Genomic DNA, 57,020 nt, shown 5'->3' with positions numbered 1-57,020 from the left:
AGACCAAGCAAGGCATCAAGAACCTGGCCCCGGCCGAGGCTGCACGCCTGGCGGGTACCGACCCTGACTATGCCCAGCGTGATCTGTTTGGTGCTATCGAGCGCGGTGATTTTCCGAAATGGCGCGTCTGCATCCAGATCATGACTGAGGCTCAAGCAAACGCTCATTATGAGAACCCGTTTGACGTGACCAAGACCTGGTCGCAAAAAGAGTTCCCGCTGATCGAAGTGGGCGAGCTTGAGCTCAACCGTAATCCGCAGAACTACTTCGCTGAAGTGGAGCAGGCTGCATTTGGTCCGAGCAACATGGTTCCAGGCGTTGGCCTGTCACCCGATCGTATGTTGCAAGGTCGAGTGTTTGCCTACGCAGATGCCCACCGCTACCGTGTCGGCACTAACCACCAGCAACTGCCCGTAAACGCGCCGCGCAACCCGGTTAACAGTTACCAGCGTGACGGTTCTATGGCCTTCGGCAGTAATGGCGGTGCGGCTCCCAACTACGAGCCAAACAGCTATGCCGATGCGCCCAAGCAAGCCCCGCAGTACGCAGAGCCGGCACTGGCCCTGAGCGGCGCTGCTGATCGTTACGATCACCGCGAAGATACGGACTACTACAGCCATGCGGGCGCGCTGTTCCGCTTGATGAATGATGAGCAGAAAGCCCTGCTGACCAATAACATTGCCGGTGCGATGGCTAGCGTTTCCAGCGATGTGGTCCAGCGTCAATTGCAGCACTTCTACAAGGCCGACCCGGCTTATGGAGAAGCAATCGCAAAGGCACTGGGTGTATCGCTTAACTGACTCTAAACGATAAGCAGAACCGCCCTCATTTGGGCGGTTTTTGCGTTATTTCAGCTACTTTTCTACGGAAATCTTCACTTTTCTGCCGTTGATCCCGTGACCTTCAAGTCATCATGGTTCAAACTACAGTCTTTCAAGCAGGGAGATGTAGGGCGATGCAAGGTCACCCCGACGTAATCGATTACCTCAACACGTTGCTGACGGGCGAACTGGCAGCTCGTGACCAATATTTCATCCATTCGCGCATGTACGAAGACTGGGGCTTTACCGAGCTCTACGAGCGTATCAACCATGAGATGGAAGAAGAGGCACAGCACGCCGACGCACTGATGCGACGTATCCTGATGCTCGAAGGCACGCCGCGTATGCGTCCTGATGATCTCGATGTGGGGACCACGGTACCGGACATGCTCGCTGCCGACCTTCGCCTCGAGTACAAAGTTCGTGCTGCGCTCTGCAAGGGCATCGAACTTTGCGAGCTGCACAACGACTACGTCACCCGGGAAATTCTGCGCGTGCAGTTGGCCGACACCGAAGAAGATCACACCTACTGGTTGGAAAAACAGTTGGGCCTGATCAAGTTGATTGGCCTGGAGAATTACCTGCAATCGCAGTTCTGATTCCCAGCTGTAAAAAAGCCCCCGTCACCGCAAAGTGACAGGGGCTTTTTATTGGGCTAGAAAAAGTCAGGCCCGGTCGCGCGCCAGCAACGGTTTCAAGTAGTAACCGGTGTGCGACTGTGGCATTTCGCAAACTTGCTCCGGCGTACCCACTGCGATGATCTGGCCACCCTTGGAACCACCTTCCGGCCCAAGGTCCACCAGCCAGTCAGCGGTCTTGATCACATCAAGGTTGTGCTCGATTACCACCACGGTATTGCCGTGGTCTCGCAGGCGGTGCAGCACGTCCAGCAATTGCTGGATATCCGCGAAGTGCAGACCGGTGGTCGGTTCATCGAGGATGTACAAGGTTTTGCCGGTATCGCGCTTGGACAGCTCGCGAGACAGCTTGACCCGTTGTGCCTCGCCATCTGACAGCGTAGTCGCCGATTGCCCCAGCTTGATGTACGACAAGCCCACATCCATCAGCGTTTGCAGCTTGCGCGCCAACGCCGGCACTGCGTCGAAGAACTCGCGAGCTTCCTCGATGGTCATTTCCAGGGTTTCGTGGATGCTCTTGCCCTTGTACTTGATCTCAAGGGTTTCGCGGTTGTAGCGCTTGCTTTTGCACACGTCGCACGGCACGTAGATGTCCGGCAGAAAATGCATCTCCACCTTGATCAAGCCATCGCCCTGGCAGGCCTCACAGCGCCCGCCCTTGACGTTGAACGAGAACCGCCCAGGTCCATAGCCGCGCGAGCGGGACTCGGGTACACCCGCGAACAGCTCGCGGATCGGTGTAAACAGCCCGGTGTAGGTGGCCGGGTTGGAGCGTGGGGTACGCCCAATCGGGCTTTGGTCGATATCGACCACCTTGTCCAGGTGCTCCAGGCCCTTGATGCTGTCGTGCGCCGCCGCTTCCAGGGTGGTCGCGCCGTTCAGCGCGGTGGCACTGAGTGGGAACAGCGTGTTGTTGATCAGCGTCGACTTGCCCGAACCGGAAACACCGGTCACACAGGTCAGCAGGCCCAGCGGAATCTCCAGGTCGACATTGCGCAGGTTGTTGCCGCGCGCGCCCTTGAGATGCAGTGCCATCTTTTTGTTACGCGGCGTACGCTTGGCGGGCACTTCGATCTTCACCCGGCCAGACAGGTACTTGCCGGTCAACGAATCAGGATGCGCCATCACTTCGGCAGGCGTGCCCTCGGCAACGATATGTCCGCCATGCACACCTGCGCCCGGGCCGATATCGACCACGTAGTCCGCCAGGCGGATGGCATCTTCATCGTGCTCGACCACAATCACGGTATTGCCGATGTCCCGCAGGTGTTTCAACGTGCCGAGCAGGCGATCGTTATCCCGTTGGTGCAAGCCAATCGACGGTTCGTCGAGGATATACAGCACGCCAACAAGGCCCGCACCGATCTGGCTGGCCAGCCGGATCCGCTGTGCTTCACCGCCCGACAAGGTATCGGCGCTGCGGTCCAGTGACAGGTAGTCCAGGCCAACGTTGACCAGGAACTGCAGGCGCTCGCGAATTTCCTTGAGGATCTTGTCGGCAATTTCCCCACGACGCCCGGTGAGCTTGAGGACACCAAAATATTCACACGCATCGCCGATTGGCAGGTTAGTCACTGCCGGCAACGTTTTTTCGCCCACCCACACATGCCGCGCTTCACGGCGCAGGCGTGTGCCACGGCAATCCGGGCAAGGCTGTGTGCTGAGGAACTTTGCCAGTTCTTCACGCACACTTGCCGATTCGGTCTCGCGGTAGCGACGTTCCAGGTTCGGCACGATGCCTTCGAACGGGTGGGAGCGCTTGACGATGTCGCCACGGTCGTTCAGGTACTTGAAGTCGACATTCTGCGAGCCGCTGCCATGCAGAATGACCTTCTGCTGGTCTGCCGGCAGCTGGTTGAACGGCACTTCCAGGCTGAACTTGTAGTGCGAGGCCAATGACCCGAGCATCTGGAAATAGTAGACGTTACGCCGGTCCCAGCCGCGTATCGCCCCCTCGGCCAGGGTCAGGTCGCCATTGACCAGGCGCTTGATATCGAAGAACTGCTTCACGCCCAGGCCATCGCACGTCGGGCAGGCGCCGGCTGGGTTGTTGAAGGAAAACAGCTTGGGCTCCAGTTCGCTGATGGCGTGCCCACAGATTGGGCAGGCGAAGCGCGCGGAGAAGATGATCTCTTCGCCCGGCTCGTCATCCATCGGCGCCACCAGGGCAATGCCGTCGGCCAGCTTCAGCGCGGTCTCGAACGATTCCGCCAAACGCTGCTGCAGGTCGGCGCGTACCTTGAAGCGGTCGACCACCACATCAATGGAATGCTTTTTCTGCTTGTCGAGTTTGGGCGCTTCATCCAGCTCATAGAGCTTGCCGTTGATGCGCGCACGTACAAAACCCTGGGCGCGCAGCTCTTCGAAGACCGAAAGGTGCTCGCCCTTGCGCTCGCGGATGACGGGCGCCAGCAGCATCAGCTTGGCGCCTTCCGGCTGGGCCAGTACCAGGTCGACCATCTGGCTGACGGTCTGGGCTTCCAGGGGAATATCGTGGTCCGGGCAGCGCGGAATACCCACGCGCGCATACAGCAGGCGCAGGTAGTCGTAGATTTCGGTAATGGTGCCCACGGTGGAACGCGGGTTGTGGGAGGTCGACTTCTGCTCGATGGAAATGGCCGGCGACAAGCCTTCGATGGTGTCGACGTCGGGCTTTTCCATCATCGACAGGAATTGCCGGGCATAGGCCGACAGGGATTCCACATAGCGACGCTGACCTTCGGCATATAGCGTGTCGAACGCCAGGGACGACTTGCCGGAGCCGGACAAGCCGGTGATGACGATCAGTTTGTCCCGGGGCAGGGTCAGGTCGATGTTCTTCAGGTTGTGGGTTCTAGCCCCACGAATCAGGATCTTGTCCAAGATGGCCTCGCACGGCGGGCGTAAATAATGCCGGAGTATACGGCTAAAGACTGGATGAATATACACTGTCAAAAGGCCGCTTGCAGCCTTAGATGAAAGCTGCGCGGCAAAGCGCCGCATATACCCTCTCAATCGATGGGACTGGTAGAATCGCCGCCGGTTCACACGAGGTTTTTCCATGCACGATCCCCACAGCGAACGCATGAGTAGCGGCGAGACCCGAGCGGCAAGCGGTCTGGCCCTGGTGTTCGCCTTCCGTATGCTGGGCATGTTTATGGTGTTGCCGGTGCTGGCGACCTATGGAATGGATCTCGCAGGCGCTACCCCCGCGTTGATCGGCCTGGCGATTGGCGCCTATGGCCTGACCCAGGCGATTTTTCAGATCCCGTTCGGGATTATTTCCGACCGCATTGGCCGTCGCCCGGTGATTTATCTTGGCTTGATCGTGTTCGCCCTTGGCAGTGTGCTTGCGGCCCAGTCCGATTCAATCTGGGGCGTGATTGCCGGACGCATCCTGCAAGGCGCCGGGGCGATTTCCGCCGCGGTCATGGCCTTACTGTCGGACCTGACCCGAGAACAGCACCGCACCAAGGCCATGGCCATGATCGGCATGACCATCGGTCTGTCGTTCGCCGTGGCCATGGTGGTCGGCCCGTTGCTGACGAGCGCTTTTGGTCTGCACGGGTTGTTTCTGGCCACTGGCGGCCTGGCCCTGGTCGGGATTGTGATCGTAGCCTTTATGGTGCCGCGCTCTACCGGCACGCTGCAGCACCGAGAATCGGGCGTCGCACGTCAGGCGCTGCTGCCGACGCTCAAGCACCCGGACCTGCTGCGCCTGGATTTAGGTATCTTCGTATTACACGCAATGCTGATGTGCAGCTTCGTCGCCTTGCCCCTGGCCCTGGTGGAAAAAGCCGGCCTGCCCAAGGAGCAGCATTGGTGGGTCTACCTCACCGCGCTGCTGATTTCGTTCTTCGCCATGATCCCGTTCATCATCTATGGCGAGAAGAAACGCAAAATGAAACGAGTTTTACTCGGCGCCGTCGCGACATTGATGCTCACTGAACTATTCTTCTGGCAGTTCGGCGATAGCCTGCGGGCACTGGTCATCGGTACGGTGGTGTTTTTCACCGCGTTCAACCTGCTGGAAGCTTCGCTGCCGTCGCTGATCAGTAAAGTTTCACCGGCTGGCGGCAAGGGCACGGCGATGGGGGTGTACTCCACCAGCCAGTTCCTTGGCTCGGCGTTGGGCGGCATCATGGGTGGCTGGATGTTCCAGCATGGCGGTTTGTCGGTTGTCTTCCTCGGATGCGCCGGGCTGGCTGCACTTTGGCTGGTCTTTGCTGTTACCATGCGCGAACCTCCCTACGTCACAAGTCTGCGTTTGCCGCTATCGCCCGAGGCGATCCGCGAGGCTGGTCTGGTAGAGCGCCTGAAGGCCGTCGTAGGGGTAACGGATGCAGTCGTGGTCGCTGAAGAGGCGGCCATTTACATCAAATTGGACACCGAATTATTGGATCGCGCGACGCTCGAGCAACTGGTCAACCCAGTGCCGACAGCGCGCCCAGCCTAGGAGAACGTTATGGCCCGTGGGGTTAACAAAGTCATATTGGTCGGTACTTGCGGCCAGGATCCCGAAGTTCGCTACTTGCCTAACGGTAATGCCGTGACCAACCTGAGTCTGGCGACCAGCGAACAGTGGACCGACAAGCAGACCGGCCAGAAGGTCGAGAAAACCGAATGGCACCGCGTGTCGATGTTCGGCAAGGTCGCTGAGATTGCCGGCGAATATCTGCGCAAAGGTTCGCAGGTCTACATCGAAGGCAAACTGCAAACCCGCGAGTGGGAAAAAGACGGCATCAAGCGTTACACCACCGAAATCGTGGTCGACATGCAAGGCACCATGCAATTGCTGGGCGGCCGTCCACAGGGCGACCAACAGGGCCAGGGCGGCATGTCCAACTCGGCACCGCGTCCACAGCAGTCGCGTCCACAGCCAACCCAGCAGCCACAGCGTGAGTCGCGTCCAGCGCCACAACAGGCTGCGCCACAACAGGCTGCGCCGCAACCGGCTCAGGATTTCGACAGCTTTGATGACGATATTCCGTTCTGACCCTCAGCTTTTCAGAACGTAATCCAAAAAAGCGAAGCCATTGATTTGGCTTCGCTTTTTTTATGAGCGCAGATCTTGGTGGTGCAAAAAATACAGCGCCGGAACTCAGCTCGTCTGCTGCAGCAACGGATACAGCGATATCACCAGCAACGCCGCCATGCCGAAGTTGAACACGCGTAACCAGCGCGGGTTGCGCAGCACGTTGCGCAACACACTGCCGAATCCTGCCCAAACCCCCACGCTCGGCGCATTGATCAGGGCGAACACCGTAGCGATGATCACCACGTTCATGGTGTAGCCCTGCAACGGTGTGTAGGTGCTGATTGCACCGATTGCCATCACCCACGCCTTGGGATTGACCCATTGAAACGCCGCCGCGCCCCAGAACCCCAGAGGCTTGCCTTTACCTTCAGTGTCTTCGGATGCCGGGCCCGAACGGGCGATGTTCCACGCCAGGTACAGCAAGTAAGCCGCGCCCGCGTAGCGCAGGATGGTGTAGAGCACCGGATAGGCGGTAAACGCCGCGCCCAGCCCAAGCCCCACCGCCAATACCAGCACCAGGAATCCGGAGCTGATGCCCAGGATATGCGGGATGGTGCGCTGGAAGCCGAAATTGACCCCTGAGGCCAGCAGCATGGCGTTATTGGGGCCCGGGGTGACGGACGTGACAAACGCAAATAAAGCAAACGCCAGCATCAAATCAAACGACAAGGACATGGTTTTTTCCTGGAACGGGCCTTAGCACGTCACCTGCCACTCGGGTTTCGCGGTTACAGGTGTACGGAGGCCACTTAAAGTTGGAGTCAGAGCAACGAACTGAGAAAGCCGATGGCAACCATCGAGTAGAACGCTGCGCAAATCAGCCCGAAGGACTTGCGGGTCCGGGCAAAAAAAGGTTCTGCCGAATGGGCGGAAAACGCCAGGGCGTAGGTGCAGAAAATCAGGAAACCCAACAACGCACAGGCCGCCACCAGCACAAAACTCGCCCATGCCGGTGCGTTGACGCTCAGCCCCACTGTGGTCACGGTGAACCAGGTCAAGGCCGCCTTGGGGTTGGTCAGGTGAATGCCCAACCCTTGTAGATAGAAGCCCAGGTTGCGCGTCTGTTTTGCTCGCGCTTTGGCCACCGTCGTGGCGTTATGCGCCAGCGCACTGCGCACCGACTTCCAGGCCAGGAAGAACAGGTAGCAGGCGCCGAACACCTTCAGCCACAGGATGATCTGGGTGTTGGACATTAACAGCGCCGACACGCCGGCAGCGGTCATCGCGCCCCAGCACAACGACCCGGAAATAACCCCCGCCGCCAGCGCCAGGCCCGGTGTGCGCCCGTAGTTCAAGGAGGTGTTGGCGATGGCCAGGTTGCCTGGGCCCGGGCTGGCGGTGCCGATCACGTAGACCCCCAGTGCCGCTGCAAAACTTGAAAACTCAAACATAGGTGCACTCATACCCGTGGCGCCAGCGCGCAGTGAGCACCCCAAGCCACCGCGGCTTGAAGTGATGGTCAAAAAAGCTACTTGAAGCAACGATGATCCGGCTCTTGGGCGCGAATCTTCTCCATCCAGGGCTTGAGTTCCGATTGCTTGTACAGGCGCTCGCCCCAATTTTCCGGCGAAACCGGCAATGGCCGCCCCTGCAGGATGTAGTCGGTGAGCAGGTGAATGAACTGCTGCAGGCAATAGGCGCCCACGTGCAGGCGCAGCGAGGAAGCCGTCTCGGCGGGCGCGACGTTGAAGCGCGCCACATCGATGATCTGCCCGCTGTCCACCGAAGGGGCCAGGTGATGGCAGGTCGAACCGTAGGTTTCATCGTTGTAGTAGATCGCGTAATGCTGGCTGCCCAGGCCCCGATATTTGGGGGGCGCCGGGTGCAGGTTGATCGCGCCTTTGCGGGCATTCTTGTAGATGCTCTGCGGGAAGATGAAGTCGCCACGGTAGGAGATGATCCAGTCGCCTTCCCAATCATCCAGGTGATAAGGGTAGGGATCGCCCGGGTCCCAGCAAAACACCTCGAGGTTGGAGAACACGGTCTTGGCGAATTCCACGCCGTGATCACACCAGTCCATAGTGCACACCGACAGCAGGACTTTGTCCTTGCATGGTTCGATCGTCTGCATCTTCATTTCTCCCTTTCCAGCTAATGTGGGTGACAACGACCGTCCCCCGGTAAGCCCGCTCGATCGCTAGTACGCGACAGCCCTGACCACTGCATTGAAGCGCTCGACCATTTGCCCCAGTTCCCCTTCGCTGGTGATAAACGGCGGTGCGAACAGCACATGATTGCCTTGTGTGCCTTGCACTGTGCCGCTGCCGGGATAAATCAGCAGGCCGCGTTGCAGCGCCTCTTGCTTGAGGGCCGCGGCATAGGCGCCGCCGCCTCTGAATGGCGCCTTGGTGGAACGGCTCTCGACAAACTCGACGCCCACGAACAATCCGCGCCCGCGCACATCGCCAACGATATCCAGGTCAGCCAGGCTTTCCCTGAGCCAAGTGCGCAGTTGCTCACCTCGTTGGCGCACTTGCGTCAGCAGGTCTTCTTCGACGATGACTTGCTGTACCTCCAGGGCAATGGCGCAGGCCAGCGGGTGGTTGACATGGGTTTGGCCGTTGCCCAGTACACCCGAGCCACGGGCCATCACCGAATGCACCCGGTCACTGATCAACAGCGCCGAGATCGGCATGTAACCCGCCGCCAGGCCTTTGCCGACCGCGACCATGTCGGGCACGATGCCGTCGTCGGTATAGGCGAACAGCTGCCCGGTACGCCCCATGCCGGCCATCACCTCATCAAGGACCAGCAGCACATCGTGGCGCTCGCACACCGCCTTGATCTTGCGAAAATAACCGGGCACCGCAGGCACCGCGCCGTTGGTGGAGCCCACTACGGTCTCGGCAAAGAACGCCGCGACGTTCTCACTGCCCAGGCTACGAATCTTGGCGTCCAGTTCATCGGCCAGGCGCGTGGCGTACTGCTCCTGGCTTTCGTCGGGCCGTTGATCACGGTAGGCGTAGCAGGGGGAGACGAACTCGGCGGGTGCAAATAGTCGACCGAATACCGACTGGCGCTGCGGGTTGCCGGAGATGCTCAAGGTGCCCAGTGTGCTGCCGTGATAGCTCTGTTGGCGGGAAATGAACACTGATTTGTCGGGCAAGCCGCGCTCGCACTGGTACTGGTAAGCGATTTTCATCGCCAGCTCCATCACCTCCGAGCCGCCGGACAAGAACTGCGCACGCGCCAGGCCGCCACTGGCTGCCACCAGGCGCTCAGCGAGCTCCTCGGCGGCAGCGGTGGTGAAGCTGCCCGCATGGGCCCAGGCCAGTTTCTTCGCTTCGCGCTCGAATGCCGCGGCGATCCGCGGGTGCCCATGGCCCAGGCTCGACACTGCGACACCGCCGCAGGTGTCGAGGTAGCGTTTGCCCGTTGCATCCTCAAGCCAAACCCCACTCCCGCCGACCGCCAGGATCGGTGAGCTGTTGAGGTTCTTGTAGATCACTTTTGACATGGGCGCAGTTCCTCAGGCAATGGGCGTTACCGTTTACTCACAGCGTGATCCCAGGCTGTCGGCGCCTGGTGAAAGCGCCGGCCGAAACGGGAAGAGTGAAACACCGAACGCGTCAGCCCGATGGGCAGCAACACGACGATAAACATCAGAAACGCAAGAAATCTCAGCACGGTAAAAGCTCCATTGAGTTAAAGGTAAGGATCAATCCAGCGGGATCTCGCTGCGCCAGTCCACAGCCTCGACGAAGGCCGGTTGGCCGGGGCGTTCCAGCACGTAACGGCCCAAAACCAGTACGTCCATTTCGGTGCGCATGAAGCAGGCGTACGCTTCCTCGGGTTTGCACACGATGGGCTCACCGCGCACGTTGAACGAGGTATTGACCAGCACCGAGCACCCCGTGCGTTCCTTGAAACTGCGCAGCAGGTAGGTGAACGGTGCGTTGTTTTCCTCGGTCACCGTTTGCACCCGTGCCGACAGGTCGACGTGGGTCACCGCCGGCAATTGCGAGCGAATATTGTTGATACTGCCCAGCCCGCGCTCCGGGCCGCCTTCTTGCCGCGACTGCTGGGATTTGATCGAGTCGGTGACCGGCGCGACCATCAGCATGTAAGGGCTTTTTTCGCAGATATCGAAATAGTTGCCGGCGTCCTCGGCCAGCACGGCCGGGGCAAACGGGCGGAACGACTCGCGGTATTTGATCTTCAGGTTCATGGTGCGCTGCATCTCGGGGTTGCGTGCATCGCCGAGAATCGAACGCGCGCCCAAGGCTCGTGGGCCAAACTCCATGCGCCCCTGGAACCAGCCCACCACCGCGCCCTCGGCCAAGCGACTGGCAACCTGGTCATACAGCCCGGCGTCGTCATAGCGGGTGAAGGGGTAGTGGTTTTCCAGCAGGAAGCGGGCGATTTCTTCGTCGCCAAAGCCCGGCCCCAGCAGGCTGCCGCTCATGGCATCAGACTTGCCACCTTCCAGGTGCGGACGACCGCTGTGCTTGACGGCAAAGTCCAACGCCGCCCCCAGGGCGCAACCGGCATCACCGGCCGCCGGCTGGATCCAGATCGAATCAAAGCGCCCCGAGCGGCTGAGCACGCCGTTGGCCACGCAGTTCAAGGCTACGCCACCGGCCAGGCACAGATTGCGCTCGCCGGTCTGCTTGACCGCGGCAGTGGCCAGGCCCAGCACCACTTCCTCGGTGACTTTTTGAATCGACGCGGCCAGGTCGCACTCACGCTGTGAGATCGGGCTTTCGGGTTGACGGATCGGCCCACCGAACAACTCTTCAAACGCTTCGCCGACCATGCGCTCACCGCGCAGGTACTCGAAGTACTTCATGTTCAGGGTGAACGAGCCGTCCTCGCGGATATTGATCAGCTCGTCGCGAATCTTGTCGGCGTAGATCGGCTGGCCATAGGGCGCCAGGCCCATCAGCTTGTATTCCCCTGAGTCGACCTTGAACCCGCAATAGTAGGTCATGGCCGAATACAGCAAACCCACCGAATGGGGGTAGGAAATCGAGTTTTTCAGTTCAAGATTGGTGCCCTGGCCGTGCCAGATCGTGGTCGAATGCCATTCGCCGATGCCGTCGATGCACAACACCGCCGCGTTCTTGAACGGTGACGGGTAAAACGCCGCCGCCGCGTGGGAGCGGTGATGCTGGGAGGCCTGGGTGCGCGGCGCCTTGCCCCGGCCCAGGATTTCGAGTTGCTCGTCGACGAACTTGAGCACGTTCCACTTCCAGCGAATCCATTCCGGCATCGCATTGATGAACGTACGTGCGCCGCCGATGCCGCCGCTGGCAAACGACGAAATCACCCGGGAGAATTTTTCCTGGGGGTCTTCGTAATAAACCACCGCCTCCAGGTCATCCAGGCTGATGCCCTCGGCGTCCAGGCAATAGGCAATCGCCTGGGCCGGGAACGCCGGGTCGTGGCGCACGCGGGTGAAGCGCTCTTCCTGGGCAGCAGCGACGGGCACGCCGTCCTTGACCAGGGCGGCAGCACTGTCGTGGTAGAAGGCAGAAATCCCTAAAACATAATTAGCCATTTAACTGTGCATCCTCATCACATTCCGCCAATCCATGGAGTCGCCTGCGCCAATCGAACTGCTGGCGTGTAGGCAACCTTCTCTGCGTATCAAGACCACCATTGCGCGAATGGCAGGCTTCGTAGAACCGGGATCAAGGACACCACGAGCACCAGGCTCATGGTGATATTGAACGCCTTCAAACGTTGTGGCTGGGTCAGGAAGCGCCGCAGGTACTGCCCGAAAAACACCCAGACCATCGAACACGGTGAACCGAATACAAAAAACAACAGCGCAATCAGAAACACCTGCACCGTGTACGAGCCCAAGGGCGAGGTGTAGGCCAGCACTGCGCCCACCGCCATCACCCAGGCTTTCGGGTTGACCCACTGGAACAGCGCCGCAGCGGTGAACCCCAAAGGCTTGCCTGATTGGTCACCCAGATCGGTGGTGGGGGCACTGGCAATCTGATACGCCAGGAACAACAGGTACAACGCGCCGACCACCTGCAAGCCGTCATGCAACCACGGGTACTGGCGGAACACCGCCCCGGCCCCCAACCCGACCGCCACCAGCATCAGCGGAAAGCCGATGTTGATACCGGCCACATGGCGCAAGGTACGGCCGATGCCGAAATTGGCCCCGGACGACATCAACATCACGTTGTTCGGGCCTGGCGTGACACAGGTGGCAATCACGAACAGCACGATCGAGTAGTAATCCAGTGCCTGCATGGTCATGCCCTGCTCAACGGTAATCTTCCAGCGTGCCCTGTCGACGAACGTCCACGGACACACAATGGAAACCGCCGCTCAGACTGCGCGCGTGGCGCATCTTCAGCGGTGCCACATCGATGCCGTGTTTTTCCAGTGCGCGAATCAGCGGCACTTGCTGGTCATTGATCACCGCCAGCGACGGGTTGACCATGATGAAGTTCATGCCCTGCCAGATAGAGGCACGCGGGTACGACCAGCAGTAACCGGTGTCCACCATGTCGGGGGCCCAGATGATGTCCCAGTGCTTGAACACTTCGGGCACCTGATCCTTGCCGATGCGTTCGGGGTTCAACACCACCAGCCCTGGACGCACCAGGGTGATGGTGGTGTCCAGGTGCGTACCGTCGTAGAACCCGCTGAGGGCGTGCACGCGATATTGGTCGCCGAGCACGCGCTTGAGCCACTCGTAGCCCATGCGGTTACCGCTGCGCGACACCAGGTAAAGAATGTCGCGGCCCATGCGCAGCACGTTGGCGGCATCGAAAATCGGCTCATCGTTGGCGATGATCGAGCCCTCGCGCGGGTTGACCCGGTAGGTACTGTCGGGCAGTTCCGGCTTGGGCGCGGAAATCCAGTTGGCGCCGCTGGCGAAGTACGCCTGCAGGTGTTCGCGGTAGGCAAAAGGTTCGAAGTAACGGCTGCGCAAGGCCATCGGCGCTTCAATGATGGTTTTGCCGATCGGCAGCAGAACGTCCCTTGGGCAGTAGTTGTATTCGCCGTCGGTCTTCCAGTCGCCGGTGCCGAACAGTGCCGCGTGATAAGTCTCTTTGGGCCGGCGCACGGTCACCCCATGGCCGACCAGGAAGGCGGCAAAGGCGTCCAGGTCTTCCTGTGCTTCTTCAACCAGTTGTTCGGGGTAAGGCCCTGACGGAATCTCATTGGGCGAGTCGTGGTGCTCGCTGTAGTCGATGGCGAACAGGCCCTTGTCCGGCCGCGGCACGCGAGCGCCATGGGCAATACCCACGATCATTTCCTCGAGGGGGTCCCATTCGTTATGCACTTCTACCAAAGACATAATTGCTCCTCGTGGCGTTATTGTTCGTGGGTTTGCAGCAATACCTGCCGCGTGATCGGCAAGTGATGCAGATAGCCTTTTGAAGCCGCTGTGCGGGTTGGGCGCGGGAGTACATGGTCGGCCGATGAGAGGCGCAAGCGACGCAACATCGAGGCCCATTTGCCTGGCATCGGCGCCAGGGACTCATAGCCCACGCGCACGCGCTGCCATTGCGCGGCGACCTGCTCGGCACTGGTCAACGCACGCATGTACGCATCGATCGCATCGGCAGCCCAGGCCGAATGTCCGGTGGACACGTTATCAATGGTGTTGTGCAGGTCGACGAACGCCGTGCTGAACCCGTAGTGCCGTAAAAAGCGCCGCGCCGAACGATAGCTGCCGCCCACGCCGGACAGCTCCATCGCCAGGTTCATGCCGAGCACTTCGGGCATGAACGTCATCGGCAGTTTGCCCAGGCACAGCCAATACACGGGCAGGCGGAAGGAGTCTTCCTCCAGGCGCGGGTCTTCGGCGAATTCACGGCTACCGGTGGGGGCCAGTTCGAAATCCATGTCACGCAGGCCATCGCGATAAATTTTCGGATGATTGAGCGCCTCGATGCCGTTGCCCAATTCATCCCAATAGGTCTGGAACAGGGTGTAGCCCACGTGGGAAGACGCCAGCCCCAGGTCGGTAAAGCCTTGCAGCCACGCACCGTCGATCAGCGTCAGCGGCGCCAGTTGCAGGGTCGACTCGATGATTTCTTCACGGCTGGGCATTTGCGCCGGGTCGCTGTCATCGAACTGTTGGCCGTTCTGGTCATGCTTGTCCAGCAACCAGGCGCGCAGCACATTGGGGCCCCACTGGTCGGGCAATTGGCGCTCGGACGTCTTCAGCGACTGGCGCGAACGCTCAAGCCAACGGCTCACATAGGCATGGGCAAACTGGCGGGTGGCCGGCTGCAGCGCACGCCCCTGCAAGACAAAATAGGCTTCGCGCAGGCTCTTGGGCCAGTGTCCGGTGTCGACAGGGCTGGCTGAGTCAGGGCGGGGCACCGTGGCGGCGCTGTCGACTGGCTGGCGTGGCAGTTGCGGCGTGGCGCCAGCCTGGGGCAACCAGTCGATCCACTGGCGAATCACGCTCAAGTCTGCCTCGCTGAAGATGCGGAACATGCGCCCGGTCGGCGCCACCAGGCTGGTGACCAGCAGGCTTTTTTTCGAGTTGCCCGGCACGATCAAACGGCTGCGCGACAGCACATCCAGCAGGGGCAACGGGTCGCGCTGCGCTTCTTCGATCCACAGCGCCAGGCTGCGCCCTTCAATCAGGTAATTCTGGTGATACACCGCGCCCACCCGCGCCAGACGCTGCATCAAATGCGCCATGGCCTGTTGGGGCGAAGTGGCCGTCAGCGAGGCGTTATACAGCCGCGCATTCCAGCGTTGCAGCGCGCCGAACAGCCAGTTGGCGCCGCGTAGCAGACGGGCCTGGCGCTCTTCGCCCTGCTCGATGATGCGGTGCGCGACCCATTGGCTGATATGGCGCAACGAAGCCGGTTCCAGGCCGGGGAATGACGCGCTCAGATCCAGCCGGCCGAGTTCCAGCGCCAGCCCTTCAAGCTGGCCCATGGCTGCCCAGCCCGGGCAAAGCCCGACGGCGCGCAAGGCCCAATCGACACCGCAGAGTTCATCACCGTAGGCATCGCTGCGCCGGCTGAGGGCAAGCAACAGCGCGGGCAGTTCGAACGCGTCGTCATGCAGGTCCGGCAGAGTCGCCAATTGCGCCGGCGCCAAGGCGTAGGTGGTCAGCTGTAGCTGGCCCAACAACGCGTTGAAGTGATGGCCGCGGGAGGCGTTCGGGTAGCCGACGCCGATGTCATGGGCAAACAGTTGCATCAGGCGCAGCTGCGCGGGGTCTTCAAATACCCCGGGTGCGCTCAGGCCCTGCAGCCAGCAGCCGAGCACCGAGGCCATCGGTGCCGAATAAACCGCCAATGCCTGGGCAAAAGCGCGAGCGTTGTGCTGTTCGACGGCAGCGGTGGCGGCGCCGGCATACGCCGACGCCTGTTCCGACTGCCACGCATCGATCCGCTGTGACAGCAGCGGCAACTGCACCGGCTCGACGTCTTTGCCCAGCAGGGTGTCGAGGTACTCCGTATCCAGGAAACATTCAGGCTCCAGCGCCAAACGATAGAGTTCGCGCCACCTGTCGTCTGCGGGGATGCGTGTTGGAATCGAGCCATCCATAGCCATTACCTTCCAGTGCCGCGTCAGAACATCGGATAAATGGAGGAGTCAGGTTTCTTCTTCTTTTTTCCAAACAGGCGCTGGAAAAACTTCTTGATGGATTTCATGTGCAAGTCCTTTTAGCGGGTGACATCGAGAATAAGTTTTGAAACCAGGTCGTTGCCGGCATCGGTGAAATGGATGCGGTCGACGAACTGCCAGTCTTGCGGGCCCAGTGCCTCGGCCAGCAATGGCGTGATGTCGACAAACTCCACCCCCATGGCCCGCGCCCCGTCGCGCAAGCGCTGGGCGTAGGCTTCGCGCACCGAGGTTTGCAGGATGTCGCCATACACCTCGGTGAAATTACCGAGTTGGTCGAGTTCGGCAAACAGTTGCTCTTCCTCATGGCTGCCGGTCTCGCGGACCCAGCCGGCGAGCGGTTGCAGGATGAACGTCAGCTTCGCACCCATGTCGGTGGCCAGGGCGCGCCAGATATCCAGGTGCTGCAAGGTCAGGTTGGCGGCGTAGTCGATCTGTTCCTGCATCGACGGCGGCGTGGGTTGCTCGGGCTCCTGAGGCTTGCCGAACAGATTCGACAGGCTCCAGTTGCTGGCGGTCGGCTGCTGTGGCGTCAAGGCATCGAAAAACTGATGGCAGTTGAAAAACGCGCCGTGCTCGCCCCGATAGGCGTGAGGCTGACGTGCCAGGCCAAGGTTGTTGAAACCGGAGAACAGCACGATTTCATCCACCTTGGGCAGGTGGTGCCGGTTGAGGGTGAACAGCACCAGCTCTTGGGTAGAGTTGAAGCTGCGGCCGCCGAAATTGACCCAGCGCTGGCCACGGGGATCGTTCTTCGTGAGGCGCGAAGCAAGGGTCCAGCTGTCGGCGCTGGCGCCAATGCCGAACACGGTGGAGCTGCCCGCCAACAGGCGTACCGGGCCATTACCCTTGATACCGTCGACCACCGAATAGCGGGTACCCAATGACTCGGAGTAGCGAAAGCCGGATGAATCGGTATTGACCACGGGGGAAGCATGGTCAGTGGGGTGGAAGTACATCAAATAGGGCAGCCATCGAACTTCACCGGCATCGGTGAATTTCTGTTCGTACTCGGCCATCTGCGGTGTGAGCGTCGTCCTTGTCGTCATAGCGCTTGATCCATTTGGTATTCGCTGGGCAGATTCAAACACCTGGTTGGTTTGTCAGGTGCTTGCTTTGTAGGGCATTTCTGAAAATTTGGTGCGTACGGTGCTGCTTTACTATTTTGTAACTACATTTGTACCAACCTTGTCCAAGGTCTCGTGCACTGTTATGGGACCTATCATCCCAAGGCCACGACGTGTATTGCAGATACAGCAGAACTCAATCTTTTGAATACAGATTGGGGTTTCATGCTGAAAATTTTTCAAAAAAAGGCCAATCTGTAACTTCTTAAGCGACAGATCAGAAGCTACAGTCGGGCCTATGACTCTATACCTGAACCTCGCCGAATTCATCAGCAGCCGCATCGAGCAGGGCCTGTACGGGCCCGGTGAGCGGTTGCCATCTGTACGCACCCTCAGCCATGAGCACGGCGTCAGCCTGACGACCGTGCAACAGGCCTACCGTGTATTGGAATGTTCGGGGTTGGCGGTATCGCGTCCCAAGTCGGGCTATTTCGTGCCGTCGGACCGGCGCGTGGCACCTTTGCCACAGATGGGCCGACCCATCCTGCGGCCGGTGGACATTTCCCAATGGGACATGGTCCAGGAACTGATACGCCTCGATCAAGGCGCCGGTATCGTGCAACTGGGGTGCGGTATGCCGGACATCAGCGTGCCGACCCTCAAGCCGCTGCTGACCGCCATGGCCCGTATCAGCCGGCGCAGCGACAACACCAGCCTGCAATACAGCCACATCCAGGGTGTATTGGCCTTGCGCGAACAGATCGCCCGGCTGTCCATCGATGCGGGTGTTCGCCTGACCCCGGCCGACCTGATTGTCACCAGTGGCTGTCAGGAGGCCCTGTCTACCGCAATCCGCGCGATTTGCGCGCCCGGCGATATCGTGGCGATCGCCTCGCCGAGCTATTACGGGATGATGCAGATCCTCAAGGCGGCCGGTCTCAAGGCGCTGGAGATCCCCAGCGACCCCGTGACCGGCATCAACCTGGAAGCCCTTGAGATGGCCCTGGAGCAGTGGCCGATCAAGGTCATCCAATTGACCGCCAACTGTAACAACCCCATGGGCTACATCATGCCCGACGAGCGCAAGCTCAAGCTGATCCGCATGGCCCAACGCTTTGACGTGCCGATCATCGAAGACGATATCTACGGTGATCTGTCGCATCGCTATCCGCGGCCACGCTCGCTCAAGTCCTTCGATGAAGACAACCGCGTGGTGTTGTGCAGTTCGTTTTCCAAGACCGTGGCCCCTGGCCTGCGCGTCGGCTGGATCGCTCCGGGGCGTTACCTGCCCCAGGTGCTGCATATGAAGTTCATCGGCTCTGGCGCCACCGTCACCCAACCGCAATTGGCCGTGGCCGAATTTATCGCCAAGGGTAATTACCAGTTGCACCTGCGGCGTATGCGCAAGCAATACAAGCGCAACGGCGATCTGATGAGTGAGTGGGTCAACCGCTATTTCCCGGTGGGGACCCGCGTCAGCCAGCCTCAGGGCGGCTTTACGCTGTGGGTCGAATTGCCCGGTGAGTTCGATACCTACGCCCTCAACCGACTGTTGGAAGCGCAGGATGTGCAGGTGGCCAACGGCAATATTTTCTCGGCAGCGGGAAAATACCGTAATTGCATCCGGCTGAACTTCGCCAACCCACCCACCCGCAAGGTCGAGATGGCCGTGCAAAAGGTCGGGCAAACCGTTGGCCAGTTGATACAGATGGAGCTGGACAACCCCCTCACCGCGCAACAATGGCAGCCTCAGCCCTCTGCGTTTTGATCGGTTGCGTGCTCACTTGGCGGCATTTGTTCTCAAGGATCACAAGATTTAGGCTGTAGCCCTCTTTGACAAGAAGGAAAGCAGCGATGACCTGGTCTGCCAAGCAGTACACCCTGTTCGAACAACAGCGCACTCGCCCGGTCCGTGACCTGGTGGCGGCGATTCCCGAAACCGACGTGCGCACTGCCGTCGACTTGGGCTGCGGGCCGGGCAACTCTACAGCGGTACTGGCCGAGCGCTTTCCCCAAGCGCGAGTCACCGGCATGGACAGCTCCGACGACATGCTGGCCGACGCCCGCGAGCGCTTGCCGGCGTTGGGCTTTGAACTGGCAGATATCGGCGCCTGGAATCCAGCACAAAAATTCGATGTAATTCTGGCCAATGCCTCACTGCAATGGCTGCCCGACCATGACGTGCTATACCCGCACTTGATCAACCAACTGAACCCTGGCGGTACGCTGGCGGTGCAAACCCCGGACAATCTCGACGAGCCTGCCCACCGGTTGGCCCGCGAAGTGGCGGCCGACGGCCCATGGTCGGCGAAGATCGGCGCGGTCAAACACAATGAGCGGCACACCGCGAGTTACTACTACGAATTGCTGAGTAAGCACTGCAGTACGGTGGATGTGTGGCGCACCACCTATCAGCACCCGTTGGCAGATCATGCGGCGGTGGTGGAGTGGTTCAAAGCGTCGGCATTGCGGCCCTTTCTTGCGCCGTTGACCGACGATGAAAAGGCCGCCTTCCTGCAGCAATACCAGGCGCGAATTGCCCAGGCTTATCCAGCCCTGGCCGATGGCACTGTGTTGCTGCCCTTTCCGCGCCTGTTCATCATCGCGACACGCTAACGTGATCGGCGTAAGTGGCGGTCACGCGGCCGCCGTTTGCGTCTGCAAGTATTCCTGCGCCGACATGACGCCCGCATAGCCAAATGCCAAGGATGCCATGTACGCCCCATGCACCTGCGCCGCTGGAATCACCTGGCCGTTGAATTCCTGATCGCGAGTAGCGCAAGCGTCATGGATCACCGTGACCTTATAGCCCAGGTCCGCCGCCGCCCGCACCACGGCGTCCACACACATATGACTCATGCTGCCGACCACCACCAGATCGGTGATGCTGCGCTGCTCCAGCAACTCGCGCAGATTGGTTTGGCGAAACGCATTCACAAAATGCTTGAGCACTACCGGTTCATCACCCTCGTTCAACACCTTGTCGTGCAAGCGGGCGCCGTCGGAGCCGGGCGTGAAGAACGGCGCGTCGTCGCCTTCAAACTCATGGCGTACGTGAATCACCGCATCGCCTGCCTGTCGAAATGCCTGTAGCACCTGCGCCGCCTTGTCCGCCGCGGCTTCTACGCCGTCAAGCGGCCACTTGCCCTGAGGGAAGTAGTCGTTCTGGATATCGATTAGGATGAGCGCTTGCTTGGCCATGTATGTTGCCTCCTGATGGGTTGATGGGCCCAGTATCTTAGCTGGCGCCGAGGTTGAGAATTGGCCGCACCGACAATAACAGGGGGAAAACTGACAATGGCAGTGGAACGCGCGACGCTCGAACTGGGTGTATTGATCTATCAGGGCGCGCAACTGGCCGCCGTGCATGGCCTGACCGACCTGTTCGGGGTCGCCAATCGCATCGCCGCCGAGTACCAATCTGCGCAACTGCCGCTGCTGCGGGTCAGCCACTGGCAGGTAGACGCCCACGGCACGCCTGCGCGCGTGTTCGACAGCCACCCAGCGCCGGCCCAATCGATGATGGCTCTGCTGGTACCGCCGTCGATTGGCGAGTTCACCGAAGACCAGGCGCCGCCCGTACTGCTGGAGTGGATCCGCCAGCAGCATGCTGCCGGCACGGTGCTTGGCGGTGTGTGCATTGGCTCGATCATGTTGGCGCGTAGCGGTCTGTTGGATGGGCGTAGCGCCACCGCTCACTGGTCGTCCTCGGAGTCCTTCGCGGCCCGTTACCCGGCAGTGCGCCTGGAAGCGGATAAGCCCATCGTCGATGACGGCGACCTGATCACCACCGCCGGGCTGATGGCTTGGTCCGAACTGGGCCTGCGCCTGGTCGACCGGCTGATGGGGCCCAGTGTCGCCGCCGACACTGCGCGTTTTCTGGTGATCGAACACAGCGACAGTGCCCGCCAGTGCGGAAGCAACTTTGCGCCGATCCTCAGGCATGGCGACAGTGCGATCCTGAAGGTCCAGCATTGGCTGCAAGCCAGTGGCGCAGTGGATGTTTCGGTGGCGGCGATGGCGCAGGCGGCAAACCTGGAAGAGCGCACGTTTTTGCGCCGTTTTCGCAGTGCGACGGGGCTTAAACCCACCGAGTACTGCCAGCATCTGCGGGTCGGCAAGGCGCGGCAGATGCTGGAGTTCACCAACGGCACGATCGACCACATCGCCTGGACCGTGGGTTATCAGGACCCCAGCGCTTTTCGTGCACTCTTCAAGAAGATTACTGGCTTGACCCCCAGCGACTACCGCACCCGGTTTGGCGTTTGAATCGTGCAGAACGCAGGGGGGTTGGGGCATCGTCGTGCAGAATAGAGCAGGCTAACTGCCATCGCTTTTAGTGCAACTCATTGATTTGATAAACATCCCTCACAAAGCCGCGTTGGCCTGATCCCTGCAACTTTCCCACCACACACATGGCGGGATAGCCAAGGGGGACGCATGACCCCGACAAATCGCAACAAATTGGTGGTCGCACACTCGACGCGCGAAGGTGCGCCATTGCATGAGGTTGAAACCAACCGCGCATTGGCCCGCTGGCTGGCGCAGATATTGGGGCTCAAGTTTGGTGGCAGTTACGACCCCCAGATGCACGCCGGTCGCGAGCTGTACCTGCTACCCACGCAAACTCTGGTCGGTCCCGCCCTGGCGTTGAAGCTTGACGTCAGAGGGCCGGAAGATTTGTGGGGGGGCTATGTCGATCACGATTTCATTTGTACCAAAGCGATCAGCCACGGCCTGTTGAGCCCTGAAGCAAAGGCACCTGAAGGTTGGTCGCCGATCTTCTGCGAGCGCGTACGCGACGTTGTGTTGGATGGCTTGAGTGTGTTCGCCCTGGAAGGCGCCAAGCCCGCCGCCGCGCGCTTGCTCTATAGTGGCCCGATCCGTATGAAACCGGTGCACGCCTGTGCTGGACGGGGCCAGGAAGTTATCCACAGTCTCGATGAGTTCGACGCGATAGTGGCGCGTCCTGACGCCGCAAAGTTGTTCAGCGCCGGCGTGGTGCTGGAACAAGACCTGCACGACGTGGTTACCCACAGCGTGGGCCAGAGCTTTATCGGTGAGCACGTATTCAGCTATTGCGGCGAGCAATACCTGACCCGGGACGGGCAGGGCGAGGAGGTCTACGGCGGCTCCAATTTGCTTGTCGTGCCCGGCTACTATGAAGACTTGCTGCAATTGGCCCTGCCTGACGATGTGCGGCAAGCCATCGAGCAAGCCCGGGTTTTCGATAATGCTGCCGACGAAGCCTACCCGGGGTTCTACGCCTCGCGGCGCAATTACGACATCGCCCAGGGCCTGGACAGTAACGGCCAGCGCCGTAGCGGCGTGCTCGAACAGTCCTGGCGCATGGGCGGGGCCAGCAGCGCGGAAGTCGCGGCGCTGCAGAGTTTTATCAACAACCCGAGCCTCAAGGCCATCCGCGTGTCCTCGGTGGAAACCTACGTGGATCAAGCGCTGCCGGCGGATGCCATTGAGGTGTACCGAGGCCCGGCCGAAAACAGCGACTTTCTTCTCAAGTATGTGACGGTTCAATCTTATGACGGCTAGAAGCGAGAGCATCAGTATCGATGTAGATGATGAACAGATGAGTGGGACATTCCTCAGCCCCAAGTCCAAAGTGCCCGGCGTATTGTTTGTGCACGGTTGGGGCGGCAGCCAGGAGCGCGACCTGGAACGCGCCAAAGGCATCGCGGGGCTGGGTTGTGTATGCCTGACCTTCGACCTGCGGGGGCACGCCGGCACCGGCATTCCCTTATCGCGCGTCACCCGCGAAGACAATCTGCGCGACCTGCTGGCCGCCTACGACCGGCTGCTGTCCCACCCGGCCATCGACACCTCGGCAGTGGCGGTGGTGGGCACCAGCTATGGCGGATACCTGGCGGCAATTCTCACTTCGTTGCGCCCCGTGCGTTGGCTGGCGCTGCGGGTGCCCGCGCTGTACCGCGACCAGGAATGGCTCAAGCCCAAGCGCGAGCTGGATAAAGCCGACCTGATGGATTACCGCGGCACCTTGGTGCGTGCCGAAACCAATCGTGCCCTGCACGCCTGCGCGCAATTTACCGGTGATGTGCTGATTGTCGAATCGGAAACCGACGACCATGTGCCCCATGCCACCATCATGAGTTATCGCGCGGCGTGCCAGCAGACTCATTCCCTGACCCACCGCATCATCGACGGCGCGGACCATGCCTTGAGCGACCCGGTGTCGCAACAGGCCTATACCTCGATCCTGGTGGACTGGATTACCGAAATGGTAGTGGGTGAGCGGTTGAGCATTATCCAATCCCGATAGACGTTAAGCGGGTGTCTTCTTCACCCGCAACGCCTTGGCTTTGGCCTCCACCCCCAGGTACATCACCAACGCAATCAGCAATGGGCAAATAAAGTAGATTGCCCGATACGCGATCAACCCGGCCAGCAGACTCCCGCGCGACGCCTCATGCTGCAACAACCCGATAAACACTGCCTCCAACACCCCAAGCCCGGCGGGTATATGGGTGACCACACCGGCAATCGCGCTGATCAGCAACACGCCCAATACCAGCGGGTAATCGAGTTTGGCGGGCAGCAAGGTAAAAATAACCGCTGCCATGAGTGACCAGTTCAAGGCGCCCAGGGCCAGTTGCAGGCAGGCCATGCGCAGCGACGGCAAATTGATCTCGATGCCGCGGATCGACCACGCACGTTTTTTCGAAAACCGGCACGCCGCCAGGTAACCCAGGCTCGCGATCACCAGCAACACGCCCACACCTTGCAGAGCGCCGGTGCTGAGCTTCCAACCCGGTGGCAGGGTGACCAGCCCGCTGCTGAACACTACCCCGGCCAAGGCCATATAGCCGAACCAATTGGTGGCCAGGCTCAGGCCGAGGATCTTGGCGATATTGCTGGTGCTTACCCCCAATCGCGAATACAGCCGGTAACGCATGGCGATGCCGCCGACCCAGGCGCTCAGATTGAGGTTGAACGCATAACTGATAATGCCCACCGGCAGGATCTGCTTCCAGCGCAGGGGCTGGCGAATGTAGGTCCGGCCGATCAGATCGAAGCAGGCGTACACGATAAAACTGCACAGCGTCAGGGCGCCGGCGATCAGCAATGTGCTGACTTTGAAGTCGCTCAACGTCTGCAGCACTTCGCTCCAGTCGATGCGCCGGGCAAGCAGGGTGAAGAGCACGATCAGCAGCAGGAAGAACGCAATGGTCAGGGGCTTCTTCCAGCGCTGGAACCGTGAGCCGTTTTTCTCAGACGTCATGGGCCGGACTCTCAATGGGTTTCAAACGCGGCTTGTGTGCCGGCAACCAACTCGCCAGCGCGGGAAAGTGGCGCATGACATGGAACACCAGAAACCCCACGGTCAGGCGCCACAACCACAGGCGCGGCTTGCGCTTGGCCGGCATGGTCTGGCAATGGTCTCGTGCCAGGGCTTCCAGGCTCTGGTACAGCTGCTGGTTGAAGGCGCGGTCACGAATCAGCACGTTGGCTTCCAGGTTCAGCGCCAGGCTCAGCGGGTCGAGGTTACTTGAGCCCACGGTGCTCCATTCGTCGTCCACCAGCGCCACTTTGCCGTGCAACGGGCGTTGGCAGTACTCGTGAATCACCACGCCATCCTTGAGCAGATAGTCGTAGAGCATGCGCGCCGCCAGCTTGGCCAGCAGCACGTCGGGCTGGCCTTGCATGATCAACTGCACCTGCACGCCCCGGCGCGCTGCGTTACGAATCTCGCGCAGCAAGCGATAGCCGGGGAAGAAATAGGCATTGGCAATTACCACCCGCTGCCGGGCCTGGCTCAAGGCGTGGATATAGGCTTCTTCGATGTCGTCGCGATGCTGGATATTGTCGCGATAAATCAGGCGCACCATCCCGTCGCCGTGCTCGTCTGCCCATGGCGAAGGCCGTTGCTGGCGTCGGCGCCAACCTCTACGGGCGCGCACCTGGCGGCCACTTTGGGCGAGGGCGAAATGGTGCAAGTCGGCCACTGCCGGGCCGATGATCTGTACCGCGTAATCCTGCTTGGCTTCGGGGCCGAAGTCCCCCAGGTGATCAGCGGAAAAATTGATCCCGCCGATAAACGCCACGCTAGCGTCCACCACCACGATCTTGCGGTGCAGGCGACGAAACCAGTTGGTGCGAATGCCGAGGGTTTTGGATGCCGGGTCAAACATCTGCACGATCACGCCGGCTTCAGCCAGTGCGCGCAGAAAGGCCGGGCTCAGTTCGCCGCAGCCGAAACCGTCAAGGCTGACCACCACCTTGACCCCGCGTTGCGCGGCTTCGATGAGAATGCCTTGCAGCTCATGACCGACCTTGTCTTCAAAGAGGATGAAGGTCTCCAGCAGGATTTCCCGCTGGGCGTCGCGCATGGCCTCGAACACCGCGGGAAAATAGGCCTCGCCATTTTCCAGCAATTGCACACGATTGCCGCTCTGCCAGCCGTAGTCCAGGTCGCGGGCCTTGCTGTCATCCGGCGGCTGGTCGGTGGCGATATGTTCTACCGCAATGCTCATAACTCAATCTCCACCGACAGGGGCACATGGTCTGACAGGTGCGACCACGGCCGCGTGGTGAGCACGCGCGGGTTGTGGATGGTCAGGTTGCGCACATAGATGCGATCCAGCGGCAGTAACGGCAGGCGTGCCGGGAACGTACGCGCAGGCTTGCCGTGGGCGTGGATGAACACCTCCTGCAGGCCGCTTTGACTCAGGTCGGCCTTTTGCCGCCAGTCATTGAAATCGCCGGCGACCACCAGGGGCGCATCCGCCGGGATCTGGCCAATACGCTGCTCAAGCAAGCGCAGTTGCTGTTGGCGATGTACCTCGCGCAAGCCCAGGTGGATGCAGATGGCATGCACCTCGCGTTCGCCGCCCGGCAGGCGCAGTACGCAATGCAGCAGGCCGCGGTTCTCATGGCCGCTTTGGGAGATGTCGAGGTTGTCGTAACGAATGATCTGGAATTTTGACAGCAGCGCGTTGCCATGGTCGCCATGGGGGTAGACCGCATTGCGACCATAGGCAAACTGCGGCCAGATGCTGTCGGCGAGAAATTCGTACTGCGGCATCTTCGGCCAGTCGCTATAGCGCTGGGGATGGCGCTCGTGGGTGCCGTGGATCTCTTGCAGGAACACCATATCGGCACCGACGCTGCGCACCGCTTCGCGCAGTTCGGGCAGGATGAAGCGTCGATTCAGGGCGGTGAAGCCTTTATGGATATTCACCGTCAGCACGGTAAAACGCGTGATGGCGGTGGTGGGGGGCACGGGGATCAGCTCGGGGTGAGTCATGGCAACACTCCCGGTTCCGGCAACTGCCCGGGTGCCGTGAGCAGGTGCTTGTCCAGCCCGAAGCGCTGTAACAACTGGCGCGCATCGAAAGGCGCGCGCACCTTGATGTCATTGTCGAAAAAGCAGAACACGTCACGCTGTTTGCGCACGCGGGGTTTGCGTTGCGGGGCGACAAGGTGCGCATCCGCCGGTTGTTTGCCGTGCGCCCAGCGCTCGATACGGTCACCCCAGCGTTTGAGCGCTTCATCGGTATAGCCACTGGCGTAGAGCTGCTTGTCGCCGTGTAATCGCAGGTACATGAAGTTGGCGGTGACGTCTTCGATATAGGGCCACTTGCCGGCGGTGTCAGCCACTACGAGGGCAACACCGTACTTGTCCAGCAGCTGCACAAACTCCGGTACCGCAAAGCTCATGTGGCGAATTTCCACGGCATGGCGCAAGGGTTTTTTGCCATAGGCTTTCATGCTTGCCTTGCCGTTCAGGCGCGGCTCGTGCTGGCGGGCGAGGGCGGCGGCCTGTTGGGTGTTGGTGGGTAAATCGGCCAGGAAGGCTTCGAACAGTGCGGCGTCGAATTTGAAGCTGGGCGGGAACTGCCAAAGGATTGGACCGAGTTTTTCTTTGAGCTCCAGCACCCCGGAGGCGAAGAAATTGGCCACGGGCTTGTGCACCTCGCGCAAGCGCAGGATATGCGTGACATAGCGTGGCGCCTTGACGCTGAACATGAATCCCTCAGGCGTATCGGCGTACCACTGCGCATAGCGCTTGGGGGTTTGCAGCGCATAGAAAGAACCGTTGATTTCAATGCTGCTCACGGCGCGTGACGCAAACTGCAACTCGCGTTTCTGGGTCAGCCCGTCGGGGTAGAAGTCCCCGCGCCAGGGCGTGTAGCGCCAGCCGGAAATGCCGATATGAATCGCCGCCATGGTTGCTCCTGTGGAGGTGGGGTGCGTTATGGGATGACTGCGATATTTGGCGGAAAGTTTCCACGTTCCTACAGACGGTACGGGGTGCGAAATGTGGGAGGGGACTTGCCCCCGATAGCGGTGCATCAGTCATGAAGTTGCTGACTGACAGCCTGCTATCGGGAGCAAGCCCCCTCCCGCAATTTGAATCACATGCCCGCAAACACAGGGAACGATCAAGGCTCAAACCCGTCAGTTCCTTACAGACCCTTCTGAAGGAGCCCGCTGTTTTGCTGAATTTAAAGACTGCATTACTGCTAGGGGCGCTGCTGTTCTGCGGCAGCGGCGCATTGCAAGCTGCTGCCACCGCGCCTGAGTCCGACGCGGCGGCCAAGCCCGAGTTGCTGGTGGAGGGCGGCCTGCTCGGGGCCATCAGTTCCAGCATTGATGATGTGCAACAGAAGCTCGATCTGAACCAGAACTTTATCGACGAGTGGCGCCTGCGGGCCGACCGGGCCGCGAATGAAGTCGGGCGGCTGGTCGACCAGACCGCCGCACGCTCGCCGTGGAGTGTGGCAGGGGATTTCCTGCTGTTATCCGCCGTTTGGGTGGGTGCTTTTGCGCTGCTGACGTTACTGGGGCGCTTTATCGTGCGGCGCTTGAGCCTGCGCGCCTTTTTTCGCCGTCGGGCCCGCTTGCTGGGCGTGCTGGGGTATGTGGTGCCTTACACCATCCCTGCGGTTATCTGCCTGCCATTGACGCTGTATGTCAGCCATTTTCTCGCCTCTTCCGTAGGACGGGCACTGGCGCTGTGTTTTGCCTACGCCACCAGTAGCGGCATCTTTTCCACCTCCATGCTGCTGTGCGTGATCGTCATGTTCAATGTCGGCCACAAGCGCCCGGCGGTGCAGATCATTCGCGACTATTGCCCCAAACCGCTGTTCCTGATCGGCTTTCTTGCCGCCCTCAGCGACGCGCTCACCAGCCCGCAGATCGCCCGGCAGCTGGGCGGCAACATCACCAGCAGCGTTGCGGTGTTTACCGGGCTGTTCGCGACAGTGATCTTCGGTGTGCTGGTGGTTCGCCTGCGTCGCCCGGTGGCGCATTTGATTCGTAACCGGCCGTTGGCGCAGCGCCTTAAGCATCCGGCGTTGCAGCAATCGCTGCGGGTATTTTCCGGGCTGTGGTATTGGCCGATCCTGTTGATGGTACTGGTCTCGGCGATCAACTTGATCGGTGCCGGCGACGATAATCAAAAGGCCCTGCGCTGCGCCTTGTTGACCACCATCCTGCTGATCGGCACGGTATTTCTCAGCACGGTGCTGCAACACTTGTTCAAGTCGCGCAGCCAAGTGGCGATACAGCGCAGCAGTGCCTACAAGGAGCGCTTTCTCAGCCTGTTGCACGCGATATTGCGCATTGTGATGGCCATCGCTTTTATCGAGATACTGGGGCGTATCTGGGGCGTGTCGCTGTTCGAGTTTGCCCAGCGCAACTCAGTGGGCCGTGCGATCAGCGATTCGCTCAGCAGTATCGGCCTGATCCTGCTGATGACGTGGCTGTTCTGGGTGGTGCTCGATACGGCGATTCAGGAAGCGCTCAAGCCCCCGGTGAACAAACGTTCCAGCCGCCAGCCCAGTACGCGGGTCAAAACCATCCTGCCGCTGCTGCGTAATGCGGTGAAAATCATTCTGGTGGTTATCTGTGCGATCACCACTATGGCCAATCTGGGTATCAACGTCGCGCCGTTACTCGCGGGTGCGGGGGTGGTCGGCCTGGCGATTGGTTTTGGCTCCCAGCAGTTGGTGCAGGACGTGATCACCGGCCTGTTCATCATCATCGAAGACACGCTCTCCATCGGCGACTGGGTGGTGCTCGATTCCGGCCACGCCGGTACCGTCGAGGGCTTGACCATCCGCACCCTTCGCCTGCGCGACGGCAAGGGCTTTGTGCATTCGGTACCGTTCGGGCAGATCAAGGCGGTCACCAACCAGTCGCGCCAATTCGCCTATGCGTTCTTCTCGGTGCAGTTCACCTACGACACCGACGTGGACAAGGCCGTGGAGCTGATCCGTGAAGCAGGCCAGTCGATTCGTGACGACGTGTTCCTCAAGTACAACCTGCAAGGGCCACTGGAAGTGTTCGGCGTGGACAAGATGGACCTCAATGGCGTGGTGCTCACGGCGCAATTCCGCACAGTATCGGGTGGGCAATATGCGGTGAGTCGAGCGTTCAATCAGCGCTTGAAAAAGCTTGTGGATAACTGTGACGAGGTGCATTTTGCGCAGACTTATCCACAGCAGGTGTTGTTGCCCAAGCGTGTGGCGCAGGAGGATGAGCCAGAGGCCGAGCAAGCCAGGCCGCAATGATGAGAGTGGCTGTTCCGGCCCCATCGGGAGCAAGCCCCCTCCCACATTTTGATGTGTGAACACATTCAAATGTGGGAGGGGGCTTGCTCCCGATGAGGGCCTAAAGGTCAGCGCCTGATCAACTTCTCCTGCACTGCCTGCTGATCCATCTCCAGCAACACCTGCTGCTTGCCGGCGACCATCACCGCCGCCGGCAGCCCATCGCGATATACAATCCGATTACCGCTCACCGCCGGCACTTTGGCCCCCGGTAGCAGCGTGCCCACAAGGTTCAATGGATCCGCCCCGCACACCGCGATCAAGCTCCCGTCATGTGCCCGCCGCCGCACCTCGCGCAGCAAGGGTATCGCCTCCGGCAACGCAAACTGTTCGCCCGCCAACCCACTGACAAACCGCCCGCCACGAATCTCCCCGCGTGCCTCCAGCCGATGGAAGGTGCGCAGCAATTCACGCCAGCTCGGCAACCAATCCGCCTCGCGTTCCAGCAAGCGCCAGAACACCACGCCGTAACGGCGCAGCAGGGTCATCGCCACATGCTCCAGGGTCTCGGCCGAATGTGGGCCGGCAGCGCTGGCTGAACGGCGAACCAAGGCCCAGCGACCGGCATCATCCATGCCGCCGACAAACGCTCCGCGCCCACGCCGACTGCTGCGGGCCTGGCGTTTGCTGGCGGGCGTGGTCAGGGCGCGCAGCCCGGCGAAGCTGTCGGCATTCACCAGGCCGGCGCCTACCAGTTCCTGCAAGGCTGTCTCCAGCTCGCTGCACAGCAGGTGGGCCTCGTGCACCAGTTCATCAAAAAACAAGGCGCCGTGTTCGCGCAGGGCCGAGTGGACTTTCTGCGCCTTGGGCGACAGCGTGGTGCTGTCGGTGGGCTCGGTCAGCCCGCTCCACAACGCTACCTGGCTACGGGGGAGCAAAACCACCGGGGTGCTGCGCAACGCCATGGCGCCGGCCTTGTTGCTTAAGCGCGTCCATACCAGCTTGCCGCTGCGGCACAGGTCATCGAGCCAGGTCGATGAATAATCCTTGATGCGCGCGCTGAGCAGGTCAGTGTCCCAGGCCGACGTGGCGGCGGCATAACCTTCGAGTTGGCTGACTATCTGCGGCAATACGGCGCTGCCCTGGCCACGGGTGCTGTCGGACAGGTGCTGCCAATCGAACAGAAAGCGCATGAAATCCTGCAATGCCACCGGCTCGATCTCTCGGCGCAGGCGCTTGACCGTGTAGCGATGAATGCGTGCCAGCAAGTGACGTTCGCACCATTGTTCCTGCGTGGCACCGGGGCTGAAGTGCCCGCGCAGCACGTAGCCTTCCTGCTCCAGGCGCGACAGGGCCTGAGTGATTGCCGCCACGGGCAGCGCCAGGGGGGCAGCGATTTCGACCAAGTTCAACGGGCCAAAACCACTGAGGCGCGCACGCAGTACTTCTAACAGCGCGTCATCAAACTCCCAGGGCTCGTCGAACCCGGGCAGCAGTGGCAAATCGTTAGGGTAGAGCGCCTGCAAGCAACTCAAGCGCTCAACGGCGACCCACATGCCGTTGTGCAACTGACAGGCTCGCCCGGCCTTGGCCAAGGCGTGCAGCCATGCGGCCCATTGCGGCGCAACTTCAGGGGCTGCGATGCACGCCAGGCTCATCAGCGCTTCATGCATTTCATCTACGCCATCGGGCGCGGGCCAGGCTTCTTCGCGAACGCCGGCGATAGCCTCGGCATCCAGTGCGCCCAGGTCATCGGTGCTCTGCGGGTCGCTCCAGCGTCGGTTGAGCACGGCCTGGGTGCGGCGCTCTTCCAGCGGGGCGTCGTCGAGAAAGGTGTAGGGCTTGGCGCTGAGAATTTCCGCAGCCATGGGCGAAGGGGCGGGCAGGTCGCGGCTGATCAATCGGACTTCCCCGCGTTCCATGCGCCGCAGCAGTGCCAGCCAGGCTTCACTGTCCATGGCTTCATGCAAGCAATCGTCGAGGGTTTGTTCCACCAGTGGGTGATGGGGGATTTCGCGCTCGCCGGCGAGGTTTTCCAGGCAGGCGATCTGGTCCGGAAAGACGCTGGCGATCAGGTCTTCGCTCTTCATGCGCTGGATCTGCGGCGCCACCTTGCGCCCACCGGTGTAGCGCGGCAACGCCAGGGCCACGCCGGCATTCCAGCGCCAGCGCACGCCGAACAGCGGCGCATCCAGCACGGCCTGGATCAGGAGGTGTTCAGCACTGTTGCTGTTGAGGTAACGCCACACCTCATCCAAGGCAAAACTGTGGCTGGTGGACAGTGACAGCACGATGGCGTTTTCGCTGGCCGCCGCTTGCAGCTCGAAGTTGAAGGTGCGGCAGAAGCGCTTGCGCAACGCCAGGCCCCAGGCGCGGTTGATGCGGCTGCCAAACGGCGTGTGGATGATCAACTGGGTGCCGCCGGACGCGTCGAAAAACCGCTCCATGATCAACGTGTCCCGGGAGGGCAGGGCGCTCAGGGCCTGGCGCGATCGGGCCAGGTAATCCAGCAGTTGTTCGGCGCTGGCGCGATGCAGGCCCAGGGTGCCGGTTAGCCAGTCGAGGGCCGGTTGCAGGTCGCCGGGCGTGGCACCCAGCAAGCTGTCGATTTGCCCTTGCAAGCGCGCCACCGCCACCGACAACTCGTTGCTGCGCCCGGGTGCTTCGCCCAGCCAGAACGGGATGGTCGGCGGTTGGCCATGGGCATCCTCGACACGCACCTTGCCCGCTTCGACCCGCAGGATGCGGTAAGAGGTATTGCCGAGTTGGAAGATGTCGCCGGCGATGCTTTCCACCGCGAAGTCTTCGTTGACGCTGCCGATGTTCAGGCTCTGAGGCTCCAGCAACACGCTGTAGTCGGCGTTGTCCGGGATGGTGCCACCGCTGGTGACGGCGGTGAGCCTGGCACCGCGGCGGCCGCGCAGGGTGTGGGTCACGGCGTCACGGTGCAGGTAGGCGCTGCGGATACCCTGGCGGCCGTTGTAGCCCTCGCTGAGCATCTGCAACAGGGCCTGGTAGTGGCGCTCATCCAGCTCGGCGTAAGGCGCAGCGCGGCGAACAAGCGCCAGCAGCGCCTGTTCCGGCCATTCACGGGCGCTGACTTCGGCAATGATCTGCTGGGCCAGCACGTCCAGCGGCGCCACTGGAATATGCAAGGTATCCAGCTCGCCACGGCGTACGCAGTCGAGCAACGCGGCGCATTCGATCAAGTCGTCACGGGTGGTGGCAAACAAGCGCCCTTTGGGCGTACCGCCGACCTGGTGCCCGGAGCGGCCGACGCGTTGCAAAAAGCCATTGATCGAGCCGGGTGAGCCGATCTGGCAGACCAGGTCCACCTCGCCAATATCGATGCCCAGCTCCAGGGACGCGGTGGCGATCAGCACTTGCAGTTCGCCGGCCTTGAGCCGTTGCTCGGCGTCCAGGCGCAGTTCCTTGGCCAGGCTGCCATGGTGGGCGGCCACGGCGGTCTTGCCCAGCCGCTCGCTCAGATGCCGGGCCAGGCGTTCGGCCAGGCGCCGGGTGTTGACGAAAATCAGCGTGGTGCGGTGTTCGCGGGCCAATTGCGCGAGGCGGTCGTAGACCAGGGCCCACACATCGTTGGCCATCACCGCCGAGAGCGGCACTGGCGGCACTTCGATATCCAGGTCCCGTGGGCGCGCATGGCCGATGTCGACGATGGCACACTCACGGTCGGTGCCGACTAAAAACCGCGAGACCGCTTCGATGGGTTTTTGCGTGGCTGACAGGCCGATACGGGTCAATGGCTCGGCGCACAGCGCTTGCAGGCGCTCCAGGCTCAAGGCCAGGTGGCTGCCGCGCTTGCCGGCGGCGATGGCATGGATCTCATCGACGATCACCGTGCGCGTGCTGGCGAGCATGTGTCGGCCGGAATCCGAACCCAGCAGCACATACAGAGATTCGGGCGTGGTCACCAGGATATGCGGCGCGCGCTTGCGAATCTGTGCGCGGTCTTTTTGCGGGGTGTCGCCGGTGCGCACGGCGGTGCGGATCACCAGCGGCGGCAGGCCGAGCTTTTCAAGTTGCTCGGTAATGCCGGCCAGCGGGTTCTGCAGGTTGATCTGGATGTCGTTGGACAGCGCCTTGAGCGGTGACACATACACCACCAGGGTCTCGTCCGGCAGTTGCCCGCCGTTGGCCAGGCCTTGGTGGACCAAATCGTCGAGCACCGCCAAAAAGGCCGTCAAGGTCTTGCCCGAGCCGGTGGGCGCGGCGATCAGCGTTGACCGCCGCTGGCGGATCAGCGGCCACGCCTGGGCCTGGGCGCCGGTCACCGAGGGGAAGGTGCTGCAAAACCAGGCACTGACGGCGGGGTGAAAACCGTCCAGTGCGCTGGCCGTTGATTCGGGAAGGTTCATGAAGTGATTGATGCCACCTGCTCCAACAAGTTGCAAACACGTACTTTATCCGTGACGGTTGCGCTACAAACCCGCAAAATGCAACGATTCTGGCAACTACCTACGGCAAGGCGCACACGCCTGTCGATAATAACCATCGTTCCAAACAGACCGGGCCTGCTCAATCTATGCGAATGCGCCTTATGTTACTGGGCGGCGGGAATGCCCTCGGGCAGGCGCTGATTCGCCTCGGTGCAGAGGAAGACATCGGTTTCCTCGCCCCCAAACCGCCCCAAGACGGCTGGGATGCCGCGAGCCTTACCCAATTGCTCGACGACACCCGTCCCGATGCATTGATCAACCTCGCCTACTATTTCGACTGGTTCCAGGCCGAAACCGTGAGCGAAACCCGCTTGGCCGCTCAGGAGTTCGCCATCGAACGCCTGGCTGAATTGTGCCAGCACCACAGCATCACGCTGCTGCAACCGTCCAGCTACCGGGTGTTCGATGGCTCGCGCGCCACCGCCTACAGCGAAAAAGACGAGCCGGTGCCCCTGGGCCTGCGCGGCCAGGCGTTGTGGCGTATCGAACAGAGCGTGCGCGCCACTTGCCCACAACATGTGCTGCTGCGATTTGGCTGGTTGCTCGATGAAAGTGTCGACGGCACGCTCGGGCGGTTCCTGGCCCGGGCCGAAAAACCTGATGAACTACTGATGGCCGACGACCGTCGTGGCAACCCGACGCCGGTGGACGATGCCGCACGGGTGATTATCTCGGTGCTCAAGCAGCTTGATTGCGCGGCGCCGCTGTGGGGCACCTATCATTACGCCGGGCATGAGGCGACTACGCCGTTGGCCCTGGGCCAGGCGATCCTGACCGAGGCGCGCAACTTCCACGCGCTGGCCATTGAATCCCCCACTGCCCAGGCCCACGCGGCTCGGCCGGATGCGGCGGATGAACCGCAGCACGCGGTGCTGGCGTGCAAGAAGATCCTGCATACCTTTGGCATCAAGCCAAGGGCATGGCGGGCGGGGCTTCCGGCGTTGCTGGACCGGTTCTACCGCCACAGCTGACACGCTACAAAACCAAATGTGGGAGGGGGCTTGCTCCCGATAGCGATGGGTCAGTCCATGAATCTGTTGACTGACACTCTGCTATCGGGAGCAAGCCCCCTCCCACATGGGTTATGCAGTGTTGCTTAGAACTTGTAGCCAATACCCACCATGTAAACCATCGGATCCACGTCCACATTGACCTTGGCCCGAGTGCCCTGGCCCAGCGCATTGTTATCCACAGTCGCCTTGGTGCTGATGTCGATGTAGCGCGCCTGGGCGTTGATCATCCAATTGTCGTTGATCATGTAGTCGGCGCCGATCTGTGCGGCCCAGCCCCAGGAGTTTTCGGCCTTGAAGTTGCTGAAGCCGGCTTGTTGAGCGCGACCGCCGACGTGTTCGTCGTAGATCCAGGTGTAGTTGATACCGGCGCCCACGTACGGCTGGAATGCCGACTTGTTGTCCAGCGGGTAGTACACGACGCTCAGGGTCGGCGGCAGGTGCTTGAGCGAACCGAGCTTGCCGTTGGCGGCGCCCAGTGCGGTGTTCTTGAGTTTCACGTCATGCTCGAAGGGCGTGGCGGCCAGCAATTCGATACCGACGTGGTCGGTGATCATGTAGGCGAAGTTCAAGCCCAGTTGGGTGTCGCTGCTCATGGTCGCCTTGCCGCCCAGGTTGGTGCCGGCCAGCGGGCCCTGGTCAACCTTGACTTTGCCGCTGTCGGCCTCCGGGTTGACGGTGATTGCACCGGCACGCACCAGAATATCGCCCGCCTGGTGAGCGTGTGCGACCGGGGCGACGAGGGCGAGCGCGAAGAGGGACGCGCCGAGCAGAGACTTGTTCATGGGAGCTCCAAAGGACGTTTAAAAGTTGTACGTCCAATGGTAAAGATCGTTCCGTTCGGTCTTTTGACTCAGCTCAATGAAAGGGTGATCAGCGCTACTCCTGCAGCTCGTACATGTAAATCTTCTCGGCATCCATCTGGTAACCGGCGTCGGCCAGTTCACTCGACGACGGCTTGACCTGCATCGCACCTTCGATCCAGTACGGCTGATACAGCTCATCGAGCTTCACGCCGACTTCGCTTTTGACATGCACGATCTGGTTCGACGGCGGTGGCGGCACGTGGATGCACGCGCCGAAATACGGCACCAGCAGAAACTCGGTGGTGCGGCCCTCTTCACTGACTTCCAGCGGCACGATATACCCCGGCAGGCGGATGTGCTGGCCGTCGAGGCTCTGCACCACCGGCGCGTTGGGCAGATCCTGCTTGGCCGCCGGCGCCGCCTCGACGGACAAGGCATCGGCCATGTTCGACAGGTCGTGCAGCGGCTTCATATTAGGCACTTCCGGTGGCGCATCCGGCGGTATCATTTCCTGCCAGGACAGGTCCTTGGGCTGTTCATCCGCCCACACGGGCACGGCCGTCAGCAGTAACAGGGCAAACAGGGCACGACGCATCGAAGCCTTCCTCATACACGGATGGACAGGCCATCGGCCAAAGATTGTCGATAGGCGCGCCACGCGGGCACGCTGCCCATCAACAGCGCTGCCGCGAGGATACCCGCCAGCAGGGTCCATTCATATTCGCTCGGCCAGGACATCGGCAGGTCCAGCCCGTAGTTGGCCTGCAAGTAACCACGGGAGGCGGCGATGCAGACATACAGCAGGCCCACGCCTGCTACCACACCGGACAAGGCCAGGGCGAAGGCTTCGAAGATCAGCAGGCTCGCGATATGCCAGGGGCGTGCACCCACCGAACGCAGAATCGCCATCTCGCGGCGGCGCTCGTTGAGGCTGGTGAGGATCGCCGTGAGCATACCGATCAACCCGGTCAGCACCACGAACAGCGAGATCACGAACAAGGCTTTCTCGGCGGTGCTCATCATGCTCCACAGCTCTTGCAGGGCCACGCCCGGCAGGATCGCCAGCATCGGCTCGCCACGGAACTCATTGATCTGCCTTTGCAACGCGAAGGTGGAAATCTTGTTGTTCAGGCCGAGCATGAACGCGGTGATGGCTTGCGGCGTCAGGTCCATATTGCGCGCCTGGTCGGCGCTGATGCGGCCTTTGCCCTGGGCCGGCACACCGTTGTGCCAGTCGACATGGATCGCCTCCATGCCACCCAGGCTGATGTGCAACGTGCGATCTACCGGCGTACCGGTACGCTTGAGGATGCCGACCACAGTGAAGGGTTTGTCGTCGTGCTTGACCAGGCTGACCACCGCTACACCGTGGGCCAGCACCAGCTTGTCGCCGAGTTTGTAATGCAGGGCGTCGGCGACTTCGGCGCCGAGCACCACTTCAAACGGGTCGGTAGCGAAGGCGCGGCCGCTGGCCAGTTCGAGGTTTTGCTTGCGCCCGTACTGGTAATGCTCGAAGTAGGATTCGTTGGTGCCCATCACGCGGTAACCGCGATGGGAGTCGCCGAGGGAAATCGGAATGGCCCATTTCACCTGGGGGCTGGCGGCGAAATGCTCAAAGCTGTCCCAGCGGATGTTGTTGGTGGCGTTGCCGATGCGAAACACCGAATACAGCAGCAGGTTGACCGAGCCCGAACGTGCCCCGACGATCAGGTCGGTACCGCTGATGGTGCTGGCAAAACTGTTGCGCGCCTCGACACGCACGCGCTCCACCGCCAGCAACAAGCACACGGAAAGCGCGATGGCGAAGGCAGTGAGGATCGCAGTAAAGCGGCGGTTAGCCAGGCTGGCCATGGCTAGACGAAACAGATACATCTCAAACCTCTGCGGGCGTGGCGGCGCGATTGAGTTCGGCCAGTGACAGGTTGCGGTCGAACAGTGACGCCAGGCTCTGGTCATGGCTGACAAACAACAGGCTGGCGCCAGCTTCACGGCATTCAGCGAACAGCAACTGGATGAACGCTTCGCGGGCGTCATAGTCCAGGGCTGAGGTGGGCTCGTCGGCGATCACCAGTTCCGGTTGGCCGATCAACGCACGGGCGGCAGCCACCCGTTGTTGCTGGCCGATGGACAGCGAGTCGGCGCGGCGCTCCAGCAAGTCCTTGTCCTTCAAGCCCAGGTGCGCGAGCAAGGTCGCAGCCGCCTGGTCGACACTGCCGTGGCGCTGTTTGGCCCGTTGTGCGCGCAACCTGGAAAAATGGCAAGGCAACTCGACGTTTTCGCGCACCGATAGAAACGGCAGCAGGTTGAACTGCTGGAAGATGTAGCCGGTGTGGTCCACACGGAAACGATCACGGGCGCCGGCCGAGAGTTCGGTCAACTCCTGCCCAAGCAGGCGGATGCTGCCCTGGCAGGGTTTCTGCACGCCCCCCAACAGCCCCAGCAGCGTGGTCTTGCCACTGCCGCTCGGGCCCTTGAGGAACAGGGTTTCCCCGGGTTCCAGGCGGAACGCGGGGATGTCCAGCAACTGCGGGTGACCGGGCCAGTTGAAGCCCAGGTCGGACAGTTCGATTAACGCTTGAGTCATGGGAAGTCAGTGTCGCCTGGTAGTCGAAAATGGCGCCGATCCACTGTGGGAGCTGGCTTGCCTGCGATGGCATCTCTACGGTGTGCCTGCTGCACCGCGTCGCCAGTATCGCAGGCAAGCCAGCTCCCACATGGACTGTGCTTTCAAGTCAGAACTTCAGGGTGGCGGCGGTGGCCGTCGCGTCAACACCTTGCTGACCGCTCGGGCCGATCAGTTGTACCTGAATTTTCTTGGTGGCGGGGAAGGTCTTGAACACTTGGCTCAGATCGAGGTTGCTCAGCGCCGTCGGCGTGGCACAGGTGAATTGGTAGTGGGCGTGGATTTCGCTGTGGTCGTGATGGTGCTCGTGGGCGGCGGCGCCTTTGCCGTCGGTGGCGTGATCATCGTCGTCATGGTCGGCTTCTGGTTTGTCACCGAACAGCGGGCTATTGAGTTCCTGGCTGCTGACCACACATCCTGCGGCCTTGGGCAGGTTGAACAGGGCCAACGGGTTCTCCAGTTGTTTGCGTACACCGGCGACCTTGGCTTTATCGGCGGCGCTGGTCGCTACATGCTCGAAACCCACCAGGTTCATGGCCGGGCTGTCCAGTTCAAGCTCAAGGGCCTTGCCATCCAGCACGGCATTGAGACGGCCGACCCCGTGTTCATGGGCGCCGAGGCTGCCGTGCTCGTGATCATGCTCTTCATGAGCGTGGGCAACAGCCAGTGGCAGCAGGGCGAACGGCAAAGCAAGCAGCAAACGGCGCATGGGAGGCTCCAGGATGAAAGTTTTGTTATGTGATCTTATAACAATAGAGCCGAGAGTTTGACCGCCTGCTTGGTGTTGCGCAAGCTGCATGGGAGCATGACGGTCAGAAAAATGCAGGAGTACAGCGATGTTGCGAATTCGTGGAACCATCGGCGACCTGCCGGTGGACTTGACCCTGGAACTGGACGACGGCGATTGGGCGCGCTTGGGCGCACAGCTTCAGGCCGCCCCAACGCCCAGTGCGCCAACCGCGGCGCCGGTCAAACAAAACGACGACCTATGGCAGAGCGCCCAGGAGGTGCTGCGCAAGGCAGGGCAGCTCAACGGTCTGGAATTACTCGATCAACTGGAAGGGTTGGCAGGCGATGCGGGCGCGGGCAAGCGCCTGTTGGTGCGCCTGCGCCATAGCGCCAAAGTCAAGGTGAGCAGCGGCGGGGATACGCCGCTGTACCGTTGGATCGGTGATTAGTACAACGCGGCAAACAATTTGCGGCGGTACACCGTGACCAGCGGGTGCTCATTGCCCAGCAATTCGAACACCTGCAGCAACGTCTTGTGCGGCAAGCCTTCGCTGTAGCTACGGTTGCGGGTAAACAACTTGAGCAAACCTTCCAGTGCCGCATCGTACTGCTGGCGCGCCAGCTGCTGGATCGCCAACTGATAGGCCGCCTCGTCGTCCTGCGGGTTCTGTGCCAGACGGCTCTTCAGATCGGCGGTGTCCGGCAAGTCTGCGGCCTGGCGCAGGAAGGTGATCTGCGCCTTGGCCCCGGCCAGGGCGGCCTTGTGGTCGTCGCTTTTGACAGCGTCAAGCACGGCCTGGGCTTCGCCCAATTCGCCGCGTTCGGCCAGGCAGCGTGCGTACAGGATCAACGCGGGGGCGTTAGTGTTGTCTTCGCCCAACAGCGCCACCAGCAGCCCTTCAGCTTCACTGATGCGTCCTTCGCTGAACAGCGCCTGGGCCTGTTCCAGCGGATCCGCCGCAGCCGGTGGTGGCATCTGCACATGTGGCTCCAGCATCGCCCGTACTGCCGACTCCGGCTGCGCACCGGCAAAGCCGTCCACCGGCTGGCCATCCTTGAACAACACCACCGTCGGCAGGCTTTGAATGCCGAAACGCGCGACGATGTCCTGTTCGGCCTCGCAATCGACCTTGGCCAACAGCAACTCGCCGCGATAGCTCTCGGCAATCTGCGCCAGCATCGGCATCAGCGCCTTGCATGGCGCACACCATTCGGCCCAGAAGTCCACCAGCACAGGTTTTTCAAAAGAATTCTGAATCACCGCCTGGTCGAAGTTGGCGGTGGTGACGTCGAAGATGTACGGCGTGGGCTCACTCATGGGGCGTCTCGAATAAAGCGGGAATGGGGGCAACTATAAGGTCTGGCGCCGCGAGTGGTACAGACTCACCTTGCGAAACTCCCAAGGCTCGGCCAGGTCCGGCAGGGTCAACGCGTCCAGAACCTCCAGCCGTTGATAACGCGGGTGTTGGAAGTCCCGCACCCGCGAATCGGCCACCAGCGCTTCGCGGCCACGGGTGAGGAATTGATCCAGCAGCGGCAGGTTGGCGCGGTCGTAAAGCACGTCGGCCACCAGGATCAAGTCAAAACGGTCGGCTTCGGCGAAGAAGTCGGCGCAATAGCCCAGCTCCACCGCATTGAGTTCGGCGTTGGCGCGGCAAGACGCCAGGGCCAGCGGGTCCAGGTCACACGCCACTACTTCCAGGGCCCCCGCCTTTACGGCGGCAATCCCGGCCACGCCGGAACCGGCGCCGAAATCCAGCACGCGTTTGCCGGCGACCCACTCGGGATGCGCCGCCAGGTAGCGCGCCAACGCCAGGCCGCTGGCCCAGCAAAAGCTCCAGTAGGGCGGCTCATGCAGGATGCGCCGGGTTTCTTCCTGGCTGAAGGCGCGGTCCATATTGTCGGCATCGAGCAGCCATAGCGACAATTCGGTACCCGGTAGCGGGCAGGGCACCAATTGCGCGTCGCCGATCAACTCGCTCAAGGCGCGCTGCAGGTGCAGCGGTGGCGTCATGGCGTCATGGCGCCTTGACGAGTTGCAGGGGGCCGGTGCTCTGGGTGATCGCTTGGGTGACGCGCACGGCGGGCAAGTGCAGGATCAACTGGCCGGACTGGCTGGCGCGGCCACGCAATTCAACGCGTGCACCGGCCGGGAAGGCTTCAGGGTTGAAGCGCAGGCGGAAGGCCAGGGGCTTGCCATTGCCGCTCAGCACGCTGCTGGCGAGCAGTTGCTGCGGGCGCGAACGGTCGTCGATCACCAGCAGAGCCATCTCGACTTCGGCGCCGGCGGGCACATTGGTCAGGCTGCCGCTGATTTCCCGTTGATAGGCGGGCAGGGGGCCGAGGTCTTCAATACCCGGGACTTTTTTCTCTTGTGCCGGTGTCGGTTGAGGCGCGGCTGGTTTGGGGGCCTCGCTGCTGCAGGCGACCAGAAAACTGAACAGCGTGAGTAGAACGAGTGGTCGTAACTGCATGTACGGCTCCAGAAAGGACAAAATCCGTGGCTTAAAAAATATCAAACATATAAGCCTGCCTATATACCGTAAAGGCTATGGCTTGTCTTGCGACGGGGATGCGCTACCATGGCCCTCCCATTTTTTGTTGCCTGCCAACCATGCACTGTCCCTTCTGCGGTGCCAACGACACCAAGGTCATTGACTCGCGTCTGGTCGCCGAGGGCGATCAAGTGCGTCGCCGGCGCGAATGCCTGGCCTGTGGTGAACGTTTCACCACCTTCGAAACCGCCGAACTGGTATTGCCCCGTCTGATCAAGTCCGACGGCAGCCGCCAGCCTTTCGACGAAGAAAAATTGCGCGCCGGTATGCAGCGCGCCCTGGAAAAACGCCCGGTGAGTGTCGAGCGCCTGGAAGCGGCGCTGGTGCATATCAAGCACAAGCTGCGAGCGACCGGCGAGCGCGAGGTCAAGAGCCTGGTGGTCGGCGAGTTGGTGATGGGCGAACTGCAAAAGCTCGACGAAGTCGCCTATATCCGTTTTGCCTCGGTGTATCGACGCTTCCAGGACCTCAATGAGTTCCGCGAAGAAATCGACCGCCTGGCCCGTGAGCCTTCCAAACAATGACGTCTGAACAGGCAGTCCTCGACGCCCATTACATGGCGCGTGCCCTCGAATTGGCGCGCAAGGGCCTGTACACCACCCACCCCAATCCACGGGTGGGCTGCGTGATCGTGCGTGACGGGCAGATTGTCGGCGAAGGCTGGCATGAGCGCACCGGCGAGCCCCATGCCGAGCCGAATGCCCTGCGCGCCGCCGGTGAAAAGGCCCGCGGCGCGACGGTGTACGTGACGCTGGAGCCGTGCAGCCACCATGGCCGTACGCCGCCGTGCGCCGATGCACTGGTGAGCGCCGGTGTGGCGCGGGTGGTGGCAGGTATGCAGGACCCGAACCCGGAAGTGGCCGGGCGTGGCATGCAGCGTCTGGCCCAGGCGGGTATCGAGGTGCGCAGTGGTGTCCTGGAAGCTGAGGCGCGGGCGCTTAACCCGGGGTTCCTCAAGCGCATGGAGCACGGTTTGCCGTTCGTGCGGGTCAAGCTGGCCATGAGCCTGGACGGCCGCACGGCGATGGCCAGCGGCGAAAGCCAATGGATCACCGGCCCCGCTGCCCGCGCCGCCGTCCAACGTCTGCGTGCCGAGGCGAGTGTGGTGTTGACCGGTGCCGATACGGTGCTGGCCGACGGCGCCCGCTTGACTGTGCGCGCCGCTGAGTTGGGCCTGGATGAACAAACCACCGCCCTGGCCATGTCGCGCCCGCCGCTGCGCGTGTTGATCGACGGCCGCTTGCGCGTGCCGCTCAATGCACCCTTCTTCAAGGCAGGCCCGGCACTGGTCATCACCTGCGTGGCCCCGGAGAACCAGTTTCCCCGTGGCCCAGAGTGCCTGGTGGTACCGGGTGTGGAGGGCCAGGTCGACCTGCGCTCGGCGCTGGTGGCATTGGCCGCCCGTGGCGTCAACGACGTGCTGGTGGAAGCGGGCCCGAGCCTGGCGGGCGCGTTTGCCCAGCAGGGCCTGGTGGATGAGTACGTCATATTCATCGCCGGCAAGTTCCTCGGCTCCGCTGCCCGGCCGTTGCTGGACTGGCCGCTTGAGAAGCTGGTCGACGCGCCCCAACTCAAGATCACTGACATGCGCGCTGTAGGCGACGACTGGCGAGTCACTGCCATTCCCGTCCCGACAGCGAGCGTATAATTCCCGGCCTGCGCTTAAGCGTCAGCCCCTCGTTTTCAGGAGAGCGAAATGTTCACCGGCATTATCGAATCCATCGGCAGCATCCGTGCAATGACCCCCAAAGGCGGCGACGTGCGCCTGCTGGTTGAAACCGGCAAGCTGGACCTCGGCGACGTCAAGCTGGGTGACAGTATCGCCGTCAGCGGCGTGTGCCTGACCGTTATTGAGCTGCCGGGCAACGGCTTTGCCGCCGACGTCAGCCGGGAAACCCTGGACTGCACCGCGATGAACGACCTCAAGGCCGGCAGCCCGGTCAACCTGGAAAAAGCCCTGACGCCAACCACGCGCCTGGGCGGTCACCTGGTCAGCGGCCATGTCGACGGTGTCGGCGAAGTGGTGACCCGCAGTGAAAACGCACGCGCCGTGGAATTCCGCATCCGTGCGCCCAAAGAGCTGGCCAAGTACATTGCCCACAAGGGTTCGATTACCGTTGATGGCACCAGCCTGACCGTGAACGCCGTCAATGGCGCCGAATTTGAACTGACCATCATTCCCCACACCCTCAGCGAAACCATCATGGCCTCCTACCAGCCGGGGCGCCGGGTGAACCTGGAAGTGGACTTGCTTGCCCGTTACCTGGAGCGCCTGTTGCTGGGCGAAAAGGCCGCAGAGCCTGCATCAGGCAACATCACCGAAAGTTTTCTGGCCGCTAACGGCTACCTGAAATCCTGACCAAGGGGGTGCCGCGTGGCGCTCAATAGCATCGAAGAACTGGTTGAAGACATCCGCCAAGGCAAGATGGTCATCCTTATGGATGACGAAGATCGCGAGAACGAAGGCGACATCATCATGGCCGCCGAGGCGTGCAAGCCTGAGCACATCAACTTCATGGCCAAGCACGCCCGTGGTTTGATTTGCATGCCCATGAGCCGCGAACGCTGCGAGTTGCTCAAGCTGCCGTTGATGGCGCCGCGCAATGGGTCGGGTTTCGGCACCAAGTTCACGGTATCGATTGAAGCCACCACTGGCGTCACCACCGGTATCTCCGCCGCTGACCGCGCCCGTACCGTGCAAGCCGCCGCCGCCAAAGATGCCAAGGCCGAAGACATCGTCAGCCCCGGTCACATTTTCCCGCTGATGGCTCAACCGGGTGGCACCCTGGCTCGCGCCGGTCACACCGAAGCCGCCTGCGACCTGGCGCGCATGGCCGGTTTCGAGCCGAGCGGGGTGATCTGCGAAGTGATGAACGACGACGGCACCATGGCCCGTCGCACTGAACTGGAAGCCTTTGCCGCCGAACACAACCTCAAGATCGGCACCATTGCCGACCTGATCCACTACCGCATGATCCACGAACGTACCGTTCAGCGGATTGCCGAGCAGCCGCTGGACAGCGAACTGGGCCAATTCAATTTGGTGACCTACCGTGATTCAGTGGAAGGCGACGTGCATATGGCCCTGACCCTGGGCAACATTTGCGCCGAAGAGCCGACCCTGGTGCGGGTGCACAACATGGACCCTCTGCGCGACCTGTTGATGGTCAAGCAACCCGGCCGCTGGAGCCTGCGCGCCGCCATGGCCGCGGTTTCCGAGGCTGGCAGCGGTGTGGTGCTGTTGCTCGGTCACCCGTTGGACGGCGACGTATTGCTGGCACATATCCGCGAAACCGCCGACGCCGTGCCGGTGAAAAAACCGACCACCTACAGCATCGTCGGTGCCGGTTCGCAGATCCTGCGCGACCTGGGCGTGCGCAAAATGCGCCTGATGAGCGCACCGATGAAATTTAATGCGATATCCGGATTCGACCTGGAAGTTGTAGAATACGTGCCCTCCGAATAAAGGCCGGCGATTTCTGCCCCTTGTTCGCGGTTAAATCATCACTGAGGGACGCACTTTTCGCGTCCCGGCTCTTTAAGAGATTTGTCGAATGACCCTGAAGACCATCGAAGGTACCTTCATCGCCCCCAAAGGCCGCTATGCCCTGGTGGTTGGCCGCTTCAACAGCTTCGTGGTTGAAAGCCTGGTAAGCGGTGCGGTTGACGCCCTGGTTCGCCACGGTGTGAGCGAGAGCGATATCACCCTTATCCGCGCCCCTGGCGCCTTCGAAATTCCACTGGTTGCGCAAAAAGTTGCTCAGCAGGGTGAATACGCGGCGATCATCGCCCTGGGCGCGGTCATTCGTGGCGGCACCCCGCACTTCGAATACGTAGCCGGCGAATGCACCAAGGGCCTGTCCCAGGTGTCCATGGAGTTCGGCGTGCCAGTCGCTTTCGGCGTACTGACCGTTGATTCCATCGAGCAAGCCATCGAGCGTTCCGGCACCAAAGCCGGTAACAAGGGCGCTGAAGCTGCCTTGTCCGCGCTGGAAATGGTCAGCCTGCTGTCGCAGTTGGAGGCCAAGTGATTTCCGACGAAAGCGATCGTTTCAACCCGCGTGACGAGCGTCCAGCCGATGCCGGCAAGCCTTCGAAAAGCGAAAAGCGCCGTGCGGCCCGTCAGCTCGCCACCCAGGCGCTGTACCAGCGTCATATGGCTGGCACTTCGCTGAACGAGATCGAAGCGCAATTTCGCGTCGATAACGACTTCACCTTTGCTGACCAGAGCTACTTCCACGACATCCTGCACGGTGTTCCGGCCAACATGACCGAGATCGATGCTGCGCTGACGCCATGCCTGGACCTGACCCTCGAAGAGCTGGACCCGGTTGAGCTGGCGGTACTGCGCCTGTCCACCTGGGAGCTGCTCAAGCGCGTTGACGTACCGTACCGCGTGGTGATCAACGAAGGCATCGAACTGGCGAAGGTCTACGGTTCGACCGACGGTCACAAGTTCGTCAACGGCGTGCTCGACAAGCTGGCCCCGCGCCTGCGTGAAGCCGAAGTAAAGGAACACAAGCGCTAATCTGCGCTTGAGTCCCGCATGGGCGAGTTCGAGCTGATCCGCAAGTACTTCGCCGCCGCGCCTTGTGCGCAAGGCGGCGATGGCATTGCCCTGGGGATCGGCGACGACTGTGCCTTGCTGGCGCTGCCCGCCGGAGAGCAACTGGCGGTCTCTACCGATACGCTGGTGGCCGGCGTGCATTTTGCCGACCCCTGTGACCCGTACCTGCTCGGCCAGCGCTCGCTGGCCGTGGCGGTGAGCGACCTGGCCGCCATGGGCGCCGACCCCCTCGCGTTTACCCTTGCCCTGACCACGCCGACCGTGGATGCCGATTGGCTGCAACGCTATGCCCAAGGCCTGAACGCCATGGCGCAACGTTGCGGCGTGGGCTTGGTGGGCGGCGATACCACCCGAGGGCCACTGAGCCTGACCCTGACCGTATTTGGCCGCGTACCGGCCGGGCAGGCGTTGACGCGCAGTGGTGCGCAGCCGGGTGAGCTGCTGTGTGTGGGCGGCGAACTGGGCGATGCCGCTGGTGCTTTGCCATTGGTCTTGGGCCAACGCACGGCGGATGCGGCAGTTGCCGAGCCGCTGCTGGCACATTACTGGTCGCCGCAACCGCAGTTGGCCCTGGGGCTGACGTTGCGGGGCAAGGCGAGCGCGGCCATGGATATCTCCGACGGGCTGCTGGCCGATTGTGGGCATATCGCCAAGGCTTCGGCGGTCAGCCTGGTGATCGAACGTCACAGGTTGCCGTTATCTACCGCCTTGCTGACATTTGTCGGCGAGGATCAGGCCCGCGTCGCGGCGTTGAGCGGGGGCGATGACTACGTGCTGGCATTTACCTTGCCGATATCCGCGTTGGCACCTTTGCGAGCGGGCGGCTGGCCGATTCACGTGATCGGTCGGGTCGAAGCGGGGCAGGGCGTGACCCTGCTCGATGCCCATGGTCAGGACATTACACCGGCCGTGCGCGGCTATCAGCATTTTCGCGAGACGCCGTAGCCAGCGTCCTGCGCTACCCTTTATCTGATGATTACCACGTAGGAAGCCGTCACTATGGTCGTGCGCTGCTGGCTGCTGATCGCTCTGTGTGCCTTTACCTCTGTACTTCAGGCGGATGAGGCGTCGGTGCCCGGCAAGGTCATGCTGGCCGGCGAAGAGTGGAACGACTACACCAATAAAGATGGCAGCGGCCTGGCCTGGGACGTGGTGCGCCAGATCTTCGAGCCGGTAGGCATCACCCTGCAGACCCGCAGCGAGCCCTACACCCGCTCGGTCGGCCTGGCCCAGCGTGGCGAGGTGGATGGATGCGTCGGCACCTATCGCAATGAAGTCAGCGGGGTGTTGTACCCCCGCTGGAACTTCGACGCCGACCACGTATACGCCCTTGGGCTCGCCACTGCGCCTACGCCGACACAGGCGACGCTGGGCGACTACCGCCTGGCCTGGGTGCGTGGCTACAAGTACGAGCAATACCTGCCCAATGTGCGCCGCTTCAACCAGATCGAACGGCGCGACGGTATCCTGCCAATGCTGCAATACGGTCGCGCCGATTTCTATATCGATGCCCTCACTGAAGCCAAGTATGTACTCAGCCAGGCGCAAGACCCGGCGCTGTTCAAACTTACGCATATCGCCGAGTTGCCGCTCTACATAGCCTTTGCCGATACCGAGCGCGGCAGGGCGTTGATGGCGGTGTATGACCAGCGTTTGGCCGCCCTGGTCAAGACCGGCGAGCTCAAAGCGACTTTTGCGCGCTGGAAACAGCCGTATCCGTTCCCGGGCCCATAGAACTGACGCGAAGGCCAATCGAACCTATTGATCTTTATCAGCGATAATTCAGCTTAAGCGTCTGTAGGAACCTGCTGTTACAATGGCCGCCTCTGTGAAATCTGAAATCAGGAGCACACGGTGCCCGTCGTTTTCGTCGCCGCTTCCAAGCTGCCTACCCCTTTTGCCACGTTCACCATGAACGGCTTTCTCGAAGAAGCCACCGGGCGCGAGCACGTTGTGCTCAGCCTCGGCGACATCACGGATGGCGCGCCGGTGCTGGGGCGCGTGCATTCCGAGTGCCTGACCGGCGATGCGCTGTTCAGCCAGCGCTGTGACTGCGGCTCGCAACTGGAAGCCGCTTTGCAAGCCATCGCCCGTGAAGGCCGTGGCGTGCTGCTGTACTTGCGTCAGGAAGGCCGTGGCATTGGCTTGTTGAACAAGATCCGCGCCTACGAGCTGCAAGATGGCGGCGCCGACACCGTGGAAGCCAACGAGCGCCTGGGCTTTGCCGCCGACCAGCGCGACTACGCCATCTGCCTGCCGATGCTTGAGCACCTGGGGGTCAAATCCCTGCGCCTGATGACCAACAACCCGCGCAAGGTCAAAGCCTTGACCGAGATGGGCATCACCGTGGCCGAGCGCGTGCCGCTGCACACCGGGCACAATCCGCACAACAAGCTCTACCTGGCGACCAAAGCCAGCAAGCTCGACCATATGATGGGCAACGAGCACCAGGGCGAGGTCGACCGCGCGTGACTCGCGGCCAGGTGAAACGGCGGTTATCCTTCAACTGGTGGCAGTACCTGGCTTTGGCATTGCTGCCCCTGTTTGTGATCAATCTGCTGTTTGGCCGTGCTGAACCCCTGCTGCCCGTGCTGGCCATGCCGTTCTTCATTGCCGGCGTGGCCTCGATGTTTCTCAGCCTGCGTTATTTTCACGGCTATAAACATGCGCTGATCGCTACTTCCAAAGCCCTCGATACCCCTGAAGAACCTGCTGCCTGGATCACCCTGGCGGCGCGTCGGCGCACGGCTTTGCTGGTAGCCGCGCTACCGGCCTGGATCGGTGCGCTGGCGGTGTTCGTGGGGCTGGAAGCGGTGCCACTGTTCCTGCTGGCAATGTCGACCATGGTGCTGTTTTACCTCTACCGCATTCCGCGTCAACTGGGATGAGCCGCTACTGGCTGGCACTGCTGCTCGTATTGAGTGTTCAGGCGATGGCAGCCGAACGAGTGGTCAGCCTGGCGCCGTCGCTGTCTGAAATCGTCGTTGAGCTGGGCGCAGCCGACCTGTTGGTGGGTGTGCTTGATGGTGGTGAGCGGCCAACAGCACTGGCAACGGTTGCGTCGGTCGGGCATTACGGCCAACTGGATATGGAGCGTCTGCTCAGCCTGAAGCCCGACCTGATCCTGCTGTGGCCCGGCAGCGTCGGCCCGGCCCAGCGTGAGCAGCTTCAGCGGTTGAATATCCCGGTGTATATCGCCGAGCCCCATAGCCTTGCGCAACTGACTACTCAGGTCCAGGCCATTGCCGAGCAATTGGGCCGAGCTGAGGCAGGGCGCCAGCTCGCTGCACAACTACGCCAGCGCTTGGCCGAGTTGCGCCAGCGCTATCAGCGGGCCGAGCCGTTGCGGGTGTTTTACCAAGTGTGGAACCAACCGCTGTACACCGTGGGTGGTGGGCAGATCATCAGCGATGCGCTCAGTGTGTGCGGGGCGCGTAATGTGTTTGATGATCTGAAGTTGCCGGCGCCGCAGGTCAATATCGAGTCGGTGCTGGCGCGTGATCCCGAGGTGATCCTGGTGGGTGATCAAGCTCAGAGACAAGCGTGGAAGGCATGGCCGATGATGTCTTCGCGGGTGCGATTAGTGCCGGACAAGGGCCTGGAGCGGCCCAGCGGGCAGATGTTGGAGGCGGTGGGGCGGTTGTGTCAGGTTTTATCGCCTAACCTGTGAAACCGCTATCGCAGGCAAGCCAGCTCCCACAGGGGAATGCATTTCAATTGTGGGAGCTGGCTTGCCTGTGATGACGTCGGTGCAGGTCCCTCAGAACTCAGGCGTCCATGTCAGCCCAACCATCCACACCCGACCTTCTTCACGATAATTCTGAGCCTCGCCGAGGTAGCTGTACTTCGCCCGGGCATAGGACCTGTCCAGCACGTTATCCACCTTCAGCGACAACGACACCTCTCGGTTCAACGCCCAACTGCTGCGTAGCCCCAACAAGGCATACCCGCCCAAACGGTTGCGGTTGGCTTCATCATCGTAGCTGCTGCTGATCGCCTGCCAGCTCGCGCCAACGCCCAGCTTGTCGAACTGCCGATCCAGATCCAGGTTCAATGTACGCCGAGCGCGACGTGCCAGGGTGTGGCCGCTGTCACGGTCACGCGGGTCGATAAGCGACAGGCCCAGGTTGCCCTGCCAGCCAAACACTTCCTGCTTGAGCGCCGCTTCAAAGCCGTTGATCCGCGCCGATGCCACGTTTTGCGGCTTGCCGGCGTCAAGGATGATCGCGTCGCTCAGGTCGGTACGATACAGCGAGGCTTCCACCCGTGTGCTGTCGGTCAGTTGGCTGCGCCATTGCAGCTCGTAGCTGTTTGATGTCTCGGGCTGCAGATTGGGGTTGCTGTACTGCGTGTCGGGGTAATAGAGGTCGTTGAAGGTCGGCGCGCGGAAGCCTTCGCTGTAGCTCAAGAGTAGGTCGTTGTCAGGGTTGACCGGTACGGTCAGGGTGCCGCTCCAGCTATTTTGACCGCCGAACTGCTGGTTCTGGTCGCGACGCAGCCCAAGCTCGGTGGAAAACCACTCGCTGTGGAAGCGGTGCTGCACAAAGGCGGCGCGGTTCCAGCGGCTGTTTTCGGTAAAGGTGGTGGAGCCGTGGAAGCGGTCTTCATACCAGTCGCCACCGACGATCAGGTTGTTCTGCTCATTCAGCGTCAGGTCGTTCTGCCAGTTGACCGAGTCGCGGTAGGTATTGAACACGCTGAAATCATCACTGAGCGTATCGCGCTTGGTGTCACGGTTTTCGCTGTGGCCCAACTCCAGGCGCGACTGCCAGGTCTCATTGAGCTTGGCATCGACATAACCGCTGGCGCTGCTGACGGTGTAGTCGGTGTAGGGTTTCTGGCCGACGCTCTGCCCGGTGGTGCCGTTGTAGCGGCCATAACTGTTGTCGTACTCCGACTTGCCACGGTTATCCAGCAGATTGAAACCTACCTCCAGCTCATCGCTGAACGAATGGCGGAGGTTCAGGCTGATGGACTGGTTTCGGTAGGCATCATGGTCGCCGTCACTGGGGAACGACGCGTGGCTCGCGTTGATACCTGCGGTTTCATCCAGGCTTGCGCCCAGGTTGAAGCGCGTATGTTCATCGCCGCCCGACAAGCCCAGGCTACGTTCCCACGTCTGGTTACTGCCAAACCCGAGCTTCAAGCGCGGCTGCAAGCCTTGCTCGGCATTGCGCCGGGTAAACACCTGAATCACCCCGCCAATCGCATCACTGCCGTAAATCACCGAACGTGAACCGCGCAGCACTTCCACCCGTTCAATCTGATCGACGTTGAGGTATTGCAAGCCGCTGTCGCCGGAGGTGGTGTTGGCGATGCGTTGGCCGTCCACTAGCACCAGGCTCTGCGCCGACTTGGTGCCGCGAATGAAGATCCCCGGCAGACTGCCACGCCCACCGGTCGGCGCAACTTGCACGCCCGGCACGCGGCTGAGCAGGTCGGTGACGCTGCTGGGTTGCAGGCGGTCGATGTCGGCGCGGGTGAAGACGGTGTTGGCGGCGCTGCTGTCATTACGCGCCTGCACTTGGCGGTTGGCGCTGATGACCACATCGGAGAGCTTCAAGGCCTGGTCGCGGGTGTCGGCGAGCAGGTCAGCGCAGGGCAGAAGCAGCAGGGCAAGGCACAGGCGTTTCATGGGCTGTCCATAGCATTGGAAGGTCATGCAAAACCACTGTGTGGATTGCCTGCGATAGCGGTGTATCTGACACATTGTTAGCGAATGTGCCGCCGTCATCGCAGGCAAGCCAGCTCCCACAGTTGGGGCTGATTACAGGTTCAGTAGCGCCAGGCGCTCGCGAACGGACCCCTCGATCCCCGCCTCATCCAGCCCGCATTCAGCCAGCATCTGCGCCGGCTTGGCGTGTTCGACGTATACATCCGGCAAGCCCAGGTGCAGCACCGACTTGAGGATGTTCTCCCGCGCCAGGAACTCGCTGACTGCCGCACCGGCGCCGCCCATGATGGCGTTCTCTTCCACGGTTACCAGCAGCTCATGGCTACCGGCGATCTCGCGCACCAAGGCTTCATCCAGTGGCTTGACGAACCGCATGTCGACCACGGTGGCGTCGATCCTCTCAGCGACTTTCAAGGCTTCGGCCAGTTGCACGCCAAACACCAGGAATGCAGTTTTGCTGCCTTGGCGACGCACGACGCCTTTGCCGATTTCAATCGGCTCCAGGTCTTTCTCGATCACGGCATTCGGGCCATTGCCCCGGGGATACCGCACAGCGGCCGGGCCGTTGTACAGGTGGCCGGTGCTGAGCATCTTGCGCAGTTCGTTTTCGTCGCTGGGCGTCATCACCAGTATGCCGGGGATGCAGCGCAGGTAGGACAGGTCGAAGCTGCCAGCATGGGTCGGGCCGTCTTCGCCCACCAGTCCGGCGCGGTCGATGGCGAACAGCACGTCGAGGTTCTGCACCGCCACATCGTGAACCAACTGGTCATAACCGCGTTGCAGGAAGGTGGAGTAGATCGCCACCACCGGCTTGGCGCCTTCGCAGGCCATGCCGGCGGCGAAGGTGACAGCGTGCTGCTCGGCAATCGCCACGTCGAAGTAACGCAACGGGAAACGCTCGCTGAACGCCACCAGGTCGGAGCCTTCCTTCATCGCCGGAGTAATGCCCACCAGGCGTGGGTCGGCAGCCGCCATGTCGCACAGCCATTCGCCAAACACACCGGAATACTTCGGCCCGCTAGCCTTTTTCGGCGCGGCGGCGGGCGCGTCCAGGGGTTCGAGCTTGGTGATCGCGTGGTAACCAATCGGGTCGACTTCAGCCGGGGCGAAGCCTTTGCCCTTCTTGGTGACGATATGCAGGAACTGCGGGCCCTTGAGGTCGCGCATGTTGCGCAAGGTGGCGATCAGGGTCGGCAGGTCGTGGCCATCGATAGGGCCGATGTAGTTCCAGCCCAGCTCTTCGAACAGGGTGCCGGGCACCAGCATGCCCTTGGCGTATTCTTCGGTGCGACGGGCGATTTCCCACGCTCCAGGCAGACGTGACAGCACTTTCTTGCTGCCTTCGCGCATGCTGGCGTAGGTGCGGCTGGAGAGGATTTTCGCCAGGTAATTGGACAGGCCACCGACATTGCGCGAGATCGACATGTCGTTGTCGTTGAGGATCACCAACATGTTGGCATCCACTTCTGGCGCATGGTTGAGCGCTTCGAAGGCCATGCCGGCAGTCAGCGCGCCATCCCCGATCACGGCAATCGCCTTGCGATCGCTGTTTTGCAGACGGGCGGCAATCGCCATGCCCAACGCTGCACTGATGGACGTGCTGGAGTGGCCGACGCCAAAGGTGTCGTACTCGCTCTCGGAACGGCGCGGGAAGGCGGCCAGGCCGTCCTTCTGGCGCAGGCTGCCCATGCGCTCGCGACGGCCGGTGAGGATTTTATGCGGATATGCCTGATGGCCCACGTCCCACACCAGCCGGTCGTCCGGGGTGTCGAACACGTAATGCAGGGCGATGGTCAGCTCGATCACGCCCAGCCCGGCGCCGAAATGCCCACCGGTCTGGCCGACCGTGTAGAGCAATTCCAGGCGCAACTCATCGGCCAGGGTTTCCAGCTCGGCTTCACCCAGTCGACGCAGGCCGTCCGGCGTGGCAGCGCGGTCGAGCAGGGGCGTGGACGGGCGTTTGCGGGGAATCTCTTGAAACGTCGTGGGCATCAGGCGAATCGTTATAGGTATAGAAGAGGCGGCAGTTTACCTCAAGCGGTGCAAACTGCCCACGCAGGGCGCCGAACTTGGCCGATATGCGGCGCAAATGGCCGGGGTTGTCAGTGGCGGCGCTCGACGATATACCGCGCCAGGTCACGCAGCGGCTCGGCCGCCGCGTCGAAAGGTCGCAGGGCATCCAGGGCCTGGTCACGCAGCTCAATGGCGTATGCCTTGGCGGCTTCCAGCCCCAGCAGAGCCGGATACGTCGGCTTGTCCCGTGCAATATCGGCGCCTTGGCGTTTGCCGAGGGTGGCGGTATCGCTTTCCACGTCGAGAATATCGTCCTGCACCTGGAAGGCCAGGCCGATCGCGCGGGAATAAGTCTGCAGGGCCGCCAGTTGCTCGGCGTCGGCGCGGCCGCTGGCCAGGGCGCCCAGGTGCACGGCGGCTTCGATCAACGCGCCGGTCTTGTGGCGATGCATGTATTCAAGGGCTTCTTGATCCAGCTTGAGGCTGACCGAACCCATGTCGATGGCTTGGCCGCCGACCATTCCGGCCGGGCCAGCAGCGTGGGCCAGAGCAGTAACCATGCGCAGGCGGATCTCGGCGTTGACGCTGCTTAGCGCCGGGTCCAGCAACGCGCTGAACGCCAGGCTCTGCAAGCCATCCCCGGCCAGGATCGCGTAAGCCTCATCGAAGGCTTTGTGGGTCGTGGGCTGGCCGCGACGCAGATCGTCGTCATCCATCGCCGGCAGGTCGTCGTGTACCAGGGAGTAAGCGTGGATCAACTCCACCGCACACGCTGCGCCATTGGCCTCGGCCGCCGGCGCGCCCAGGGCTTCGCAGGCCGCATAGGCCAGCAACGGGCGCACCCGCTTGCCGCCATTCATCACGCTGTAGCGCATGGCTTCATAGAGGCGCGTCAATTCCGGGCTTGGCGCAGCAAACAAGGGCTCCAGCGCCGCATTCACCCGGGCTTGGCTACTGGCCTGATACGCGCTGATCATTCCGGCTGTTCCGCATCGAAAGGCTCTTGCGCCAACTCCCCGTCGCGCTCCAGCAGCACCTGGACCTTCTGCTCCGCCTGCGCCAACGCGCTCTGACAGTCGCGGGTCAGGCCAATGCCTTGCTCAAATGCCGTCAACGAGTCTTCCAGCGACAACTCGCCGTTCTCCAGACGCTCGACCAGGGTTTGCAGGTCGGCGAGGGATTGTTCGAAATCGAGTGCAACTTTTTTGCGGGCCATGGCGGCAATTCCGGTAGACGGTAAACCGGCGCGACACTAGCAGACATGGGGGATTGGGGCAAATGAGTGGGGCTGTTACTGCTGGGCGGGATTGATCTGATAACGCGTGCTGCGGCCGCCTCCGGGGAGGCGTGTCAGGTAGTTTTTTCCAGTAGGTCGGCCAGGTGGCGTGTTGTTGATTCATAAGGGGACGCCTGGGGGCGTGTGAGCCGAATAGAGAGAGTATTCGGCTCATTTTGTGAGCTGATTGTGCTTTGTATTCGGCTCATCGTCGAGGCGCTACTGGGCCACAGAGTGCGTTCTCAGGGGGGCGTTTGATATTCAACGGAAGCTGACGTCGATTCTGTCGACTTTTAGTTTTATGAAGCGCTCGTTACATTCAGGATGGTCGTAGTGAATGTCCTCATCGTTTAATGAGACGAAGCTGTGAAATTGTGTGTCGCGTAGGGTTCCATAAAGTAGGTAAGCATATCCGGGATTTGTCTTTTCAATCAGTGGTGTTCTCGGTTCAACCCTTTCAATCTCGTAATCGTCAGATAGATTCATTGTCAGCTCGACGTCATACGTCTTTCCGACTTCTATCTCATGTGGGGAATAGCTGACGAAGCAATTAATGATGACTCCCTCGATGAGCAGTATTACGTCCTCTTCTATATGGATACTGGTTTCTATAACTCGTGCTTTCTTTAATTTCACGTCTAGTGCCTAGAAGTAGAAAAAAACACCGGTTTTTCTATCGATAGCTAACTGGGTTAAATGGATTATTTTTTCTAATAGTTCGGGGTTTTCAGGCAAGGATTTTTTTTTAAAAATTCTTAGCATTTCGGTGAGCTCTTCGGAAGTGTTAATGTGTTCGTCCTCATAGTCATCGATGATCTTTTTTAAAGAATCATTGATCTCCTCGTATATTCCCGATTTCAAGAGTTGTTGGTGCTCTATGCTTGTGAGGAGCACACGCTCCATCTGGTCGTTTGGGCACGCATTTAGGTCTAGCAAAAACATGGCTTCGCCAGTCAAGGGCGTACAAATCAATTTCATCGAGAATTTCCTTTTTTAAAATGTGTGACTTCATTGTATTCGCTTTGTGTTCTTCCCATCTGTTTGCCAGAAGAGGAGGTTTTGTTGTTGGGGATTGCTCCGGCTAAACTAAGATAACGCCTGGATCCCGGCAAGGACGGGTCGTGAATTCTAAAGTAATTACCATTAAGGTCCTCCACTATTTCAATCCCGCTCTGAGGGTTTTTGTATATTTTCTTTCCTTTATCTGTAGTTATTACTATCGGGTCAGGTCCAGCAAATTTAACGATATTTTCGTTCAGGTCAGCGGTCTGCCAATTGGCCGAGTACCGGGCTGCTCGCTGTGCTCCTCCTGCTTTTGGTAGCTCTGGTTGACCCTCATTAACTCGAACTGCCTGGGCTGATTCACGCGCTTCAATCTCGGGCTTACAGCCATCTTCACCGGGGCATGCATTTAGACCTAGTGGATCCACCCATCCCGTCGGATTGGGTACATACCGGTACCCATTGACCCCACCCGCCAACTTCACCGGATCCGGCGTCAGGTAACGACCAATATCTGGATTGTAGTAGCGATGGCGGTTGTAGTGCAGGCCGCTTTCTTGGTCGAAATACTGTCCTTGGAAACGCAGCGGATTGTCGATTTTGCCTACGTCGAGGCGGGCGATCTGGCCGTAGGCGCGGTAGTGGGCGGACCAGACGATTTCGCC

At 61.2% G+C, this 57,020-nt stretch carries 54 protein-coding genes (1 of these 54 running past the window's edge); 23 read left to right on the top strand and 31 right to left on the bottom strand.

Translation table 11 applies throughout. The annotated features are described in order from the left end of the window. A protein-coding gene (locus tag E4P01_RS05500) for a catalase (RefSeq protein ID WP_078822462.1) crosses the window boundary here: on the top strand, positions 1-800 show its 3' portion. 649 nt of this gene lie to the left of the window's left edge; only the last 800 of its 1,449 coding nucleotides appear in the window; its start codon lies beyond the left edge, outside the window; its stop codon occupies positions 798-800. A gap of 155 nt (positions 801-955) precedes the next feature. Beyond that, positions 956-1,420: a bacterioferritin gene (gene bfr / locus E4P01_RS05495; RefSeq protein WP_032879213.1), complete on the top strand. Its 465-nt coding sequence runs from the start codon at positions 956-958 to the stop codon at positions 1,418-1,420. 66 nt (positions 1,421-1,486) lie between these two features. Here bfr and uvrA read toward each other — a convergent pair whose 3' ends face one another. Beyond that, the gene (gene uvrA / locus E4P01_RS05490; RefSeq protein WP_248129938.1) at positions 1,487-4,321 is read right to left on the bottom strand and encodes an excinuclease ABC subunit UvrA; all 2,835 of its coding nucleotides are present in this window, start codon (positions 4,319-4,321) and stop codon (positions 1,487-1,489) included. Between the two features lie 178 nt (positions 4,322-4,499). Between uvrA and E4P01_RS05485 the strand changes: the two genes are divergently transcribed. Together E4P01_RS05485 and E4P01_RS05480 are read left to right on the top strand one after the other, a co-directional pair. After that, positions 4,500-5,894 (top strand): MFS transporter, encoded by a 1,395-nt coding sequence (locus tag E4P01_RS05485; RefSeq protein WP_005791905.1) that lies wholly within the window; start codon positions 4,500-4,502, stop codon positions 5,892-5,894. A 9-nt stretch (positions 5,895-5,903) separates the two neighbouring features. Further along, positions 5,904-6,434, top strand: a complete 531-nt coding sequence (locus tag E4P01_RS05480) for a single-stranded DNA-binding protein (RefSeq protein WP_216090380.1) — start codon at positions 5,904-5,906, stop codon at positions 6,432-6,434. Positions 6,435-6,539: 105 nt separating this feature from the next. On the opposite strand, the gene E4P01_RS05475 is transcribed toward E4P01_RS05480, so the two are convergent. From E4P01_RS05475 to E4P01_RS05430, 10 genes are all read right to left on the bottom strand, one after another. Then, on the bottom strand, positions 6,540-7,151 hold the full coding sequence (locus tag E4P01_RS05475) for a LysE family translocator (RefSeq protein WP_032879215.1): 612 nt from the start codon (positions 7,149-7,151) through the stop codon (positions 6,540-6,542). An 86-nt stretch (positions 7,152-7,237) separates the two neighbouring features. After that, complete coding sequence (locus E4P01_RS05470) at positions 7,238-7,867, bottom strand: LysE family translocator (protein ID WP_005791901.1); 630 nt, start codon at positions 7,865-7,867, stop codon at positions 7,238-7,240. A gap of 77 nt (positions 7,868-7,944) precedes the next feature. Beyond that, positions 7,945-8,553, bottom strand: coding sequence for a formyltransferase family protein (locus tag E4P01_RS05465; protein ID WP_177464533.1), 609 nt, complete (start codon positions 8,551-8,553; stop codon positions 7,945-7,947). A gap of 60 nt (positions 8,554-8,613) precedes the next feature. After that, entirely contained in the window at positions 8,614-9,933 is a 1,320-nt protein-coding gene (locus E4P01_RS05460; protein ID WP_078822461.1) for an aspartate aminotransferase family protein, read from the bottom strand. Between the two features lie 26 nt (positions 9,934-9,959). Next, positions 9,960-10,103 (bottom strand): hypothetical protein, encoded by a 144-nt coding sequence (locus tag E4P01_RS05455; RefSeq protein WP_005791897.1) that lies wholly within the window; start codon positions 10,101-10,103, stop codon positions 9,960-9,962. Between the two features lie 31 nt (positions 10,104-10,134). Continuing rightward, positions 10,135-11,976: a carbamoyltransferase gene (locus tag E4P01_RS05450; RefSeq protein ID WP_005791895.1), complete on the bottom strand. Its 1,842-nt coding sequence runs from the start codon at positions 11,974-11,976 to the stop codon at positions 10,135-10,137. Positions 11,977-12,065: 89 nt separating this feature from the next. Continuing rightward, the gene (locus tag E4P01_RS05445; RefSeq protein WP_032881200.1) at positions 12,066-12,689 is read right to left on the bottom strand and encodes a LysE family translocator; all 624 of its coding nucleotides are present in this window, start codon (positions 12,687-12,689) and stop codon (positions 12,066-12,068) included. A gap of 13 nt (positions 12,690-12,702) precedes the next feature. Beyond that, on the bottom strand, positions 12,703-13,746 hold the full coding sequence (locus E4P01_RS05440; RefSeq protein WP_216090379.1) for an inosamine-phosphate amidinotransferase 1: 1,044 nt from the start codon (positions 13,744-13,746) through the stop codon (positions 12,703-12,705). 17 nt (positions 13,747-13,763) lie between these two features. After that, positions 13,764-15,968, bottom strand: a complete 2,205-nt coding sequence (locus tag E4P01_RS05435) for an iron-containing redox enzyme family protein (RefSeq protein ID WP_216090378.1) — start codon at positions 15,966-15,968, stop codon at positions 13,764-13,766. Positions 15,969-16,087: 119 nt separating this feature from the next. After that, positions 16,088-17,095, bottom strand: a complete 1,008-nt coding sequence (locus E4P01_RS05430) for an SGNH/GDSL hydrolase family protein (RefSeq protein WP_005791889.1) — start codon at positions 17,093-17,095, stop codon at positions 16,088-16,090. 316 nt (positions 17,096-17,411) lie between these two features. Between E4P01_RS05430 and E4P01_RS05425 the strand changes: the two genes are divergently transcribed. Beyond that, the gene (locus E4P01_RS05425) at positions 17,412-18,881 is read left to right on the top strand and encodes a PLP-dependent aminotransferase family protein (RefSeq protein ID WP_148853977.1); all 1,470 of its coding nucleotides are present in this window, start codon (positions 17,412-17,414) and stop codon (positions 18,879-18,881) included. Between the two features lie 86 nt (positions 18,882-18,967). Beyond that, on the top strand, positions 18,968-19,729 hold the full coding sequence (tam, locus tag E4P01_RS05420; RefSeq protein ID WP_216090377.1) for a trans-aconitate 2-methyltransferase: 762 nt from the start codon (positions 18,968-18,970) through the stop codon (positions 19,727-19,729). Positions 19,730-19,750: 21 nt separating this feature from the next. Here the strand turns inward: tam and E4P01_RS05415 are convergent, their stop codons facing one another. Beyond that, positions 19,751-20,314: a cysteine hydrolase family protein gene (locus E4P01_RS05415; protein ID WP_078822456.1), complete on the bottom strand. Its 564-nt coding sequence runs from the start codon at positions 20,312-20,314 to the stop codon at positions 19,751-19,753. A gap of 96 nt (positions 20,315-20,410) precedes the next feature. Between E4P01_RS05415 and E4P01_RS05410 the strand changes: the two genes are divergently transcribed. From E4P01_RS05410 to E4P01_RS05400, 3 genes are all read left to right on the top strand, one after another. Further along, complete coding sequence (locus E4P01_RS05410) at positions 20,411-21,382, top strand: GlxA family transcriptional regulator (protein WP_078822455.1); 972 nt, start codon at positions 20,411-20,413, stop codon at positions 21,380-21,382. Positions 21,383-21,553: 171 nt separating this feature from the next. After that, a complete protein-coding gene (locus E4P01_RS05405; RefSeq protein ID WP_216090376.1) occupies positions 21,554-22,663 on the top strand; it encodes a DUF3182 family protein in 1,110 nt (369 codons plus the stop codon). Further along, on the top strand, positions 22,653-23,408 hold the full coding sequence (locus tag E4P01_RS05400; protein WP_032879226.1) for an alpha/beta fold hydrolase: 756 nt from the start codon (positions 22,653-22,655) through the stop codon (positions 23,406-23,408). The genes E4P01_RS05405 and E4P01_RS05400 overlap by 11 nt, the downstream gene beginning before the upstream one ends. A 3-nt stretch (positions 23,409-23,411) precedes the next feature. Here E4P01_RS05400 and E4P01_RS05395 read toward each other — a convergent pair whose 3' ends face one another. Genes E4P01_RS05395 through E4P01_RS05380 form a run of 4 tightly spaced genes read right to left on the bottom strand, consistent with a single transcriptional unit; the run spans position 23,412 to position 27,316 of the window. Then, positions 23,412-24,368, bottom strand: coding sequence for a lysylphosphatidylglycerol synthase domain-containing protein (locus E4P01_RS05395; RefSeq protein WP_005791882.1), 957 nt, complete (start codon positions 24,366-24,368; stop codon positions 23,412-23,414). Further along, complete coding sequence (clsB, locus tag E4P01_RS05390; RefSeq protein WP_032879228.1) at positions 24,358-25,620, bottom strand: cardiolipin synthase ClsB; 1,263 nt, start codon at positions 25,618-25,620, stop codon at positions 24,358-24,360. The genes E4P01_RS05395 and clsB overlap by 11 nt, the downstream gene beginning before the upstream one ends. Next, complete coding sequence (locus E4P01_RS05385) at positions 25,617-26,393, bottom strand: endonuclease/exonuclease/phosphatase family protein (protein WP_032879229.1); 777 nt, start codon at positions 26,391-26,393, stop codon at positions 25,617-25,619. Before E4P01_RS05385 ends, clsB begins: the two co-directional genes overlap by 4 nt. After that, entirely contained in the window at positions 26,390-27,316 is a 927-nt protein-coding gene (locus E4P01_RS05380; protein WP_216090375.1) for a DUF72 domain-containing protein, read from the bottom strand. The genes E4P01_RS05385 and E4P01_RS05380 overlap by 4 nt, the downstream gene beginning before the upstream one ends. Positions 27,317-27,585: 269 nt before the next feature. Between E4P01_RS05380 and E4P01_RS05375 the strand changes: the two genes are divergently transcribed. Next, positions 27,586-29,664 (top strand): mechanosensitive ion channel family protein, encoded by a 2,079-nt coding sequence (locus tag E4P01_RS05375; RefSeq protein ID WP_032879232.1) that lies wholly within the window; start codon positions 27,586-27,588, stop codon positions 29,662-29,664. A gap of 107 nt (positions 29,665-29,771) precedes the next feature. Here E4P01_RS05375 and E4P01_RS05370 read toward each other — a convergent pair whose 3' ends face one another. Then, a complete protein-coding gene (locus tag E4P01_RS05370; RefSeq protein ID WP_216090374.1) occupies positions 29,772-34,019 on the bottom strand; it encodes a DEAD/DEAH box helicase in 4,248 nt (1,415 codons plus the stop codon). Positions 34,020-34,186: 167 nt separating this feature from the next. Here E4P01_RS05370 and E4P01_RS05365 point away from each other — a divergent pair, with 167 nt between their 5' ends. Then, positions 34,187-35,071, top strand: coding sequence for a sugar nucleotide-binding protein (locus tag E4P01_RS05365; RefSeq protein WP_216090373.1), 885 nt, complete (start codon positions 34,187-34,189; stop codon positions 35,069-35,071). 125 nt (positions 35,072-35,196) lie between these two features. Here the strand turns inward: E4P01_RS05365 and E4P01_RS05360 are convergent, their stop codons facing one another. The 5 genes from E4P01_RS05360 to E4P01_RS05340 all read right to left on the bottom strand — a co-directional run bounded on the left by E4P01_RS05360 (position 35,197) and on the right by E4P01_RS05340 (position 39,248). Then, complete coding sequence (locus E4P01_RS05360; RefSeq protein ID WP_005791869.1) at positions 35,197-35,895, bottom strand: OmpW family outer membrane protein; 699 nt, start codon at positions 35,893-35,895, stop codon at positions 35,197-35,199. Positions 35,896-35,989: 94 nt separating this feature from the next. Then, a complete protein-coding gene (locus tag E4P01_RS05355; RefSeq protein ID WP_032803732.1) occupies positions 35,990-36,511 on the bottom strand; it encodes a DUF3299 domain-containing protein in 522 nt (173 codons plus the stop codon). 11 nt (positions 36,512-36,522) lie between these two features. After that, the gene (locus tag E4P01_RS05350) at positions 36,523-37,788 is read right to left on the bottom strand and encodes an ABC transporter permease (protein WP_148853985.1); all 1,266 of its coding nucleotides are present in this window, start codon (positions 37,786-37,788) and stop codon (positions 36,523-36,525) included. A 1-nt stretch (position 37,789) separates the two neighbouring features. Next, complete coding sequence (locus tag E4P01_RS05345) at positions 37,790-38,500, bottom strand: ABC transporter ATP-binding protein (RefSeq protein WP_032879239.1); 711 nt, start codon at positions 38,498-38,500, stop codon at positions 37,790-37,792. Between the two features lie 148 nt (positions 38,501-38,648). Next, a complete protein-coding gene (locus tag E4P01_RS05340) occupies positions 38,649-39,248 on the bottom strand; it encodes a DUF2796 domain-containing protein (RefSeq protein ID WP_216090372.1) in 600 nt (199 codons plus the stop codon). A 127-nt stretch (positions 39,249-39,375) separates the two neighbouring features. Here E4P01_RS05340 and E4P01_RS05335 point away from each other — a divergent pair, with 127 nt between their 5' ends. Next, on the top strand, positions 39,376-39,717 hold the full coding sequence (locus tag E4P01_RS05335) for a hypothetical protein (RefSeq protein WP_032879241.1): 342 nt from the start codon (positions 39,376-39,378) through the stop codon (positions 39,715-39,717). Here E4P01_RS05335 and trxA read toward each other — a convergent pair. Genes trxA through E4P01_RS05320 form a run of 3 tightly spaced genes read right to left on the bottom strand, consistent with a single transcriptional unit; the run spans position 39,714 to position 41,742 of the window. Beyond that, positions 39,714-40,586, bottom strand: a complete 873-nt coding sequence (trxA, locus tag E4P01_RS05330; protein WP_005791858.1) for a thioredoxin — start codon at positions 40,584-40,586, stop codon at positions 39,714-39,716. The genes E4P01_RS05335 and trxA overlap by 4 nt on opposite strands. Before the next feature lie 33 nt (positions 40,587-40,619). After that, positions 40,620-41,282 carry a 50S ribosomal protein L11 methyltransferase gene (locus E4P01_RS05325; RefSeq protein ID WP_216090371.1) on the bottom strand — a complete coding sequence of 221 codons (663 nt, stop codon included), beginning with the start codon at positions 41,280-41,282 and terminating at the stop codon, positions 40,620-40,622. 4 nt (positions 41,283-41,286) lie between these two features. After that, positions 41,287-41,742 carry a YbaY family lipoprotein gene (locus E4P01_RS05320; protein WP_005791855.1) on the bottom strand — a complete coding sequence of 152 codons (456 nt, stop codon included), beginning with the start codon at positions 41,740-41,742 and terminating at the stop codon, positions 41,287-41,289. Positions 41,743-41,882: 140 nt separating this feature from the next. Here E4P01_RS05320 and nrdR point away from each other — a divergent pair, with 140 nt between their 5' ends. The 11 genes from nrdR (at position 41,883) to E4P01_RS05265 (ending at position 50,060) form a co-directional block, all read left to right on the top strand. Then, entirely contained in the window at positions 41,883-42,347 is a 465-nt protein-coding gene (gene nrdR / locus E4P01_RS05315) for a transcriptional regulator NrdR (protein WP_019818855.1), read from the top strand. Then, complete coding sequence (gene ribD, locus E4P01_RS05310) at positions 42,344-43,471, top strand: bifunctional diaminohydroxyphosphoribosylaminopyrimidine deaminase/5-amino-6-(5-phosphoribosylamino)uracil reductase RibD (protein ID WP_216090370.1); 1,128 nt, start codon at positions 42,344-42,346, stop codon at positions 43,469-43,471. The genes nrdR and ribD overlap by 4 nt, the downstream gene beginning before the upstream one ends. Before the next feature lie 48 nt (positions 43,472-43,519). Next, entirely contained in the window at positions 43,520-44,182 is a 663-nt protein-coding gene (locus tag E4P01_RS05305; protein ID WP_078822444.1) for a riboflavin synthase, read from the top strand. A 15-nt stretch (positions 44,183-44,197) separates the two neighbouring features. Further along, entirely contained in the window at positions 44,198-45,289 is a 1,092-nt protein-coding gene (gene ribBA / locus E4P01_RS05300) for a bifunctional 3,4-dihydroxy-2-butanone-4-phosphate synthase/GTP cyclohydrolase II (RefSeq protein WP_003194579.1), read from the top strand. Positions 45,290-45,377: 88 nt separating this feature from the next. Beyond that, entirely contained in the window at positions 45,378-45,854 is a 477-nt protein-coding gene (gene ribE, locus E4P01_RS05295) for a 6,7-dimethyl-8-ribityllumazine synthase (RefSeq protein ID WP_078822443.1), read from the top strand. Beyond that, the gene (nusB, locus tag E4P01_RS05290) at positions 45,851-46,351 is read left to right on the top strand and encodes a transcription antitermination factor NusB (RefSeq protein WP_032879249.1); all 501 of its coding nucleotides are present in this window, start codon (positions 45,851-45,853) and stop codon (positions 46,349-46,351) included. Before ribE ends, nusB begins: the two co-directional genes overlap by 4 nt. An 18-nt stretch (positions 46,352-46,369) precedes the next feature. Beyond that, positions 46,370-47,335, top strand: coding sequence for a thiamine-phosphate kinase (gene thiL / locus E4P01_RS05285; protein WP_216090369.1), 966 nt, complete (start codon positions 46,370-46,372; stop codon positions 47,333-47,335). A gap of 54 nt (positions 47,336-47,389) precedes the next feature. Then, positions 47,390-48,124: a transporter substrate-binding domain-containing protein gene (locus E4P01_RS05280; RefSeq protein ID WP_032879252.1), complete on the top strand. Its 735-nt coding sequence runs from the start codon at positions 47,390-47,392 to the stop codon at positions 48,122-48,124. 120 nt (positions 48,125-48,244) lie between these two features. Further along, complete coding sequence (ribA, locus tag E4P01_RS05275) at positions 48,245-48,862, top strand: GTP cyclohydrolase II (RefSeq protein ID WP_005791841.1); 618 nt, start codon at positions 48,245-48,247, stop codon at positions 48,860-48,862. After that, positions 48,859-49,278 carry a nuclear FMR1 interacting 1 family protein gene (locus E4P01_RS05270; RefSeq protein ID WP_032879254.1) on the top strand — a complete coding sequence of 140 codons (420 nt, stop codon included), beginning with the start codon at positions 48,859-48,861 and terminating at the stop codon, positions 49,276-49,278. Before ribA ends, E4P01_RS05270 begins: the two co-directional genes overlap by 4 nt. Then, on the top strand, positions 49,275-50,060 hold the full coding sequence (locus tag E4P01_RS05265; protein ID WP_216090368.1) for a cobalamin-binding protein: 786 nt from the start codon (positions 49,275-49,277) through the stop codon (positions 50,058-50,060). Before E4P01_RS05270 ends, E4P01_RS05265 begins: the two co-directional genes overlap by 4 nt. Positions 50,061-50,150: 90 nt before the next feature. On the opposite strand, the gene E4P01_RS05260 is transcribed toward E4P01_RS05265, so the two are convergent. The 6 genes from E4P01_RS05260 to E4P01_RS05235 all read right to left on the bottom strand — a co-directional run. After that, entirely contained in the window at positions 50,151-52,025 is a 1,875-nt protein-coding gene (locus E4P01_RS05260; RefSeq protein ID WP_216090367.1) for a TonB-dependent receptor, read from the bottom strand. 132 nt (positions 52,026-52,157) lie between these two features. Then, positions 52,158-54,056 (bottom strand): 1-deoxy-D-xylulose-5-phosphate synthase, encoded by a 1,899-nt coding sequence (gene dxs / locus E4P01_RS05255; protein ID WP_248129936.1) that lies wholly within the window; start codon positions 54,054-54,056, stop codon positions 52,158-52,160. A 110-nt stretch (positions 54,057-54,166) separates the two neighbouring features. Beyond that, a complete protein-coding gene (gene ispA / locus E4P01_RS05250) occupies positions 54,167-55,054 on the bottom strand; it encodes a (2E,6E)-farnesyl diphosphate synthase (protein ID WP_032879258.1) in 888 nt (295 codons plus the stop codon). Continuing rightward, positions 55,051-55,293 (bottom strand): exodeoxyribonuclease VII small subunit, encoded by a 243-nt coding sequence (locus E4P01_RS05245; RefSeq protein WP_005791829.1) that lies wholly within the window; start codon positions 55,291-55,293, stop codon positions 55,051-55,053. Before E4P01_RS05245 ends, ispA begins: the two co-directional genes overlap by 4 nt. Positions 55,294-55,998: 705 nt before the next feature. Then, complete coding sequence (locus E4P01_RS05240; protein ID WP_216090365.1) at positions 55,999-56,331, bottom strand: hypothetical protein; 333 nt, start codon at positions 56,329-56,331, stop codon at positions 55,999-56,001. Beyond that, a partial coding sequence (locus E4P01_RS05235) for an RHS repeat-associated core domain-containing protein (RefSeq protein ID WP_248129935.1) occupies positions 56,328-57,020 on the bottom strand: 693 nt, incomplete at its 5' end. The genes E4P01_RS05240 and E4P01_RS05235, both read right to left, overlap by 4 nt.

The sequence above is a fragment of the Pseudomonas sp. NCIMB 10586 genome, assembly GCF_023127895.1.
GTDB classification, from domain to species: domain Bacteria; phylum Pseudomonadota; class Gammaproteobacteria; order Pseudomonadales; family Pseudomonadaceae; genus Aquipseudomonas; species Aquipseudomonas synxantha_A.
Note: the sequence above shows the minus strand (reverse complement) of the source record. Positions and strands in the feature narration are given on the sequence as shown.

Excerpts from the sequence above, each read along its gene's own strand:
- bfr (WP_032879213.1), top strand. The coding sequence starts at position 956 with ATGCAAGGTCACCCCGACGTAATCGATTACCTCAACACGTTGCTGACG.
- E4P01_RS05485 (WP_005791905.1), top strand. The coding sequence starts at position 4,500 with ATGCACGATCCCCACAGCGAACGCATGAGTAGCGGCGAGACCCGAGCG.
- E4P01_RS05480 (WP_216090380.1), top strand. The coding sequence starts at position 5,904 with ATGGCCCGTGGGGTTAACAAAGTCATATTGGTCGGTACTTGCGGCCAG.
- E4P01_RS05475 (WP_032879215.1), bottom strand. The coding sequence starts at position 7,151 with ATGTCCTTGTCGTTTGATTTGATGCTGGCGTTTGCTTTATTTGCGTTT.
- E4P01_RS05470 (WP_005791901.1), bottom strand. The coding sequence starts at position 7,867 with ATGTTTGAGTTTTCAAGTTTTGCAGCGGCACTGGGGGTCTACGTGATC.
- E4P01_RS05465 (WP_177464533.1), bottom strand. The coding sequence starts at position 8,553 with ATGAAGATGCAGACGATCGAACCATGCAAGGACAAAGTCCTGCTGTCG.
- E4P01_RS05460 (WP_078822461.1), bottom strand. The coding sequence starts at position 9,933 with ATGTCAAAAGTGATCTACAAGAACCTCAACAGCTCACCGATCCTGGCG.
- E4P01_RS05450 (WP_005791895.1), bottom strand. The coding sequence starts at position 11,976 with ATGGCTAATTATGTTTTAGGGATTTCTGCCTTCTACCACGACAGTGCT.
- E4P01_RS05445 (WP_032881200.1), bottom strand. The coding sequence starts at position 12,689 with ATGCAGGCACTGGATTACTACTCGATCGTGCTGTTCGTGATTGCCACC.
- E4P01_RS05440 (WP_216090379.1), bottom strand. The coding sequence starts at position 13,746 with ATGTCTTTGGTAGAAGTGCATAACGAATGGGACCCCCTCGAGGAAATG.
- E4P01_RS05435 (WP_216090378.1), bottom strand. The coding sequence starts at position 15,968 with ATGGATGGCTCGATTCCAACACGCATCCCCGCAGACGACAGGTGGCGC.
- E4P01_RS05430 (WP_005791889.1), bottom strand. The coding sequence starts at position 17,095 with ATGACGACAAGGACGACGCTCACACCGCAGATGGCCGAGTACGAACAG.
- E4P01_RS05425 (WP_148853977.1), top strand. The coding sequence starts at position 17,412 with ATGACTCTATACCTGAACCTCGCCGAATTCATCAGCAGCCGCATCGAG.
- tam (WP_216090377.1), top strand. The coding sequence starts at position 18,968 with ATGACCTGGTCTGCCAAGCAGTACACCCTGTTCGAACAACAGCGCACT.
- E4P01_RS05415 (WP_078822456.1), bottom strand. The coding sequence starts at position 20,314 with ATGGCCAAGCAAGCGCTCATCCTAATCGATATCCAGAACGACTACTTC.
- E4P01_RS05410 (WP_078822455.1), top strand. The coding sequence starts at position 20,411 with ATGGCAGTGGAACGCGCGACGCTCGAACTGGGTGTATTGATCTATCAG.
- E4P01_RS05405 (WP_216090376.1), top strand. The coding sequence starts at position 21,554 with ATGACCCCGACAAATCGCAACAAATTGGTGGTCGCACACTCGACGCGC.
- E4P01_RS05400 (WP_032879226.1), top strand. The coding sequence starts at position 22,653 with ATGACGGCTAGAAGCGAGAGCATCAGTATCGATGTAGATGATGAACAG.
- E4P01_RS05395 (WP_005791882.1), bottom strand. The coding sequence starts at position 24,368 with ATGACGTCTGAGAAAAACGGCTCACGGTTCCAGCGCTGGAAGAAGCCC.
- clsB (WP_032879228.1), bottom strand. The coding sequence starts at position 25,620 with ATGAGCATTGCGGTAGAACATATCGCCACCGACCAGCCGCCGGATGAC.
- E4P01_RS05385 (WP_032879229.1), bottom strand. The coding sequence starts at position 26,393 with ATGACTCACCCCGAGCTGATCCCCGTGCCCCCCACCACCGCCATCACG.
- E4P01_RS05380 (WP_216090375.1), bottom strand. The coding sequence starts at position 27,316 with ATGGCGGCGATTCATATCGGCATTTCCGGCTGGCGCTACACGCCCTGG.
- E4P01_RS05370 (WP_216090374.1), bottom strand. The coding sequence starts at position 34,019 with ATGAACCTTCCCGAATCAACGGCCAGCGCACTGGACGGTTTTCACCCC.
- E4P01_RS05365 (WP_216090373.1), top strand. The coding sequence starts at position 34,187 with ATGCGAATGCGCCTTATGTTACTGGGCGGCGGGAATGCCCTCGGGCAG.
- E4P01_RS05360 (WP_005791869.1), bottom strand. The coding sequence starts at position 35,895 with ATGAACAAGTCTCTGCTCGGCGCGTCCCTCTTCGCGCTCGCCCTCGTC.
- E4P01_RS05355 (WP_032803732.1), bottom strand. The coding sequence starts at position 36,511 with ATGCGTCGTGCCCTGTTTGCCCTGTTACTGCTGACGGCCGTGCCCGTG.
- E4P01_RS05350 (WP_148853985.1), bottom strand. The coding sequence starts at position 37,788 with ATGTATCTGTTTCGTCTAGCCATGGCCAGCCTGGCTAACCGCCGCTTT.
- E4P01_RS05345 (WP_032879239.1), bottom strand. The coding sequence starts at position 38,500 with ATGACTCAAGCGTTAATCGAACTGTCCGACCTGGGCTTCAACTGGCCC.
- E4P01_RS05340 (WP_216090372.1), bottom strand. The coding sequence starts at position 39,248 with ATGCGCCGTTTGCTGCTTGCTTTGCCGTTCGCCCTGCTGCCACTGGCT.
- E4P01_RS05335 (WP_032879241.1), top strand. The coding sequence starts at position 39,376 with ATGTTGCGAATTCGTGGAACCATCGGCGACCTGCCGGTGGACTTGACC.
- trxA (WP_005791858.1), bottom strand. The coding sequence starts at position 40,586 with ATGAGTGAGCCCACGCCGTACATCTTCGACGTCACCACCGCCAACTTC.
- E4P01_RS05325 (WP_216090371.1), bottom strand. The coding sequence starts at position 41,282 with ATGACGCCACCGCTGCACCTGCAGCGCGCCTTGAGCGAGTTGATCGGC.
- E4P01_RS05320 (WP_005791855.1), bottom strand. The coding sequence starts at position 41,742 with ATGCAGTTACGACCACTCGTTCTACTCACGCTGTTCAGTTTTCTGGTC.
- nrdR (WP_019818855.1), top strand. The coding sequence starts at position 41,883 with ATGCACTGTCCCTTCTGCGGTGCCAACGACACCAAGGTCATTGACTCG.
- ribD (WP_216090370.1), top strand. The coding sequence starts at position 42,344 with ATGACGTCTGAACAGGCAGTCCTCGACGCCCATTACATGGCGCGTGCC.
- E4P01_RS05305 (WP_078822444.1), top strand. The coding sequence starts at position 43,520 with ATGTTCACCGGCATTATCGAATCCATCGGCAGCATCCGTGCAATGACC.
- ribE (WP_078822443.1), top strand. The coding sequence starts at position 45,378 with ATGACCCTGAAGACCATCGAAGGTACCTTCATCGCCCCCAAAGGCCGC.
- thiL (WP_216090369.1), top strand. The coding sequence starts at position 46,370 with ATGGGCGAGTTCGAGCTGATCCGCAAGTACTTCGCCGCCGCGCCTTGT.
- E4P01_RS05280 (WP_032879252.1), top strand. The coding sequence starts at position 47,390 with ATGGTCGTGCGCTGCTGGCTGCTGATCGCTCTGTGTGCCTTTACCTCT.
- E4P01_RS05265 (WP_216090368.1), top strand. The coding sequence starts at position 49,275 with ATGAGCCGCTACTGGCTGGCACTGCTGCTCGTATTGAGTGTTCAGGCG.
- E4P01_RS05260 (WP_216090367.1), bottom strand. The coding sequence starts at position 52,025 with ATGAAACGCCTGTGCCTTGCCCTGCTGCTTCTGCCCTGCGCTGACCTG.
- dxs (WP_248129936.1), bottom strand. The coding sequence starts at position 54,056 with ATGCCCACGACGTTTCAAGAGATTCCCCGCAAACGCCCGTCCACGCCC.
- ispA (WP_032879258.1), bottom strand. The coding sequence starts at position 55,054 with ATGATCAGCGCGTATCAGGCCAGTAGCCAAGCCCGGGTGAATGCGGCG.
- E4P01_RS05245 (WP_005791829.1), bottom strand. The coding sequence starts at position 55,293 with ATGGCCCGCAAAAAAGTTGCACTCGATTTCGAACAATCCCTCGCCGAC.
- E4P01_RS05240 (WP_216090365.1), bottom strand. The coding sequence starts at position 56,331 with ATGAAATTGATTTGTACGCCCTTGACTGGCGAAGCCATGTTTTTGCTA.